42 protein-coding genes are annotated in these 43,593 nt (G+C 62.3%); 22 read left to right on the top strand and 20 right to left on the bottom strand.

Going from position 1 to position 43,593, the window contains the following annotated elements:
• From APH36_RS32190 to APH36_RS26140, 3 genes are all read left to right on the top strand, one after another.
• Positions 1-305, top strand: a 305-nt coding sequence (locus APH36_RS32190; protein WP_218187332.1) for a hypothetical protein, incomplete at its 5' end; no start/stop codon positions are given.
• 136 nt (positions 306-441) lie between these two features.
• A complete protein-coding gene (locus tag APH36_RS26135; RefSeq protein ID WP_025754068.1) occupies positions 442-690 on the top strand; it encodes a type II toxin-antitoxin system Phd/YefM family antitoxin in 249 nt (82 codons plus the stop codon).
• 10 nt (positions 691-700) lie between these two features.
• Positions 701-1,048: a type II toxin-antitoxin system RelE/ParE family toxin gene (locus APH36_RS26140; protein WP_060501213.1), complete on the top strand. Its 348-nt coding sequence runs from the start codon at positions 701-703 to the stop codon at positions 1,046-1,048.
• A 37-nt stretch (positions 1,049-1,085) separates the two neighbouring features.
• Here the strand turns inward: APH36_RS26140 and APH36_RS26145 are convergent, their stop codons facing one another.
• A complete protein-coding gene (locus APH36_RS26145) occupies positions 1,086-3,383 on the bottom strand; it encodes a TonB-dependent siderophore receptor (RefSeq protein WP_060501215.1) in 2,298 nt (765 codons plus the stop codon).
• A 140-nt stretch (positions 3,384-3,523) separates the two neighbouring features.
• Between APH36_RS26145 and APH36_RS26150 the strand changes: the two genes are divergently transcribed.
• From APH36_RS26150 to APH36_RS26160, 3 genes are all read left to right on the top strand, one after another.
• Positions 3,524-4,246, top strand: a complete 723-nt coding sequence (locus APH36_RS26150) for a response regulator (RefSeq protein ID WP_060501217.1) — start codon at positions 3,524-3,526, stop codon at positions 4,244-4,246.
• A 1-nt stretch (position 4,247) separates the two neighbouring features.
• Positions 4,248-5,615: an ATP-binding protein gene (locus tag APH36_RS26155; protein ID WP_060501219.1), complete on the top strand. Its 1,368-nt coding sequence runs from the start codon at positions 4,248-4,250 to the stop codon at positions 5,613-5,615.
• Between the two features lie 137 nt (positions 5,616-5,752).
• Complete coding sequence (locus APH36_RS26160) at positions 5,753-7,420, top strand: FMN-binding glutamate synthase family protein (protein WP_060501221.1); 1,668 nt, start codon at positions 5,753-5,755, stop codon at positions 7,418-7,420.
• A gap of 30 nt (positions 7,421-7,450) precedes the next feature.
• On the opposite strand, the gene APH36_RS26165 is transcribed toward APH36_RS26160, so the two are convergent.
• A complete protein-coding gene (locus APH36_RS26165; protein ID WP_060501223.1) occupies positions 7,451-8,770 on the bottom strand; it encodes an OprD family porin in 1,320 nt (439 codons plus the stop codon).
• Positions 8,771-9,245: 475 nt separating this feature from the next.
• Here APH36_RS26165 and APH36_RS26170 point away from each other — a divergent pair, with 475 nt between their 5' ends.
• The gene (locus APH36_RS26170; RefSeq protein WP_060501225.1) at positions 9,246-11,321 is read left to right on the top strand and encodes a TonB-dependent siderophore receptor; all 2,076 of its coding nucleotides are present in this window, start codon (positions 9,246-9,248) and stop codon (positions 11,319-11,321) included.
• Between the two features lie 71 nt (positions 11,322-11,392).
• On the opposite strand, the gene APH36_RS26175 is transcribed toward APH36_RS26170, so the two are convergent.
• Together APH36_RS26175 and aguA are read right to left on the bottom strand one after the other, a co-directional pair.
• A complete protein-coding gene (locus tag APH36_RS26175; RefSeq protein ID WP_060501227.1) occupies positions 11,393-11,590 on the bottom strand; it encodes a hypothetical protein in 198 nt (65 codons plus the stop codon).
• Positions 11,591-11,773: 183 nt separating this feature from the next.
• The gene (gene aguA / locus APH36_RS26180) at positions 11,774-12,880 is read right to left on the bottom strand and encodes an agmatine deiminase (protein ID WP_060501229.1); all 1,107 of its coding nucleotides are present in this window, start codon (positions 12,878-12,880) and stop codon (positions 11,774-11,776) included.
• Between the two features lie 278 nt (positions 12,881-13,158).
• Here aguA and rfbC point away from each other — a divergent pair, with 278 nt between their 5' ends.
• The 4 genes from rfbC to APH36_RS26200 are packed head-to-tail and all read left to right on the top strand — an operon-like array spanning position 13,159 to position 17,419.
• Complete coding sequence (gene rfbC, locus APH36_RS26185; RefSeq protein WP_060501231.1) at positions 13,159-13,704, top strand: dTDP-4-dehydrorhamnose 3,5-epimerase; 546 nt, start codon at positions 13,159-13,161, stop codon at positions 13,702-13,704.
• 42 nt (positions 13,705-13,746) lie between these two features.
• The gene (locus tag APH36_RS26190) at positions 13,747-15,561 is read left to right on the top strand and encodes an ATP-binding protein (RefSeq protein ID WP_060501232.1); all 1,815 of its coding nucleotides are present in this window, start codon (positions 13,747-13,749) and stop codon (positions 15,559-15,561) included.
• Complete coding sequence (locus APH36_RS26195; RefSeq protein ID WP_060501234.1) at positions 15,558-16,964, top strand: sigma-54 dependent transcriptional regulator; 1,407 nt, start codon at positions 15,558-15,560, stop codon at positions 16,962-16,964. The genes APH36_RS26190 and APH36_RS26195 overlap by 4 nt, the downstream gene beginning before the upstream one ends.
• Positions 16,964-17,419: a YiiD C-terminal domain-containing protein gene (locus APH36_RS26200; RefSeq protein ID WP_060501235.1), complete on the top strand. Its 456-nt coding sequence runs from the start codon at positions 16,964-16,966 to the stop codon at positions 17,417-17,419. The genes APH36_RS26195 and APH36_RS26200 overlap by 1 nt, the downstream gene beginning before the upstream one ends.
• Here the strand turns inward: APH36_RS26200 and cysQ are convergent.
• Positions 17,408-18,235, bottom strand: a complete 828-nt coding sequence (gene cysQ / locus APH36_RS26205) for a 3'(2'),5'-bisphosphate nucleotidase CysQ (protein ID WP_060501237.1) — start codon at positions 18,233-18,235, stop codon at positions 17,408-17,410. The genes APH36_RS26200 and cysQ overlap by 12 nt on opposite strands.
• A complete protein-coding gene (gene nudE, locus APH36_RS26210) occupies positions 18,232-18,798 on the bottom strand; it encodes an ADP compounds hydrolase NudE (protein ID WP_060501240.1) in 567 nt (188 codons plus the stop codon). Before nudE ends, cysQ begins: the two co-directional genes overlap by 4 nt.
• A gap of 64 nt (positions 18,799-18,862) precedes the next feature.
• On the opposite strand from nudE, the gene yrfG reads away from it, so the two are divergent.
• Positions 18,863-19,525, top strand: a complete 663-nt coding sequence (gene yrfG / locus APH36_RS26215) for a GMP/IMP nucleotidase (RefSeq protein ID WP_060501242.1) — start codon at positions 18,863-18,865, stop codon at positions 19,523-19,525.
• A 50-nt stretch (positions 19,526-19,575) separates the two neighbouring features.
• Here the strand turns inward: yrfG and lysM are convergent, their stop codons facing one another.
• Positions 19,576-20,016, bottom strand: coding sequence for a peptidoglycan-binding protein LysM (gene lysM / locus APH36_RS26220; RefSeq protein ID WP_060501244.1), 441 nt, complete (start codon positions 20,014-20,016; stop codon positions 19,576-19,578).
• A 177-nt stretch (positions 20,017-20,193) separates the two neighbouring features.
• Between lysM and fdhD the strand changes: the two genes are divergently transcribed.
• From fdhD to APH36_RS26235, 3 genes are all read left to right on the top strand, one after another.
• On the top strand, positions 20,194-21,024 hold the full coding sequence (gene fdhD, locus APH36_RS26225; protein ID WP_060501246.1) for a formate dehydrogenase accessory sulfurtransferase FdhD: 831 nt from the start codon (positions 20,194-20,196) through the stop codon (positions 21,022-21,024).
• Positions 21,025-21,029: 5 nt separating this feature from the next.
• On the top strand, positions 21,030-23,375 hold the full coding sequence (locus APH36_RS26230; RefSeq protein WP_060501248.1) for an FdhF/YdeP family oxidoreductase: 2,346 nt from the start codon (positions 21,030-21,032) through the stop codon (positions 23,373-23,375).
• 196 nt (positions 23,376-23,571) lie between these two features.
• Positions 23,572-24,051 (top strand): glycine zipper domain-containing protein, encoded by a 480-nt coding sequence (locus tag APH36_RS26235; RefSeq protein ID WP_060501250.1) that lies wholly within the window; start codon positions 23,572-23,574, stop codon positions 24,049-24,051.
• 55 nt (positions 24,052-24,106) lie between these two features.
• Here the strand turns inward: APH36_RS26235 and APH36_RS26240 are convergent, their stop codons facing one another.
• The 3 genes from APH36_RS26240 to hslO all read right to left on the bottom strand — a co-directional run bounded on the left by APH36_RS26240 (position 24,107) and on the right by hslO (position 27,400).
• The gene (locus tag APH36_RS26240) at positions 24,107-24,547 is read right to left on the bottom strand and encodes a thioesterase family protein (protein ID WP_060501251.1); all 441 of its coding nucleotides are present in this window, start codon (positions 24,545-24,547) and stop codon (positions 24,107-24,109) included.
• A gap of 232 nt (positions 24,548-24,779) precedes the next feature.
• Entirely contained in the window at positions 24,780-26,321 is a 1,542-nt protein-coding gene (locus tag APH36_RS26245) for a phosphoenolpyruvate carboxykinase (protein WP_060501253.1), read from the bottom strand.
• Positions 26,322-26,500: 179 nt separating this feature from the next.
• A complete protein-coding gene (gene hslO, locus APH36_RS26250) occupies positions 26,501-27,400 on the bottom strand; it encodes an Hsp33 family molecular chaperone HslO (RefSeq protein WP_060501256.1) in 900 nt (299 codons plus the stop codon).
• 120 nt (positions 27,401-27,520) lie between these two features.
• Between hslO and APH36_RS26255 the strand changes: the two genes are divergently transcribed.
• Positions 27,521-28,315, top strand: coding sequence for a phosphatase PAP2 family protein (locus APH36_RS26255; protein WP_019096895.1), 795 nt, complete (start codon positions 27,521-27,523; stop codon positions 28,313-28,315).
• Positions 28,316-28,342: 27 nt separating this feature from the next.
• Here APH36_RS26255 and APH36_RS26260 read toward each other — a convergent pair whose 3' ends face one another.
• Positions 28,343-28,744 carry an RNA-binding S4 domain-containing protein gene (locus APH36_RS26260; protein ID WP_060501258.1) on the bottom strand — a complete coding sequence of 134 codons (402 nt, stop codon included), beginning with the start codon at positions 28,742-28,744 and terminating at the stop codon, positions 28,343-28,345.
• Positions 28,745-28,918: 174 nt separating this feature from the next.
• On the opposite strand from APH36_RS26260, the gene APH36_RS26265 reads away from it, so the two are divergent.
• Positions 28,919-29,335 (top strand): ATP-dependent zinc protease, encoded by a 417-nt coding sequence (locus APH36_RS26265; protein WP_232905545.1) that lies wholly within the window; start codon positions 28,919-28,921, stop codon positions 29,333-29,335.
• Positions 29,332-30,237, top strand: a complete 906-nt coding sequence (gene rimK, locus APH36_RS26270; RefSeq protein ID WP_060501259.1) for a 30S ribosomal protein S6--L-glutamate ligase — start codon at positions 29,332-29,334, stop codon at positions 30,235-30,237. Before APH36_RS26265 ends, rimK begins: the two co-directional genes overlap by 4 nt.
• 30 nt (positions 30,238-30,267) lie before the next feature.
• On the opposite strand, the gene APH36_RS26275 is transcribed toward rimK, so the two are convergent.
• On the bottom strand, positions 30,268-31,581 hold the full coding sequence (locus APH36_RS26275) for an ATP-binding protein (RefSeq protein WP_060501261.1): 1,314 nt from the start codon (positions 31,579-31,581) through the stop codon (positions 30,268-30,270).
• A gap of 13 nt (positions 31,582-31,594) precedes the next feature.
• Positions 31,595-32,335: a two-component system response regulator OmpR gene (gene ompR / locus APH36_RS26280; RefSeq protein ID WP_016484407.1), complete on the bottom strand. Its 741-nt coding sequence runs from the start codon at positions 32,333-32,335 to the stop codon at positions 31,595-31,597.
• A 217-nt stretch (positions 32,336-32,552) separates the two neighbouring features.
• On the opposite strand from ompR, the gene APH36_RS26285 reads away from it, so the two are divergent.
• The 4 genes from APH36_RS26285 (at position 32,553) to APH36_RS26300 (ending at position 37,623) form a co-directional block, all read left to right on the top strand.
• Positions 32,553-34,877, top strand: a complete 2,325-nt coding sequence (locus APH36_RS26285) for a Tex family protein (protein WP_060501263.1) — start codon at positions 32,553-32,555, stop codon at positions 34,875-34,877.
• Positions 34,877-35,260, top strand: coding sequence for a PaaI family thioesterase (locus tag APH36_RS26290; RefSeq protein ID WP_060501265.1), 384 nt, complete (start codon positions 34,877-34,879; stop codon positions 35,258-35,260). The genes APH36_RS26285 and APH36_RS26290 overlap by 1 nt, the downstream gene beginning before the upstream one ends.
• A 153-nt stretch (positions 35,261-35,413) precedes the next feature.
• Positions 35,414-36,991: a glutamate--cysteine ligase gene (gene gshA / locus APH36_RS26295; protein ID WP_156867783.1), complete on the top strand. Its 1,578-nt coding sequence runs from the start codon at positions 35,414-35,416 to the stop codon at positions 36,989-36,991.
• Positions 36,991-37,623 (top strand): TetR/AcrR family transcriptional regulator, encoded by a 633-nt coding sequence (locus APH36_RS26300; RefSeq protein WP_060501269.1) that lies wholly within the window; start codon positions 36,991-36,993, stop codon positions 37,621-37,623. The genes gshA and APH36_RS26300 overlap by 1 nt, the downstream gene beginning before the upstream one ends.
• Before the next feature lie 43 nt (positions 37,624-37,666).
• On the opposite strand, the gene APH36_RS26305 is transcribed toward APH36_RS26300, so the two are convergent.
• The 7 genes from APH36_RS26305 to APH36_RS26335 form a co-directional block, all read right to left on the bottom strand.
• The gene (locus tag APH36_RS26305; RefSeq protein WP_008095172.1) at positions 37,667-37,882 is read right to left on the bottom strand and encodes a molybdopterin-binding protein; all 216 of its coding nucleotides are present in this window, start codon (positions 37,880-37,882) and stop codon (positions 37,667-37,669) included.
• A gap of 44 nt (positions 37,883-37,926) precedes the next feature.
• Positions 37,927-38,739 (bottom strand): aliphatic sulfonates ABC transporter ATP-binding protein, encoded by an 813-nt coding sequence (gene ssuB / locus APH36_RS26310; protein ID WP_019096900.1) that lies wholly within the window; start codon positions 38,737-38,739, stop codon positions 37,927-37,929.
• On the bottom strand, positions 38,736-39,533 hold the full coding sequence (gene ssuC, locus APH36_RS26315; protein ID WP_060501271.1) for an aliphatic sulfonate ABC transporter permease SsuC: 798 nt from the start codon (positions 39,531-39,533) through the stop codon (positions 38,736-38,738). The genes ssuB and ssuC overlap by 4 nt, the downstream gene beginning before the upstream one ends.
• A gap of 10 nt (positions 39,534-39,543) precedes the next feature.
• Complete coding sequence (gene ssuD, locus APH36_RS26320; protein ID WP_060501273.1) at positions 39,544-40,692, bottom strand: FMNH2-dependent alkanesulfonate monooxygenase; 1,149 nt, start codon at positions 40,690-40,692, stop codon at positions 39,544-39,546.
• A 60-nt stretch (positions 40,693-40,752) separates the two neighbouring features.
• Entirely contained in the window at positions 40,753-41,718 is a 966-nt protein-coding gene (locus tag APH36_RS26325; protein ID WP_060501275.1) for a sulfonate ABC transporter substrate-binding protein, read from the bottom strand.
• An 84-nt stretch (positions 41,719-41,802) separates the two neighbouring features.
• On the bottom strand, positions 41,803-42,396 hold the full coding sequence (gene ssuE / locus APH36_RS26330) for an NADPH-dependent FMN reductase (RefSeq protein WP_060501278.1): 594 nt from the start codon (positions 42,394-42,396) through the stop codon (positions 41,803-41,805).
• Between the two features lie 439 nt (positions 42,397-42,835).
• Positions 42,836-43,474, bottom strand: a complete 639-nt coding sequence (locus APH36_RS26335) for a peroxiredoxin (RefSeq protein ID WP_019096904.1) — start codon at positions 43,472-43,474, stop codon at positions 42,836-42,838.
• Positions 43,475-43,593 lie beyond the last annotated feature (119 nt).

The raw sequence follows: 43,593 nt of genomic DNA on the forward strand, positions 1-43,593 counted from the left end.
CACATTTTCTAGGCAACAACGCAGCTCAAAAAACAGACACGCCTTCGTCGCCAGGCAAATCGGGGCACATGCTATCTACCCTCAAGACCCCGATGAACCCCGCCGGAACCCTTGCGAATGCCTTATACATCACAGAAGCTCTCACACAACACACCCGCCATGCCTATGACTGCTCCGGCAGTTATGCACAAATTGAGCGGGTTTTTTATGCCTGGTCGCTTTGTGTGAGGCCATTCACCACGCCTGCAATCGGCATCTCTACGCAGCTTGCGCTGCCAAGCAACAAGGCAAAGGCGCAAACCTGACCACACATTCTGTGGAACTGGTCTGCGAAGGTTCGGACAGTCGCAAAGTGATGAAACTAACCACCACATGACAGACGGTCTTTTTATGGTCCATATTCGGTCTAAAATGGCTTCCACTGAACATGGAGCCAGTCCAATGCGAGTAGAAACGATCAGCTACCTGAAACGCCATGCTGCTGACCTGGACCTGGAAGAACCCATGGTCGTGACACAGAACGGTGTGCCTGCCTATGTGGTCGAGTCCTACGCGGATCGCAAGCAACGGGATGAAGCCATAGCCTTGGTGAAACTGCTCGCCATCGGTTCCCGTGAGTATGCTCAGGGCAAACACAGCTCGGCCGAAGACCTCAAGACTCGCCTTCTCAAGAAATTTTCTGAGGAGTAATGGGTAGCGCATGAGTAAGCCGACCATACGCTTCACCCATTCCGCCTCTCAGAGCATCGAAGATCAAGTCCACCATCTGGCCGTCTATCACGGTACCGCAGCGGCACTTGAGAAAATCACCACACTGGTCGACACCATTGAGCACCGGCTGGCTGCCGCGCCCGTGGGTTACCCGGTCAGCCCACAAGCGAGCGGGCTGGGTGTCATGCAGTATCGTGAGCTGAATGTCGACGGGTACAGGGTGTTCTACGAAGTGATCGAAACCGACAATGCCATTGCCGTGGGGTTGGTTCTCAGGCAAAAGCAGAGTGTTGAACAGGCATTGATTCGGTATTGCCTGATTTACCCATTACCTTGATGAATTGGGGCTGCAAGGCAGCCCCAGGCGGTGTTGATCAGAACGCCGTACTAACGGTCAGCGAAAGGTTACGCGGGTCACCATAAATCGCCCCCGCATAGAACCCGTACTGGGTGTAGTAGTGCTTGTCGAACAGGTTGTTGGCATTAACGCTGACACTGGTGTCGTCAGTCAGCTGGTACTTGGCCATGGCATTCCAGATGGCATAACCCGACCAGTTCACGTCGGCGGTACCGTTGCTCACGCCATTGGTGGGCTGCCCTGCCGGGCTGGAGATGGCGCGGATGTTGGTTTGCGCGGTCACACCGGCACCCAGGGTCAGGCGGTCGAGCGGGCCGCTGAGGCGGTAGGTGGTCGAGGCCTTGAACAGGTGCGACGGGTCGCTGCGGCCGTCACTGTCAACGCGGCGGAAGTGCAGGTAGGTGTAGCCGGCATACACGTTCCAGTTCGGAGTCAGGGCGCCCGCGACTTCCAGGTCGATACCGTCGGTTTCCTGGCCGGAGCCGGCCTTGTAGGCGTTGCCACCGGTCGGGGTGGTCAGGTCGCCGTCCAGCACCGCTTTGTTTTCCTGCTTGGTGCGGAAGTACGCCGCCGAGGCGTTCAGGCGGCCGTCGAACCACTCACCCTTGATACCGGTTTCGTAGCTTTGACCACGAATCGGCTCCACCTTACTGCCGCTGCTGGTTTCAGACGTCTGCGGCGTGAAGATGTCGGTGTAGCTGGCGTACAGCGAGTAGTTGTCGTTCAGGTCGTATACCGCCCCCAGGTAGGGGGTGACGATGCCGTTTTCTTCCTGGCTACTGCGTGCACCGGCCACGCTGCGGGTGACAGAGGAGTAGTTGCTGGTGCGCACGCCGACGATCACCGACAACGGGTCAGTGATGCTCAGGCGGGTGGCGGCGTACATGCCCTGCAAGCGGGTGGTGGTTTTGCTGTGGCGGCCGGTGCGTGAGGCGATGATGTCGTAGTCGTCGTCCACGCCGTTACGCCAGTCGGTCAGCGGGAAGCCGTTGTTGGCGCGGAACTGGCAACCCAATGCAGGCGCGCTGGCCATGCCGTCGCCAACCATGGTGCAGGTGTACTCCGGCGACCAGCCCACGGTGCGGCTGTCGTTGTAGCCGACCATCGCCTGGTGGGTGCGGCCGAACAGCTCGAACGGGCCGGACAGGTCGATCTGGGCCGACTGTTGGGTGGTGTCGCTGGAGCTGTGCAGGCCGTTGAGTACTGCGCCGCTGCCGTCCTGGTCCCAGTAGCCGCCATAGGTGCCGCGCCCGGCCGAGTTGACCTTGGCCAGGCCACGGTGGTTCAGGGCTTCGGTAGTGGCCTGGGCGGCTTTCAGGTCCAGCGTCCAGTCGTTGTCGAAGCGGTGTTCCAGCGAGCCGAACGCGGTGCGCGTGGTGTACTCGCCAAAGCTCCAGCTGGGTACCACGTTGGTGCTGCGTGGCAGGTCAGTCTTGCTGCCGTCGCGGTACCAGATCGGGATGTTCGCGCCCCAGCCGCCGCCCACCACCTTGTTGTACTCGTACTGGTAGCCGGCACCGAGGGTGGTGGCGTCGTCCAGGTCGAATTCGAAGTTGGCCAGCGCGGCGCGGGAACGCTCGGACTGGTTGTCGCGGAACGAATTGGCGTCCTGCTGGGTCATGACAAAGCGCGAACGCAGGCGGCCATCCTCGGACAGCGGCAGGTTCAGGTCGGCGCCCAGGCGGCGTTTGTCCCAACTGCCGTAGGTGGCGTAGGCGCTGCCGCCGAAAGTTTTGGTGGGGGCCTTGCGGATCAGGTTGACGGTGGCCGAAGGGTCGCCGGTGCCGCCCAGCAGGCCGTTGGCGCCGCGCACGATGTCGATGCGCTCGTACAGGTCCATGTTCAGCGCGTTGCCGCTGCCGCTGAAGTCGGAGCCGCCCTGGGTCTGCAGGCCATCCACCTTCCAGTTGCTGATCGAGTAACCACGGGCACGGTAGTCGGTACGCCCACCCACTTCGGACTTGTTGGCCGTTACACCCGGCGTGGTTTCCAGCGCTTGCTCGATGGTGTGGATGTCGCGGTCATCCATCTGCTGGCGGGTGATGGTGGTGACCGACTGCGGCGTCTGCCGTGGCGTCAGCGCCAGGCCGGTAGAGCTGCGGGTGCTTTCGACCGTGTAACCCAACTGGCCGGCATCGTCGGCGGGCAGCAGGGCGCTGTCTTCGATCTGCGTGGCGTCCAGTTCCAGGGGTTTACTGTCGGCCGCCATGGCACCACCGCTAATGGCGACGGCGACGAAGAAGGCCAGCGGCTTGATGCGGTTGCCGCTTCGGCTGATAGGGGTGAAGGATTGCGGGATGCTCATGGGATTCATTTGGGAAGGCTTCGTATTTGCAGATGATTTTTTGTTAGGATTCTAGGGATCGGCCCTCCGGGCTCCAGACCCGACATGTACGGGGATGTAATTGAACGTAACGAGCGCCACCGGCCCTCACCAAACAGGTGTTTTTCCGCATGAGCACGACCCTGCTGGTTGTCGACGATGACGACGAGATCCGCGAACTTCTTTGTGACTACCTGACAGATGCCGGCTACAACGTGCTGGCCGCTGCCGACGGCCAGCAAATGCGCGACCAGCTGGCCCGGCACAAGGTGGAGCTGGTGGTGCTAGACTTGATGCTGCCGGGCGAAGATGGCCTCAGCCTGTGCCGCCAACTGCAAGCGACGCCGGGGCTGGCAGTCATCATGCTGTCGGCCAAGGGCAGCACGCTGGACCGCATCATCGGCCTGGAAGTAGGCGCCGACGACTACCTGGCCAAGCCTTTCGAGCCCCGTGAGTTGATCGCCCGGATCAAGGCCGTGCTGCGGCGCCCGCAACGGCTGGAGCCCTCTGTCGAAGAGCCTGCCGTGGTGGATGCCCAAGTGTTCGCGGGCTTCCGCCTGGAACATGTGAAGCGCCTGCTCACCCGCCCCGATGGCGAAACCCTGACCCTGCCGCGCTCCGACTACCGCGTGCTGCGCGAACTGCTGGAAGCCAACAACCGGGTCGTTTCGCGCGATCAGCTGACCCGCAGTGCGTTCGGCCGCGACCACCTGCCCGATGACCGTTCGGTGGACATGTGCGTCAGCCGCCTGCGCCAGCACCTGCGCCGCGCGCCGGCAGGTGCCGCGCAAATACTCACCATCCGCAATGAAGGCTACCTGCTGAGCATCGCCAGTAACGTGGCGGATGCCTGAGATGCGCTGGCTTCGCCGCCTGTGGCCACGTACCTTGTTTGGCCAACTGCTGCTGATCATGGTCAGCGGTACGTTGGTGATCCAGTTGATGTCGAGCAGCATCTGGTTCGATGTGCGTTTCGCGCAGGTACTCGAAGCCCCCATTCGGCTGATCGCTGCACGCAGTGCACCGCTCATTGCCCAGGCCGACTGCCACGCTGGCACGTTGCAGGTACCCGCCCACTACCACCTGCGTTGCGCCGAAACCTCGCCCACACCAACGCATGACGAACGTCGAGGGCGCAGGCGTGTCGAGCTGTTGCTGCATCAGGCCCTCAAATACGAACTGGGGCATGCCCAGGACGTGCGCCTGATAAAGGTGCAGCTAACCGATGAGCTGGGCCAACCAATCGTCTGGCGCAGCCTGTTCGGTCTGCGCACGGCCCAGGCGCATATCCAGTTCGCGGTGCCGTTGGCCGATGGCCATTGGCTGACCATCGACGGCCAGGAACTGCAAGGCTGGAGCGGCGAGTCGGCCTGGGTGTTGATCAGCGATTACCTGTTGCGGGTGTATGCACTGCGCATCGTCGCGGTGCTGCTGGTGTGCCTGATAGCCGTACGCCTGTGCTTGCGCCCCTTGCGGCGCTTGGCCGATGCCGCACGTGGCCTGGGTAGCAACCTTGAGCAAGCGCCTTTGGCACTGGATGGCCCGGAGGAAGTGCGCCAGGCTGCCCAGGCCTTCAATGCCATGCAGCAACGCCTGATTGCCATGGTCAACGACAAGGCCTACTTCCTGGCCGCCGTGTCTCACGACCTGCGTACCCCGCTGACCCGCATGCGCCTGCGCCTGGAGCGCCTGCCTGACGATGAGCACCGACAGCGTCTGCGGCAGAACATTACGCAGATGGACGACATGATCGGCCAGGTGCTCGACTACCTGCGCGCAGGTGAGCAGTTGAACCTGCAGCAAGTGGACCTGGACCGGCTGGTGACACGCCAGTGCGCTGAACTGGCTACCCCTGAAGAACCGCTACCGGTGCATGGCCAAGCGGGTCATTCACAGCTCGATGCCCTGCTGCTGCAGCGCTGCCTGCAAAACCTGCTGGTGAATGCGTTGCGATACGCCAGGGACGTTTCGGTCACACTGGAACGGGCTACCACGGGGGTGTTCATCCATATCGATGACCGTGGGCCAGGGATAGCGCCAGCGCTGCTAGCGACCATCACCGACCCGTTCGTGCGCGGTGAAGGGTCGCGTAACCAGGCTTACGGTGGGTATGGGTTGGGGTTGAGCATCGCTCAACGGATTGCCAGCAGCCATGGGGGGGAGCTGATGCTGGCAAATCGTGAAGGCGGTGGGTTGCGGGTCAGCATACTGCTGCCCATCTGAAGGCAGACGCGGTCCTACAGGGGACCGCGAGCGCTCTGGAATACGCAATCAGGTAACAGTCTTTTACCGATTACCCAGGTTTTCCCCTGCCCGCCTTTGCCTATCCTATGCCCGGTCATCCTGCCTGCGATGGACCCATGAAACACTCTCTGCCCAGCCGCTACGCCTGCCTTGCCATCTGCCTGTTGTTCAGCTTCGCCAGCCTGCCACTGCTGTCCCAGCATGCCTGGCTCTGGCCACTAACGCTGATCACCGCCCTGCTCAGCCTGGTCGGGCTGAACGACCTGCGCCAAAGCCACCACGCCGTGCGCCGCAACTACCCGATTCTGGGCAACATCCGTTACCTGATCGAAACCATCCGCCCGGAAATCCGCCAGTACCTGATCGAGGGTGACGACGACAAGCTGCCGTTCTCCCGTTCGCAACGCTCGCTGGTGTACGCCCGCGCCAAGAACGAAAGCGCCGAGAAAGCCTTCGGCACGCTCAACGACGCCTACAAGCCCGGCTTCGAGTTCATCAGCCATTCCATGCTGCCAGTGGCTACGCCAGACCCGGCATCGTTCCGCATCGCCATTGGCGGGCCGCAATGCCGCCTGCCTTACTCGGCCTCGATCTTCAACATCTCGGCCATGAGCTTCGGCGCACTCAGCGCCAACGCCATCGCCGCCCTGAACCGGGGTGCGCGCATGGGCCGTTTTGCCCATGACACCGGCGAAGGCAGCATCAGCCCGTACCACCGCGAACATGGCGGTGACCTGATCTGGGAGGTCGGCAGCGGCTACTTCGGTTGCCGCACCGAGGACGGCCGCTTCGACCCTCGACGCTTCGCCGAGCAGGCCCGCTCGCCGCAGGTGAAGATGATCGAGATCAAGCTCAGCCAAGGTGCCAAACCGGGCCACGGCGGCATTTTGCCAGGGCACAAGGTCAGCCCCGAAATTGCCGAAACCCGTGGTGTGCGCGTAGGCGAGGACTGCATCTCGCCGGCAGCGCACAGCGCCTTCCGCACACCAGTGGAATTGCTGCAGTTCGTTGCCAGCCTGCGTGAGCTGTCGGGTGGCAAACCCGTTGGCTTCAAGTTTTGCCTGGGCCACCCGTGGGAATTCATGGGTATCGCCAAGGCCATGCTGGCCACCGGTATCACCCCGGACTTCATCGTCGTGGATGGCAAGGAAGGCGGTACCGGCGCGGCACCCCGCGAGTTCAGTGACAACATCGGCGTGCCCATGCGTGAAGGCCTGATGTTCGTGCACAACACCTTGGTCGGCCTGAACCTGCGCTCCAGCATTCGCATTGGTGCGGCGGGCAAGATCGTCAGTGCCTTCGATATCGCCAGCGTGCTAGCCATCGGCGCGGACTGGGTCAATTCGGCACGCGGCTTCATGTTCGCCATTGGTTGCATCCAGTCGCAGAGCTGCCACACCAACAAATGCCCGACCGGTGTAGCCACGCAAGACCCGCTGCGCCAGCGTGCCCTGGTGGTGCCAGACAAGGCCGAGCGGGTAGCCAGCTTCCACCGCAACACACTGCATGCACTGGCCGAAATGCTGGCAGCTGCAGGGCTGGAGCACCCTTCGGAGCTTAAGCCCAAGCACCTGGCCCGGCGCATCAGCCCTAGCGAAATAGGGCTGTTTTCGGACCTGCATACGTTCCTCAAGCCAGGCGAACTGCTCAGTGGTTCGATTGAAAGCGAGTTTTATGCGCGCATGTGGCGGATGGCGCGCAGCGACAGTTTTGCGCCGGAAGCAGGAGAACTGATGCCCGCTGGGGCAAAAGCCGCGCGCCGAAAAGAAACAGCCCCGGCATAAGCCAGGGCTGTTCGATACATCAGATCAGGATCAGAAGATGCTGATCGGGTACTCGACGAATACGCGGACTTCGTTGCCGTCGTCGTTGTAACCGTTCTGCTGCACGGCATTGTTGGTACGCAGGAACGAGCTACGCAGCTTGATGGACAGGTCTTTGGCCGGGCCGTCCTGCACCACGTAACGGATCTGGTTGAAGATCTCGCGCTCTTTACCTTCGCCGAAGCCCTGCGGGTTGGCGACGTTGCGGGTGTTGATGTTGTCACCCACCACGTAGGCCAGCTTGTAGGTCAGGCCCGGGATGCCGTAGGCACCGAAGTCCAGGCCGTAGCCCAGCTGCCAGGAGCGCTCGTCTTCGGCGTTGAAGTCGGACCAGTACGAGTTGGCCAGGTAGATGGTCGAACCACCGTCACCCACGCCACCAGCGTTCTGGTAGAAGCCGTAGTTGTAACCGGTGCTGCCGGTGCTGCGCTGGTGGGCGAGGGTGAACGAGTGCGCACCGTACGCGTAAGTCGCAGCCAGGCTCCAGATGGTGTTGGAGTCGCCGTTCAGGCCAGCAGCCTGGACGTATTGCTTGTCGATGTCCGACTTGTAGCCGTTGAAGTCCAGGGTCAGGGACTGGTCGCTGGCAATCGGGAAGACGTAGTTCAAGCCCAGGTAGTGCTTCTTCATCACGTCTTCGGTGTCGGCGGTGTACAGCGAAGCGGTGAAGTTGTCGGTGAACTTGTAGCTACCACCGAAGACGTTGATCGACTTCAGACCGCCACTATCGCGGCCCTCGGCACTTTTGCGCGCTTCCTGGGTGAAGCGACCGGCGTTCAGTTCCAGGCCCTGGATCTCTTTGGAAGTGATCAGGGTACCGGTGTAGCTTTCTGGCAGCAGACGCGCATCGTCGTATTGCAGCACTGGCAGTGCTGGCATCTGGTCACCGTACTTCAGCACGGTGTTGGAGATGCGGAACTTCACTGCTGCACCGGCGCGGGCCAGGTTGTGCGGCGAGCTGGCGTTGCCTTCGGCGTTGGTGGTTTCGTGCGGCTTGAAGAAGTCGACGCCGCCGCCACCGTTGTGGCCTTTGCCGCCATCAAGGCGAACAGCGTACAGGCCGAATGCATCGACGCCCACCCCAACGGTGCCTTGGGTGAAACCGGAGTTGAAGGTGCCGATGAACGCCTGGCCCCATTCGATCTGGTCGTCGGTGCCGTGCTTCTTGTCACGGTTGATGTAGGCGTTGCGCAGAAGGACGTTGGCGTGGCTGTCCTCGATGAAGCCCTTGCTGTCGGCCTGGTCATTGGCCTGTGCCTGGGTCGCGGCGATCATTGCCAGGGCGACCAGGCTGATCCTGGTTTTCAACATGTTGTTTTCCTTATTTCTTAATCAAAAACGCTCTGCACTATGACGCCAGGAACCAACGCCCCTTCGTAGGTTCGACGCTATGCGGATCCAGCCTGGTGGGCCTGCCGGTACGTACACGGCGGCCCTTGGCAGCAGCTTGGCCAAGATCATGGCCAGCAGGCGTTGGCCGAATCCTAGCCGTGTGCGATTACAAATGTCAAAAAGTCGTGAAATGCAGGTTGATATAACCAAAATGACCGGTAGGTCTGGTGCATTTTCACGCCTGCTTGCGCTATCAGTGGGCAATTTATCTTGTGCCGGAAATTGCCTTTTGATCGATCGGACAAATTCCCGCAAGCCGCAAATCGCATGGCGGCGAAGCCTGTTACAAACAGACACATATGTAAAGACAAGCCTTTACAAATACCCAAGCAAGAGCAAATAGCAAGCATTACCATTCGCACCTCTTTTTCACCTGCCCGGTCCGGATGTGCCCATGCTTGTACCCTGCCGCCTTTCCCCCCTCACGCTTGGCCTGTCGCTGCTGTTCAGCGCCAGCCTGGCAAGTGCCGCCACCACCACGCTGCCGGAGTCGTCGGTTACCGCCGACAGCGAGCGCGAGAAGGACAACCCGCGTGTCAAAGAGGTGAGCACCGCCACCCGCACCTCCACGCCCGTGCGTTACGTGCCTCAGGCGATCGACACGGTGAAAACCGCCAACGTGCTGGACTACGGCAGCAACACCCTGGGCAAGGCGCTGGAAGGCATCCCCAACGTCAGCAGTGGCGCCGACACCCGTTTCGACAGCGTGCGCATTCGTGGCTTCGAAGCCAGCAACGACTTCTACCTGGATGGCATTCGCGACGACAGCCAGTACATCCGCGACCTGCACAACATCGAGCGAGTCGAGGTTCTGAAAGGGCCAGCGGCAGTGCTATATGGCCGTGGCAGCCAAGGGGGCATCGTCAACCGGGTCAGCAAGGCACCGGAACCAGGCCGCCGCTCGACCATCGAGGCACAAGCTGGCAGCGAAGACCTGCGCAGCCTGTATGCCGACCTCAGCGCCGACCCCAGCGACACCGTCAGCCTGCGCCTGAACATGGGCAACCAGGACAACAACAGCTTCCGAGACGGGATCGACGGCAGCCGCCAGTTGTTCGCCCCGTCGATCAGCTGGCAGATCAACCCCGACCTGAACTGGCTGGTGCAGTATGAATACAGCCGCTACAACCGCACCCCGGACCGCGGGATCCCCGGGGTCAACGGTCGCCCGGCCGACGTCAGCCGTGGTACCACCTACGGCGACCAGCGCGACTACATCGATGACCGCGCCCAGTCCCTGCGCTCACGCCTGAACTACCAGCTGAACGAAACCTGGCAGCTGCGCCATACCTTGGGCCTGTTCAAGCTCGACAGTGAGTTCGACAACACCTATGTCACGGGCTACAACGCCGGCACCAATGTCCTGACCCGCCAGCGCTGGCAGCAGGACCTGAACACCCGCAACCTGTTCAACAATCTGGAGGCTGAGGGCGATTTCGATACGTTGGGCCTGGAGCACAAGCTGCTGCTGGGCCTGGAGATCGGTAACCAGAAGCGTGACCCGGTGCTGTATACCGCCGGCAGTCAGTCGCTTCCGGGTTTGGGCAAACCCAGCAGCAACCAGCAGCACAATGGCAAGCTGTTGCTGTCGAGTGACAACCACACTGTGGTCGACAGCCGCGGCCTTTACCTGCAAGACCAGATCCGCCTGAGCGATCAATGGCAAATCCTGGCTGGCGTGCGCTTCGACCAGTTCGACGTGAAAACCACCAACAAGGACGGCATAAGCGAACCGCAGGACAGCAACGGTACCAGCCCGCGCCTGGGCGTGGTCTACACGCCATGGCGTGACCATTCGTTCTACGCTTCGTGGAGCAAAACCTTCTCGCCAGTGGGCGGCGGCCTGATCGGCATCACCCCGGATGCGCCGGGCAACGGCAACGACGCCAAGCCGGAAGAGACTCGCCAGAAAGAAATCGGGGTGAAAAGCGACTGGCTCGACCAACGCCTGACCACCACCCTGGCCGTCTACGAACTGGAACTGTACAACCGCCGCACCCGTGATCCGGAAAACCCTAACAACATCCTGCTCAGCGGCTTGCAGCGTTCACGCGGCATCGAGCTGACTGCCACCGGCAACATCGTCGGCAACTGGTATGTACGCGGCGGCATCGGCCTGCAGGACGCCATCATTGTCAAGGACAACAACGGCCAGGAAGGCAACCGCATCAACGATGTGGCCAAGCGCAATGGCAGCCTGTTCATCACCTGGAAACCGGAGCTGGGCTGGTATGCCGAAACCGGCCTGACGCTGGTGGGCGAGCGTTACGCGGACAACCAGAACACCACGGTGTTGCCGGGGTATGGCCGCTGGGATGCACTGGCGGGGTACCGCACCCATGACTGGGATGTGCGGGCGGCGTTGAGCAACATTGCCGATAAGACTTACTACAGTTCGGCGACCAGTGCTGCGCAGATCATGGTGGGAGATCCTCGCAGCCTGGTGGTGACGGGTAGCTACAGCTTCTGATCTCTATTGCCTGTACCGGCCTCTTCGCGGGCATGCCCGCGAAGAGGCCGGTACAGGTAATATCGATTCGATCAGTGCCACACCCCCATCAACGCCTGCATCTCTGCATCGCTGATCAGCCCCTGGGGGTAGCGCCCTGCAAGCAGCCGCTGTGGGTCGGTCGTCCTGACCTTGTTGCTTCCATGGTGCTTCAACCACTTCGCAACCAGCTTGAGCGATTGGTGATTCACTGCCGATGGGCGCAATGCCGACTCACTTGCTGCGTTCATTTCTACACGTACTCCCTGGCCCGTGAGCGGCAAATTTACGTAGGTATTGTTACAGATCCGAGAGCGCGGCCTGGCCGAGCTATCTATCTGAAAAACAATACAAAACGTATGCCACCCAGGCCTCCGGCCATCGCCCGAAAAAAAAGGCCCGTCACATGACGGGCCTCTTCATTCACCACGCGCTCAGCGCTTGACCGGCGCCGGCTGCTGCTGGGTCAGGCAGTGAATGTTGCCACCGCCCAGCAACAGTTCACGGCCAGGGATCATCACCACCTCGTGGTCGGGGAAGATCTTCGCCAGGATCGCTCTGGCTTCGGCATCTGCCGGGTCATCGAAGCTTGGCGCAATGATGCCGCCGTTGACGATCAGGAAGTTCACGTACGAACCGGCCAGGCGCACCGACGGGTCACGCTCCTGGCTACCGGCCACATGATCGACACCGGCACACTCTTCAGCCGTGGCGAACAGCGGGCCCGGAATCGGCATTTTATGCACGATGAACTCACGGCCCTTGGCGTCGCGGGTGTTCTTCAACACCTCCATGGCAGCGTGGCAGCGCACATAATTGGGGTCGTTGGAATCATCGGTCCAGGCCAGTAACACTTCGCCTGGGCGCACGTAACAGCAGAAGTTGTCGACGTGGCCGTCGGTTTCGTCGTTGTAGAGGCCATCCGGCAGCCACACCACAGTGTCGACCGCCAGCTGGTCGCGCAACACCGCTTCGATCTGCTCGCGGTTCAGATGCGGGTTGCGGTTACGGTTGAGCAGGCATTCCTCGGTGGTGATCACGGTGCCTTCACCGTCCACGTGAATCGAGCCGCCCTCAAGCACGAAGCCTTCGGTGTGGTAGCGCTGGCAGCGCTCCATTTCCAGCACTTTGGCGGCCAGTTCCTCGTCGCGGTTCCAGGGTGCATACAGGCCGCCATCGAAGCCGCCCCAGGCATTGAAGCCCCAGTCCACACCACGCACTTCACCCTGGTCGTTGATGACGAAGGTCGGGCCGGTATCACGCACCCAGGCGTCATCGTTGCTGATTTCGACTACGCGAATGTTCGGCTGGTCGAGCTGGCGGCGGGCATTTTCGTACTGGCCGGCAGAGGCTGCGACGGTCACAGGCTCGAAGCGGGCAATGGCCTTGGCCAAGGTGACGTGGGCTGCCTGGGCAGGCTTACCCCCCAGGCGCCAGTTGTCGGGGCGCTCCGGCCAGACCATCCACACCTGGGTTTGCGGGGCCCACTCGGCGGGCATGTGGAAACCATCGGCACGGGGCGTGGTGTTGAGGGTTTTCATGGGTGACCTCTGTGATGGCCCTGAGCCGGACTGTGCTGGGGCGTTTGTGAATTTATAACCGATATATATCGACATTTAAAGCCCGTCAGTCGGGACTTTTCCGCTAAAACGACAAACTTGTACCGATAACAATCGAGCCTAATCTGCCCTTGTCTGGTGCCGATAACAGTCTGACGTCTACCATAGCCACACCTTATGCATCCTGTTACAGCTCCCAGCGGAAAATTCCAGCGGGGCCGACTAGGGTCAATACTTGGGCAACGGGCCAGCGAGCCACTATGAACATCATTCCTACTGCAATACCTGAAGTACTGATTATCGAGCCGAAGGTTTTCGGTGACAGCCGTGGTTTTTTCTTCGAAGCATTCAACGCGCGTGAGTTCGCACGGCAAACCGGCGTGAATGCCGAATTCGTCCAGGACAACCACTCACGCTCCATCAAGGGTGTACTGCGCGGGCTGCATTACCAGGTGAAAAACACCCAAGGCAAACTGGTGCGCGTGGTGCAGGGGGAAATCCGCGATATCGCCGTGGACGTACGCAAAAGCTCGCCAACGTTCGGCCAATGGGTCGCCGTGCATCTGTCGGCCGACAATCACCGTCAACTGTGGATTCCACCTGGCTTCGCCCATGGCTTTGCAGTCATGAGCGAGTCGGCCGAGTTTCTCTACAAGACCACCGACTACTACAACCCGGACGCCGACCGCTGCATCCGCTGGGACGACCCCCAACTGGCAATCAACTGGGGGCTGCAGCAACCCCCGGTGCTATCAGACAAGGACAAGCTAGGGCTGCCACTCTCAGAGTCGGAACTGCTGCCTTAACTAGCGCATAATTGCGCCAGACTTTTCTGGCGCATTTACGTGATGATTGCAAAACCCACGCCCCCACGCCGTCCCCGCTGGCGCAGCCTGGCCCTGTTGGCCCTTTGCCTGGCCCCGCTCCTGTGGCCTCTGCACCACCTGGCCGAGCGTTACTACCAGGATGAACTGGCCTCGCAGAACCGCCAGACCCTCGACCTGTACGTCGCCAACCTGCTCGGCACCCTGCACCGTTATGAAACCCTGCCACAAATCCTTGGCGACCTGCCGGCGCTGCGGGGTGTACTGGCCGACCCGTTCCGCCTGGAAGCAGTAACCAACGCCAACCGCCTGCTAAAAGACATCGTGCAGCAGACAGGCGCCGAGGTGATGTACCTGATGGACATCAGCGGCAACACCCTGGCCGCGTCCAACTGGGACAAGCACGACAGCTTCGTCGGCCGCAATTTCGCCTTCCGCCCCTACTTCAACGAAGCCATGGCCGGCCACCTGGGCCGCTTTTTCGGCCAGGGCACCACCTCGGCCAAGCGCGGCTACTTCTTTGCCGCCGCCGTGCGCGACCGTGAGCGTGTCGTTGGCGTGCTGGTGGTGAAGGTTGACCTCGACCACACCGAGACCCTCTGGGGCCGTACCCCCGAGCAGCTGTTGCTGACCGACCACAATGGCGTGGTCATCCTCACCTCGCGGCCTGACTGGCGCTTCCGCGCTACCCGTGTGCTGACCGAAGCCGAACGCCAGGCCATCATCGCCATCCAGCCCTACCCAACCCAGGCACCGCAACCCCTGATGCTCAACCCGGATGCCTGGATCACCCAGACCCGCGATATCAAGGAAACCGGTTGGCAAGTGAGCATTCTCGCCCCTCGCCTACTGGTCGACCGTTCGGTACAGACGGTAATGGCCATCGGCGCAGGCACCCTGCTGGTGGTGATGCTGTTGGCCGGGCTGGTGATGCAGCGGCGCCGCCACTACATCGACCGTATCGACTTCGAGGCCCGTGGCCGCCAGCAGCTGGAAAAGCGTGTGGCCGAACGTACGGCCGACCTCGAAGGCCTCAACTCCCGCCTCAAAAGCGCCGTGCTGGAGCGCGAGAACGCTCAGCAGGAAGCGGTGCGTGCCCAGGACGAACTGGTGCAGGCCGGCAAGCTGTCGGTTCTCGGCACCATGTCGGCCAGCATCAGCCATGAGCTGAACCAGCCACTGGCGGCCATCCGCAGTTACGCGGAAAACGCCGAGATCCTGCTCGACCACCAACGCACCGAAGACGCCCGCGGCAACCTCAAGCTGATTGGCGAACTGACCGGGCGTATGGCCTCGATCATTGCCCACCTGCGCGCCTTCGCCCGCCGCGACCGGCACGCCCCGGAGAGCGTAGCCCTGCAGCCTGCCCTGGACGATGCCCTGGCGCTGCTGGCCAAGCGCCGCCGGGCCATGGCCGTGGAGCTGATCCGCGACCTACCCGAGGCCACCTTGTGGGTACAAGCCGGCGAAACCCGCCTGCGCCAGGTATTGGGCAACCTGCTCGCCAACGCACTCGACGCCCTGACCGAAAAAGCCAACCCGCGCCGCTTGTGGCTAAGTGCCGAGCAACGTGATGACTGCGTCTACCTGTACATCCGCGACAACGGCCCCGGCTTCAGCCGCCAGGCCCTGGAGCACGCCAAGGAGCCATTCTTCACCACCAAGACCCGCACCCAGGGCCTGGGCCTGGGTCTGGCCATCTGCGAAAGCCTGATGCGTGCACTGGGCGGTGAACTGCTGCTGGCCAACCACCCGGAAGGGGGCGCGCTGCTGACCTTGCAGCTGCGCGTGGCCGCACCTGGCGCTACTTTGCCTAATTCGGAGGACCCCTCGGCATGACCACCGAGACACTGATCGACAGCCGAGCCCAGGTCATCCTGGTCGACGATGACCCGCACCTGCGCCAGGCACTGAGCCAGACCCTGGACCTGGCCGGCCTCAAGGTGGTCGCCCTGGCCGATGCCCAAGGCCTGGCCGACCGTATCGAGGCCGATTGGCCCGGCGTGGTGGTCAGCGACATTCGCATGCCCGGCATCGATGGCTTGCAACTGCTGGAGCAATTGCATGGCCGCGACAGTGAGCTACCGGTGCTGCTGATTACCGGCCACGGCGATGTGCCGCTGGCGGTGCAGGCAATGCGAGCCGGGGCTTATGACTTTCTGGAAAAACCCTTTGCCACAGATGCCCTGCTCGACAGCGTGCGCCGCGCCCTGGCCCTGCGCCGCCTGGTGCTGGACAACCGCAGCCTGCGCCTGGCGCTGAGCGACCGCCAGCAACTGGCCACCCGACTGGTAGGCCATTCACCGTCCATGCTGCGCCTGCGTGAACAGATCGGCGCCTTGGCCGGTACCCGCGCCGATGTGCTGATTCTGGGTGAAACCGGCGCCGGCAAGGAGGTAGTGGCCCGCGCCCTGCACGATCTGTCCAGCCGCCGCGAGGGGCCGTTCGTGGCAATCAATGCCGGCGCGCTGGCCGAGTCGGTGGTCGAGAGCGAACTGTTCGGCCATGAGCCCGGTGCGTTCACCGGCGCGCAGAAGCGCCGCATCGGCAAGTTCGAGTTTGCCAACGGCGGCACGCTGTTCCTCGACGAAATCGAGAGCATGAGCCTGGATGTGCAGGTAAAGCTGCTGCGCATGCTGCAAGAGCGGGTAGTCGAACGCCTGGGCGGCAACCAGTTGATCCCGCTGGACATCCGCATCATCGCCGCGACCAAGGAAGACCTGCGCCAGTCTGCCGACCAAGGCCGCTTCCGCGCTGACCTGTACTACCGCCTGAACGTGGCACCGCTGCGTATTCCACCGTTGCGCGAACGCGGCGACGACATTCTGGTGCTGTTCCAGCACTTCGCCGACGCTGCCAGCCAGCGTCATGGCCTGCCACCGCACACCCTGCAACCGGCCCAGCGCGCCGTGCTGCTGCGCCACGACTGGCCAGGCAATGTACGCGAGCTGCAGAACGCGGCCGAACGCTTCGCCCTTGGCCTGGAACTGGCCCTGGACGGTCAGGCGCCACCGGCAGCGGTACCTGCAGCGCCCGTGCTGATTGGCAACCTGAGCGAGCAGGTCGAGCAGTTCGAACGCTCGCTGATCGCTGCCGAACTGGCCCAGCCACACAGCTCCATGCGCAGCCTGGCCGAGGCGCTGGGCATCCCCCGCAAGACCCTGCACGACAAGCTGCGCAAGCACGGCTTGAGCTTTGACGGCGGCAGCGGCGGGCATGACGACCATGAGGACAACCGTTGATGAACACCGATAGCCAATACCTGCAATCCGTCCTGCACAGCGACATCCCCCTGACCCGCGAAATGGGGCTTGAAGTACTCGACTGGCAGCAGCACACCCTGCGCCTGCAATTGCCACTGGCGGCCAACGTCAACCACAAGAGCACCATGTTCGGCGGCAGTTTGTACTGCGCAGCAGTGCTGGTGGGTTGGGGCTGGCTGCACCTACGTCTGCGTGAGCTGGGGATCGATGACGGGCATATCGTCATCCAGGAGGGGCAGATCAGTTACCCGCTGCCGGTTACCGGTGCAGCGGTAGCGCGCTGCGCGGCGCCGGATGAGAAAACCTGGGAGCGGTTCGTGAATATGTACCAGCGTCGCGGGCGGGCGCGGTTGACGCTGGAGACCACGGTGAGCAATGTCGGGAGTGACGAGCCCGCAGTCAGGTTCAACGGGCAGTACGTGTTACATCGCTGAGGCAAGCTGAATCAGCGCCTGGCGCCAGCTGGCAGCGCCAGGCAAGGCCAGGAAGAAGGGGTTGAGCAGGGACTCACGCGCCGGGTAGCGAAACGGCTTACCGTCAAGGCCAATCACATCGCCCCCGGCCCCTTCCAGCACGCCTTGTGCCGCAGCAGTATCCCACTGCGAAGTCGGCGCCAGGCGTGGATAACAATCGGCACTACCCTCAGCCAACAGGCAAAACTTCAGCGAACTGCCAATATTGGTCAGCTCCAGCTCGCCCACCGCAGCCCCCAGCCCGGCCAACAGCGCCTCCTGCTCCGGGCTGGAGTGCCGACGGCTGGCAACCACGGTGAAACGCTCGCCCACAGCGGGTGCGTTACGCACCTGGATCGGCTGTGCTGCCTCACTGGCCTCCGCACGCCAAGCCCCAAACCCGCGCCCACCAAAGTAGCAGCGCCCATTGGTCGGCATCGACACCACGCCAAACACCACCTCGCCGTTTTCAACCAGGGCGATGTTGACCGTAAATTCCTCACTGCCCGCAATGAATTCCTTGGTGCCATCCAGCGGGTCGACCAGCCACCAGCGGCTCCAGCCCTGGCGCTCGGCCAGCGGAATATTGCAGTCTTCTTCGGACAACACCGGAATGTGCGGGGCCAGCGCCAACAGGCCATCGGCAATTACCCGGTGCGCTGCCAGATCGGCGGCGGTTACCGGCGAGTCATCAGCCTTGTTGGTAACCGCCACATCGGCACGCCAGAACGGCAGGATCGCCTCGCCCGCCGTCAGCGCCAGCTTGACCACTTCATGCATCAGTTGCAGGTCGTTCATAGCTCCAGCAGCCCCCGCTGGATCAGCAGGTCACGCGCCAGGTACAGCGCCGCCAAGGCGCGTCCTTCGGTGAACTGCGGGTGCATGGCCAATGCCGACAGCTCACGCAGGTTGACCTTGTCGACCCGCATCGGCTCCGGCTCGTCGCCTTCCAGGCGTTCTTCGTACAGGTCGCTGGCCAACACCACCTGGATCTTCTGGCTCATGTAGCCCGGCGACAGCGACAGCTCGGTCAGGTGCTCCAGCTGACGCGCGCCAAAACCGGCTTCTTCCTTGAGCTCCCGGTCGGCGGCCGCCAGCACGTCTTCGCCCGGTTCGATCAGGCCTTTGGGCAACGACAGCTCGTACTCATCGGTGCCACCGCAGTATTCCTCCACCAGCACAGCGTGCTCGGCGTCGAGCATGGCCACGATCATCACCGCACCATAGCCGTTACCCCGACCCACCAAACGCTCGTAGGTACGTTCGTTGCCATTGCTGAAGCGCAATTGCACGGCTTCGACGCGAAACAGGCGGCTGCTGGCGACGATTTCGCGGCTGAGGACGGTGGGTTTCTGGCGCATGGGGCGGCTCCTTGGCGTGAACGGGTTACTATACCGTGGCTTGCCGACTGAACGAGAGTTTCCCATGCCTGTTCTTCCCTGGTCTGCCATCGATACCGTCCTGCTGGACATGGACGGCACCCTGCTCGACCTGCACTACGACAACCGCTTCTGGCTGGAGCATCTGCCCCAACGCTATGCCGAGCTGCACGGGGTAAGCCGGACCATGGCGGAAATGGAGCTGCAGCCGCTGTTCGAACGCAATGCCGGCACGCTGAACTGGTATTGCCTGGACTTCTGGAGCCGCGAGTTGCGCCTGCCGATTCGCGAGCTGAAGCAGGAAATCGCCGACCTGATTGCCCTGCGGCCGGATGCCGATACTTTCCTGGCGGCGATTCGCCAAGCCGGCAAGCGGGTGGTGATGATTACCAATGCGCACCGCGACTCGCTGTCGCTGAAGCTGGAGCGGGTGGAGCTGGCGCCGTATTTCGAGCGGCTGATCAGCTCACACGATTATGGCTACCCCAAGGAAAGCCCGCAGTTCTGGGATGCCTTACAGGCGGATATCGGCTTTGAGCCGGGGCGCAGCCTGTTTATCGATGACACGTTGGCGATTTTGCGCAGTGCGCGGCGGTTTGGTGTGGGGCATTTGTTGGCGGTTCGCCAGCCGGACAGCAAGGCAGAGCCGCGGGATACCGAGGAGTTTGCCGCGGTCGAGGATTACCGGGAATTGTTGGTCGGCCTGTGAGGGCCTCTTCGCGGGCAAGCCCGCGAAGAGGCCCTCACAGGCTGTGAAGATCAGTCAGGAATACGCAGCACCTGCCCCGGATAGATCTTGTCCGGGTGCGACAGCATCGGCTTGTTGGCCTCGAAGATCTTGTTGTACTGGTTGGCATTACCGTACACCACCACAGAAATGGCCGACAGCGTGTCGCCCTTCTTCACCGTAACAAACCTGGCCGCCGCAACCACCGGCCCGGTCACGGTGATCTGGTCATCCACGCTGGCCACGCCATTGATGTTGCCGGCGGCGAGAATGATCTTCTCCTTCTCCTCCTGGCTGGCCACCTCACCCTTGAGGATAATCTTGTCACCCTCTACCGTGGCACTGATGTTCGGGTTACCCAGGCCGACACTTTCCACGTGTTTCTTCAACTGCTCTTCGGCATTGGCGTTACCGGGGGTCAGCAGGTCGATCAACTTCTCGCCGGCTTCCTTCACGAAACTGAACAGGCTCATTGCGTTCTCCTTGTTGACGAAACCTCGGACACACGAGTCTAGGCCAGCTTTTCCACTCCCGCCCCTGTGCGACCAATCGACGCGGTCTATCACGGCATAGACCCTAGCGATTAGACGCCGCCGGCCCGCAAGCCTAGGCTTGTGCTATCAGAAAGCCGCCGGTATTCAACGCCTCCGATGAACAGCAAACCTCCGGTCTGCACGGCCTCATCGCCCTTGTCCATGCCCGCCGCCAGCAACACCTATGATTACGTTCAGCTCAACGACGCTAAACGTGACAGCACGCCGCTGGCCGAAGAAGTAGCCCTGGCCATCGTCTACAACGGCCTCAACCAGGCAGTGATGCTGGTCAGCCCCACCGACCTGGAAGACTTCGCCGTAGGCTTCAGTTTAGGTAGCGGCATTGTCGAAGGCACGGCCGAAATCTACGACCTCAAGCTCTCCGGCAGCGGCTCGGCCATGTACGCCGACTTGGAAATATCCAGCCGCGCCTTCTGGAACCTGAAAAACCAGCGCCGCCAACTGGCCGGCACCAGTGGTTGTGGCCTCTGCGGGGTCGAAGCACTGGAGCAGGCCCTGCCGGACCTGGCCGTACTGCCCGGTGCACCCTTGCCCCCGGCCCAGTGGCTGGTCCGCCTGCGCGAGCGCATCGATGCCTTCCAGCCGCTGGGCCAGCATTGCGGCGCCGTACATGCTGCGCTGTTCATGGACCGTCATGGCGAATTGCTGCTCGGCCGCGAGGACATCGGCCGGCACAACGCCCTCGACAAGCTGATCGGCGCACTGCTGCGCCAAGGCATCGACAGCCAGGGCGGCCTGGCCATCGTCACCAGCCGCTGCAGCCTGGAGCTGATCCAGAAGGTGCTGCGTGCAGGCATCCAGACCCTGGTCAGCCTGTCGGCGCCCACCGGCCTTGCCCTGCAATGGGCGCGCAAGCACAACCTCAACCTCATCCATTTGCCCAAGCACAGCGCACCGCGGGTCTACAGCCCAGCGGCGGAGTCGTAACAGCCGTGACCTCGTACCAGCACCTTCCGGAAAACGCCCCAGCCTCCCCCCCTCGCTACAAGCCCTACCCCGGCCCCGCCGGTGGCTGGGGCGCATTGCGCAGCGTGGCCAAGGCCTGGGTCGGCAGCGACAACGCGCTGAAGAACATTCGCGCCCTGCTCAAGACCAACCAGAACGGCGGCTTCGACTGCCCGGGCTGCGCCTGGGGCGACTCGCCGGAAAGCGGCATGGTCAAGTTCTGCGAGAACGGCGCCAAGGCGGTGAACTGGGAGGCGACCAAGCGCCGCGTGGATGCCGCCTTCTTTGCCCGTTACAGCGTCACCTCGCTGCTGCAGCAGAGCGACTACTGGCTGGAGTACCAAGGCCGGTTGACCGAGCCAATGGTCTACGACGCCCCCAGCGATCGCTACCAACCCATCAGCTGGGATGCTGCCTTCGCCCTGATCGCCCGCGAGCTGAACAAACTGGCCAACCCTGACCAGGCCGAGTTCTATACCTCGGGGCGCGCCAGCAACGAAGCGGCCTACCTGTACCAGCTTTTCGTCCGTGCTTACGGCACCAACAACTTCCCCGACTGCTCGAACATGTGCCACGAAGCCAGTGGCGTTGCCCTGGGGCAGAGCATCGGGGTCGGCAAGGGCACCGTCACCTTTGACGACTTCGAGCATGCCGATGCGATTTTCGTCTGGGGCCAGAACCCGGGCACCAACCACCCACGCATGCTCGACCCGCTGCGCGATGCGGTGAAACGTGGCGCCCAGGTGGTGTGCATCAACCCGCTCAAGGAACGTGGCCTGGAGCGCTTCCAGCACCCGCAAAACCCGCTGGAGATGCTCACCAACAGCGACCGGCCGACCAACACCGCTTTCTTCCGCCCGGCGCTGGGCGGCGACATGGCGATGCTGCGTGGCATGGCCAAGTTCGTCCTGCAGTGGGAACGCGAGGCCCAGGCCAAAGGCGAGCCGGCCGTGTTCGACCATGCCTTTATCGCCGAACATGGCCACGGCGTCGACGAGTACCTGGCAGTGGTGGATGCCACACCCTGGGAACACATCCAGGCACAATCCGGCCTGACACTGGCGGATATCGAACTGGCCGCGCGCATGTACTGCCGTGGCAAACGGGTGATCATGTGCTGGGCGATGGGCATCACCCAGCACCGCCACTCGGTGCCGACCATCCAGGAAATCGTCAACCTGCAGATGCTGCGCGGCAACATTGGCGTACCAGGCGCAGGCTTGTGTCCAGTACGCGGGCACAGCAACGTGCAGGGTGACCGCACCATGGGCATCAACGAACGCCCACCGGTCGCGCTGCTGGATGCCATCGAAAAACGCTTCGGCTTCCCCGTACCGCGGCACAACGGCCACAACACCGTCGAAGCGATCCACGCCATGCTGGAGGGCCGATCCAAGGTCTTCATCGGCCTGGGCGGCAACTTCGCCCAGGCCACGCCGGATACCGAACGTACCGCCCAGGCGCTGCGCAACTGCGAACTGACCGTGCACATCAGCACCAAGCTCAACCGCAGCCACCTGGTGCATGGCAAGCAGGCGCTGATCCTGCCGTGCCTGGGTCGCACCGACATCGACCTGCAAGCCGACGGGCCGCAGGCGGTAACGGTGGAAGACTCGTTCAGCATGGTCCATGCCTCCAACGGCCAACTGAAACCCCTGTCGACGCACATGCGCTCGGAACCGGCAGTGGTAGCCGGCATTGCCGCCGCCACCCTGGGCAAGCAACCGGTGGACTGGCACTGGCTGGTGGCCGACTACGACCGTATTCGCGACCTGATCGGCGATACCATCGCGGGCTTCAGTCATTTCAACCAGCGCCTGCAACACCCCGGCGGCTTCTACCTGGGTAACAGCGCCGCCAGCCGCGAATGGAAGACCGGTACCGGCCGCGCCAACTTCAAGGCCAACCTGTTGCCAGATACGTTGCTCGACGAACGCGTGCGCGCCAGCGGCCAACTGCCAGATCTGTTCATGCAGTCGATGCGTTCGCACGATCAGTACAACACCACCATCTACGGCCTGGACGACCGCTATCGTGGTGTGCGCGGCCAGCGCGAGGTGCTGTTCGCCAACGAAGCCGACATCATCCGCCTGGGCTTCCAGCCGGGGCAGAAAGTGGACATCGTCTCGTTGTGGGGGGATGAGCATGTGCGCCGGGTGCAGGGCTTCACGCTGCTGGCCTTCGACATCCCGGCCGGGCAGGCGGCGGCGTACTACCCCGAGGTGAACCCGCTGGTGCCGCTGGAGAGCATTGGCGATGGCAGCCATACGCCAACCTCGAAGTTCATCGCCATCAAACTGGAGCGGGCGCAGGACGACAGGCGTATCCTGTAAAAACGAAAAAAGCCCTGTTCCGTAACGGTTCAGGGCTTTGTCATAAAGGTCTCAGACAGCCATAAATCGATAAAGTTTCACAGCAAATACAGTAACTTAGAGAATTGTGTACAACTCGTGTTACTCGTCGGATTTCGTTTGCCAGCCACGCCGCTTAGCCTCAAATTCGCCTCGTCATCCTTATGAGGCTCTCTTGATGAAGAAGTACTCCTCGATTCTGTTGTTGTCTTTTAGCTTGCTCAGCGGCGTGGCCATGGCAGGCGGCACCACCGAGGCCGGCATTGGCGGCGCATTGGGTGGGGTACTGGGCTCAGTGGTGGGCAACTCCATCGGTGGTAGCACCGGTGGCGCCATTGGTGCCGGTCTTGGCGGCGCAGCCGGCGGTGCCTTGGGCGCCGACAAGCGCCAGCGCGGTGAGGCCGCTATCGGCGGCGCACTGGGCGCCGCAGGCGGTAACGTGGTCGGTCGCTCGGTGGGCGGCACCACCGGTAGCTACATTGGCGCGGCAGCCGGCGGTGGTGCCGGTGGCGCACTGGGTAACTACATGGGCAACAAGGCCGACGAAGACGAGCGCCACGAGAACCGCCGCTACCGTCGCGACTATGACGACCGTCGTCACTACGACCGTGGCCACCACTACGGCCACCGCAAGCACAAGCGCCACTGGCGCGACTAATGCCTGAGGGCCTCGCCCCGGCAACAAAAGCCCCGTCCCTGCCAGCGGGGCTTTTTTATGCCTGTGGTTCCAGCACCAGGCCGGACAGGATCACCTGCAGCGCCTCTGGCAGCGTCACAGGCCGGCCACTGGCCCGTTCGATGAACACCTGCACCACCGTGCCTGCCGCGCACGCCTCTGGTTCGCCCGGGCGGAACAGCGCCAGACGGTACTCCACCGTACTGCCCGCCAGGCGCGTTACACCCAAGCCCACCTCCAGCACATCCGGGAAGCCCGGCAGCGCGTAGAAGTCCGCCGCCGAACTGACCACGAAGGCCGCCAGTTCACCGTCACGCAGGTCCAGCTCGGCCTGCTCTACAAGAAACGCTTGAATGGCCGTCTCGAAGAAACCGTGCACGGTGGCGCCAGCGATATGGCCGTTCAGGTCGTTGTCCTGAGGGCGGGTAAGGATGGGGTGGAAGTGAGAGAAGGCAGTGCGCTGAGGGGATTCGGTCATCTGTCTGGCTCTTGTCTTCGCAATGGATGCTGACAGTGAAACAGAATTTCCGCACTTTGGCTGCCTGTGCGGGCCTCTTCGCGGGTAAACCTGCTCCCACAGGATTACCACTGCATTCAAGATATGCGCTGTACCTGTGGGAGCGGGTTTACCCGCGAAGAGGCCCGCGCAGGCAGTAGAAAACAAAAAGGCCACCCCAAGGGGCGGCCTTCTTGTTGCGGCTGGTTTCAGCTTACAGCTGTGGACCAGCAGCCTTGATGGCGTCAGAAACTTCGAACTTCTTGAAGTTTTCGATGAACAGCTTGGCCAGGCCTTTGGCGGCCTCGTCGTAGGCCGCTTTGTCAGCCCAGTTGGTGCGCGGGTTGAGCAGCTCGGTTTCAACGCCCGGAACGGCCTTCGGCACGTCCAGGTTGATGATGTCCAGGTGCTCGGTTTCAGCACCGACCAGCGCGCCGCTCTGGATCGCAGCGATCACGGCACGGGTAGTCGGGATGCTGAAGCGCTTGCCAACGCCGTAGCCACCGCCGGTCCAGCCGGTGTTGACCAGGTAGACCTTGGAGTTGAAGCCGTTGATACGCTTGATCAGCAGCTCAGCATACTCGCCAGCCGGGCGCGGGAAGAACGGTGCGCCGAAGCAGGTGGAGAAGGTCGACTTGATGCCGCCGCCCGAGCCCATTTCGGTCGAACCGACCAGCGCGGTGTAGCCGGACAGGAAGTGGTAGGCCGCCTGCTCGTTGTTCAGGATCGAAACGGGTGGCAGAACACCGGTCAGGTCGCAGGTCAGGAAGATGACTGCGTTAGGCTCGCCGCCCAGGTTCGCTTCGGAACGCTTGGCAACGTGCTCCAGCGGGTAGGCCGCACGGCTGTTCTGGGTCAGGCTGACATCGGTGTAGTCGGCGTGCTTGTTGGCGTCGAGCACGACGTTTTCCAGCACCGCACCGTGCTTGATGGCTTTCCAGATGACCGGCTCGTTCTTCTCGGACAGGTCGATGCACTTGGCGTAGCAGCCGCCTTCCATGTTGAAGACAACGCCTTCGCCCCAGCCGTGCTCGTCGTCACCGATCAGGTAACGGCTTTCGTCGGCCGACAGGGTGGTCTTGCCGGTGCCGGACAGGCCGAAGAACAGGGTCACATCGCCTGCTTCGCCGATGTTGGCGGCGCAGTGCATTGGCAGTACGTCGGCAGCCGGCAGCAGGAAGTTCTGCACCGAGAACATGGCTTTTTTCATTTCGCCGGCGTAGCGCATGCCTGCGATCAGCACTTTCTTCTGGGCAAAGTTGATGATCACGCAACCATCGGAGTTGGTGCCGTCACGCTCAGGCTCGCACACGAAGTTGGCGACGTTGAGGACCTGCCACTCGCCACGGCCAGCCGGGTTGTACTGCTCCGGGTTGATGAACAGGCAACGACCGAACAGGTTCTGCCAGGCAGTCTGGGTGGTCATCTTCACCGGTAGGTAGTGCTCGGCGGCCGCCCCTACGTGAACGTAGGAAACGAAGTGATCCTGGGCGTTGTTGAACGCCTCGACGCGGTCCCACAGGGCATCGAACTTGTCGGCCGGGAACTTGCGGTTGATCGGGCCCCAGGAAATGGCGTCCTGGGTGGAAGGTTCTTCGACGATGAAACGGTCAGCCGGCGAACGGCCAGTACGGTGACCAGTCTCCACGACCAGTGCACCAGTATCGGCTAGTACGCCTTCACCGCGTTGCAGCGCTTCTTTTACCAGCTCATCGACGCTCAGGTCGGTGTACACGGTGTTGTTGGCTTGCGTCATGAGATACCCCATCCGGCCCGAGGCCGAGTGCTCCAAACGTTTTGTAGTTGTCTTGAAAAAACTACTACAGCGAAAAAAGTGGCCGGATTATGCCAGAAACGCCCAAAAAAAGTAGGCCCCTCCTGTCGTAACCGCGCTTTTGCGCAATTCGACAGGAGATTTCCCTGCAATTAAACGTTTCAGTGACGAGTTTCTGAGGCTACGTCCGTGCCGCCACCGGCAAACAGTTGCGCCACATCGCTGGCATCGAAGAAATAGCGCTCGTTGCAGAACTGGCAATCGATCTCCACCGTCCCGCCGCATTCTTCCACCAACGCCTTGGCGTCGTGCTCACCCAGACTGACCAGCGCATTACCGGAGCGCTCGCGCGAGCAGCTGCAATTGAACCGCAGTGGCTGGATATCGAACAGGCGCACGGCGTCTTCGTGGTACAGGCGGTGCAGCAGGGTTTCGTTGTCTTCAACCCACTCTTCAGGTTTGAGGGTCTTGGCCAGAGCCACCACGTGCTGCCAGCTTTCTTCACGCTCTTCGTCGTCCGGCTGACGATCACGCGGCAGTTGCTGCAGCAGCAGGCCACGAGCCTTGCCGGCTTCGGCATTGAGCCAGAAGCGGGTATTGAGCTGTTGCGACTGAACGAAGTAGTTGGTGAAGCACTCCGACAGGTTGGCACCATCGAGGTCCACGGTGCCCTGGTAGCGCTGACCCTTGACCGGATCGATGGTCAGGGTCAGGTGGCCGTCGGGCATCAACTGCGACAGGGTGGCGTCTGCCGGAATCTGGTCTGCCTCGTAACGGGCCATGCCGCGGATGTCGCGGTCACCGGAGCATTCCACCATCAGCAGCGGAATCGGCCCTGCGGAACGCGCCTGCAGAATCAGCAAGCCATCGAACTTCAATGCCCCCACCAGCAAGGCAGTGGCGGCCATCAGTTCGCCGAGCAGCGCCTTGACCGGTTGAGGGTACTCATGACGCGCCAGCACCGCAGCGTAGCTGTCGTCGAGAGACACCCACTCGCCGCGCACATCGCGCTCGTCGAAGATGAAACGTTGGGTGAAATCGGTATCAGGCAAATCGCTCATAGGTTTTGGCTATCTAAAAATGATGACAAAATGGTTACAAGGGTTATCGAAGAACCTGCGAGAACCCGTGACAGAGCGCTCAGAAGGCGCTCCGATTCCTGTTTGCAATAGAGGTATTTTATGGACAATCGACCACTGTTCCAAGCAAGGTGGTCCTTGGGGCCATTGGCAGCCTGCACGCTGCTACCCATCGCTCTACTGTGTTTCTGGTTATGGCCCATTGGCCAGATCTTGTGCCTGACTTTCGACGAGTGGCTGTTCCACAGCCTGAATGCGCCGCTGGCCGACAGCACCACCTGGCGCTACATCTGGACCGTCGGCAGCCTGCGCCCGTTCGACATCGTTGTCGGCCTGATCCTTCTGGCGGTGCTTATCCGGGGCGACTGGGTGTTCAAGGCCGCTCAAGTTCGTCAGGCCTTTTTCGGCTTTCTGGTCACGCTACTCCTCTTAGTGGTGATTCGCGCGCTGTTTTCCAAGTGGGTGGATGCAGCCGGGTGGCAACACAAGAGCCCGTCGATGATGTTTGACGACGTCGTCCACCTCAGTGACTACTACCCGAACCTGGAGGCGGCCTGGGAGCTGAAAGACCGCTCCAGCAAGAGTTTCCCGGGGGATCACGCCTCGGTGTTGCTGATCTGGGCGCTGTTCATGAGCGTGTTCAGCCGCCGGCTGGTGCAGTACCTGGTGATCTGGGGGCTGGCGGTGCTGTTCATGTTGCCGCGCCTGGTGGCCGGCGCTCACTGGGGGCAGGATGACTACATCGGCGGGTTGCTGATGGCGGTGCTGGCGCTGGGCTGGAGCTATTACACGCCGCTGGCGGCCAAGGGTAGCGCAGCGTTGATGCGCTGGACCGCGCCGTTGTTCAACATCGCGGCCAAGCTACCGTTGGTCAGGCGATTGGCGGTTATCCGCTAAATCGTTGGGGCCGCATAGCGGCCCCATTCAATCAAAGCTCCCATGCAGCTGGTGAATCTGCCGGCGCTGCTTCTTGGTCGGTCGGCCATCGGTGGTCACGCCCATGGCCCCCGCCTTGCGCAACTCGGCCGCCTGCTCGCGCCGGCGCACACTTTCTTCGGTTTCCTCGTATAACGTCTGCGCCTCCGGCGCCCCACGCCGCACCACCGACAACGCCTTCACCACCACGGTGCGCTCGTCAAACCCGGTGCGCAGCACAAATTCGTCCCCCACACGCGGCTCCTTGCCCGGCTTGCAACGCTCGCCCCGGCAATGCACCTTGCCACTCTCGATCGCCGCCTTGGCCAGCGCCCGCGTCTTGTAGAAACGCGCCGCCCACAGCCACTTGTCCAGGCGAACCTTGTCGTCGTCTTCGGCTTTTTGTGCCATCCCGTTACCTCGAACACTGTGTTTCATCGAACTGTACTACCGTAACCAGCGGATGCAAAAAATCCCCGCCATGCTTACAGTTCACACCTCATTCGCTGGGTGCGCTTCGTGAAGACATTTGACCATTTGACTGTGATCGGCCTGCGCGAGTGGGTCGCCCTGCCTGACCTCGGCGTGGCTGGGTTGCGCGCCAAGATCGACACCGGCGCCAGCACCTCCAGCCTGCACGCCACCGAGGTGGAGCCCTTCGAGCGCGACGGCAAGCCCTGGGTTCGCTTCACTGCGCACCTGGGCTCGGTGGTACAACTGCGCCACCGCCGTTGCGAAGCACCGCTGGTGACCATGAAAACCATCAAGAGCTCCAACGGCCAGGCCCAGACCCGTTATGTCATCCGCACGTCACTGGCCCTGGGCGATGGTGTCTGGGAAGTGGAGTTCACTCTGGCCTGCCGCAAGAGCATGCGCTACCGCCTGTTGCTGGGTTCCAAGGCCCTGATTCACGGCCAGTTGGTGGTCAACCCTGGCCTGAAATACGTACAAGACAAACCGGCCTTTCCGGCCACTCTTTCTCCTGCCACAGGTGCTGCATGAAGATCGCTGTGCTGTCGCGCAATCCGCGTCTGTATTCCACCCGCCGCCTGGTCGAAGCCGGTACCCAGCGCGGTCACGAAATGGTGGTGATCGATACCCTGCGGGCCTACATGAACATTGCCAGCCACAAGCCGCAGATCCACTACCGCGGCAAGCCGCTGGAAGGTTTCGACGCGGTCATCCCGCGTATCGGCGCCTCGGTCACCTTCTACGGCTGCGCAGTCCTGCGCCAGTTCGAGATGATGGGGGTGTATCCGCTCAACGAGTCGGTGGCCATTGCCCGCTCGCGCGACAAACTGCGCTCGTTGCAGCTGTTGTCACGACGCGGCATTGGCCTGCCGATCACCGGTTTCGCTCATTCGCCAGACGATATCCCCGACCTGATCCAGATGGTCAATGGTGCCCCGCTGGTAATCAAAGTGCTGGAGGGTACCCAAGGCATTGGTGTGGTGCTGTGTGAAACCACCCAGGCGGCCGAGTCGGTGATCGAGGCGTTCATGGGCCTAAAGCAGAACATCATGGTTCAGGAGTACATCAAGGAGGCCGGTGGCGCCGACATTCGCTGCTTCGTGGTGGGCGACAAAGTGATTGCCTCGATGAAGCGCCAGGCCAAGCCGGGTGAGTTCCGCTCCAACCTGCACCGGGGGGGCGTCGCCAGCCTGATCAAGATAACGCCTGAGGAGCGGATTACCGCGATTCGTGCAGCCAAGGTCATGGGGCTGAGCGTGGCGGGTGTGGATATCCTGCGTTCCAACCATGGGCCGCTGGTGATGGAGGTGAACTCGTCGCCGGGGCTGGAAGGGATTGAGGTGACCACCGGCAAGGACGTGGCCGGGATGATCATCGAGCATCTGGAGAAGAACGGCGGGCCTAATCAGACCCGGACCAAGGGTAAGGGCTGAGTTTGTGGGGCTGCGCTGCAGCCCCAGCAATTACACAGCATTGCGCGGTAACAACAACCCTAGCGGCAACCGCACCCGCGCTTCGATCCCACCACCGGACCGGTTGCGCAGCTCTACATTCCCGCCATGCTGCGCCGCGATCCTTTTGACGATCGCCAGCCCCAGCCCGGTGCCCTTGCCACCCCGCGCCCGGTCACCACGAATGAACGGGTTGAAGATGGTTTCCAGCTCCGATTCGTCGATCCCTGTACCACGGTCCAGCACGCTCAGCACCACATACGGCGCACTCTCGTCACCCGACACATAAGCCGCCACCTCGACCCCTTTGCCAGCGTGGTGCAGGGCGTTGCCGATCAGGTTGCCCAGCATGCGCTTGAGCGAAACCCGGCGCAGCGGAAATGGCGGAATAGGCTCCAGGCAAAGTCGCACACGTTCTTCCGGCTGGTTGTACGGCGCCACCACTTCGCGCACCAGGTCCGCCAGGTCGACCTCTTCTACCGGCTCGTCACGGCCATCGCGGATAAAGGCCAGGAACTGATCGAGGATCGCGTCCATGTCTTCGATATCGCGGACCATGTCGTCACTCAAATCGCTGTCGCTGTTCAGCAGTGACAGCGACAGGCGCAAACGGGTCAGCGGTGTGCGCAGGTCATGGGACACCCCGGCCAGCATCAGCTCACGCTCGCGCCCGGCCTGCTCGACGTCCTCGGCCATCTGGTTGAAGGCCTTGTACACCTCGGTCATTTCGCTGGGCGTGTCGCTGATCGGCAGGCGCACGCTGCGCCCCTGGCCCAGCTGACGAGCGGCGAACACCAGGCGCTTGAGCGGCTGGTTCAGCTGGCGAACGAAGATCCAGGCCGAGGCGGTGGACAAAAGGCCAATGGCCAGGAACCAGCCCAACACGTTCCAGATCTTCTGCCCGCGCAGCGGGTGTGGGTACAGCGGCACCTTCAGCCACCCGGGGCCCAGGCTGGGCGCATTGACCCACAACGCCGGTGGCGCATGAATGCGCAGCCGCACCTCGGTGTCCTCACCCAGTTCGGCCTGCATCTGCCGCTGGTAGATCTCGCTGTAGGGCCAGTGCTGTTCGCCCTCGGGCACACCCGAGCCGGTCACGCGGATAAGGCCAGCCGCCTCGGCAATCTTGTCGCGGTTTTCTTCATCGGCAGCCCAATAGGCACGCAAGGTCAGCGCCACACCGTGGCTGTACTGACGGTCGACCAGCACGTCCTCGTTCATCAGCAGGTAGACCAGGGTCAAGGCCTTGCTGAACAGGACCACGATCAACACCAGCCACAGGGTGCGGGCGAAGAAGCTTTGCGGAAACCAGAGCGGTGTTTTCATCGACGGCCAGGCATCATTTACCGGCGTTTCCGTCTGGCACGAACACGTAGCCCACGCCCCAGACGGTCTGGATGTAACGCGGCTTGGACGGGTCCGGCTCGATCATGCGGCGCAGACGCGAGATCTGCACGTCGATGGAGCGCTCCAGTGCATCCCACTCGCGGCCACGGGCCAGGTTCATCAGCTTGTCGCGGGTCAGCGGTTCGCGGGCGTGCATCACCAAGGCCTTGAGCACGGCGAACTCACCGGTGGTGAGCATGTGCACTTCATCGCCACGCTTGAGTTCGCGGGTAGCCAGCGACAGCTCGTAATCACCGAAAGTGACCGATTCGTCTTCGCTACCCGGTGCCCCCGGTACAGCGGGTGCCTGGCGGCGCAGCACGGCCTTGACGCGGGCCATCAGCTCGTCCGGGTTGAACGGCTTGCCCAGGTAGTCGTCGGCGCCCAGTTCCAGGCCTTTGATACGGCTCAACTCATCGCCTTTTGCGGTGAGCATGATGATCGGGATCTGGTTGTTCTGCTGGCGCAGGCGCTTGCACGCGGACAGGCCATCTTCGCCTGGCAGCATCAGGTCGAGCACCACCAGGTTGAACACCTCGCGTTGCAGCAGGCGGTCCATCTGTTCGGTGTTGGGCACCGCGCGGGCACGGTAGCCCTTGCTGGTGAAGAAACGTTCCAGCAGGCTGCTAAGCCCCGGGTCGTCGTCGACGATGAGAATCTTGTCACCTTCAGCGGTGTTTGCGGTGCCGGTCATGAATAACTCCTCTGATATCGCCGCGCATTATGGCGTAGCCATTGCTGCACGTTGCGTGAGCATTGTTAGCAGATTTTTCCCCGGGCGCCAGTTCCGGCTGGCCGGGCGCCATCACCGCAAGCCGTTTGCGATGGGTATAATGCGCGGCTTTCATCCAGCGCCACCGGGCGAAAAGCCCACAGGCGACCCCCGTATTCACAAATGTCAGGTGGTTTACATGGACAGCATCAACAGCCGTATCGCCGAGGAACTGGGCGTACGCCCCCAGCAGGTCGAGGCGGCCGTGGGCCTGTTGGACGAAGGCTCGACCGTGCCTTTCATCGCCCGTTATCGCAAGGAAGTGACCGGTAGCCTGGACGACACCCAACTGCGCCATCTGGAAGAGCGCCTGCGTTACCTGCGCGAACTCGACGAGCGCCGCGCCAGCATCCTGTCCAGCATCGAGGAACAAGGCAAGCTCACCCCGGAGCTGGCCCGCGAGATCAAGCTGGCCGACACCAAGACCCGCCTCGAAGACCTGTACCTGCCGTACAAGCAAAAACGCCGCACCAAGGGCCAGATCGCCCTGGAAGCCGGCCTGGGCGAGCTGGCCGACAGCCTGTTCAACGACCCGACCCTGGCACCGGAAAGCGAAGCCGCACGCTTCGTCAACGCCGAAAAAGGCGTGGCCGACGTCAAGGCTGCGCTGGAAGGCGCCAAGTACGTCCTCATGGAGCGTTTCGCCGAAGACGCCTCGCTGCTCGAAAAACTGCGCAACTTCCTCAAGCAGGAGTCGGTGCTCAGCGCTCGCGTGGTAGCGGGCAAGGAAGAAGAAGGCGCCAAGTTCCGCGACTACTTCGCCCACGACGAACTGCTGCGCACTGCCCCGTCGCACCGCGCCCTGGCGATCTTCCGCGGGAGAAACGAAGGCGTGCTGAGTGCCTCGCTGAAAGTCGGCGAAGAGCTGCCTGGCACCCTGCACCCGTGCGAAGTGATGATCGGCAACCACGTCGGCATCGAAAACCGCAGCCGCCCGGCCGACAAGTGGCTGGGTGAAGTGGTGCGCTGGACCTGGAAGGTCAAGCTGTACACCCACCTGGAAACCGACCTGTTCGGCGAGTTGCGCGACAACGCCGAAGGCGAGGCGATCAACGTGTTCGCCCACAACCTGCACGACCTGCTGTTGGCCGCCCCGGCCGGCCCGCGCGCCACCCTGGGCTTCGACCCGGGCCTGCGCACCGGCTGCAAGATCGCCGTGGTCGATGCCACCGGCAAGCTGCTGGACCACACCACGGTCTACCCGCACGCGCCGAAAAACGACTGGGACCGCACCCTTTCCATCATGGCCGCGCTGTGCGCCAAGCACTCGGTGGAGCTGGTCGCCATCGGCAACGGCACCGCCAGCCGCGAAAGCGACAAGCTGGTGGCCGAACTGGTCAAAAAATACCCAGCGCTGAAAATTACCAAAATCATGGTCTCCGAAGCCGGCGCTTCGGTGTACTCGGCATCGGAACTGGCCGCCCGCGAGTTCCCTGACCTGGATGTGTCGATCCGTGGCGCCGTGTCGATCGCCCGCCGCCTGCAGGACCCACTGGCAGAGCTGGTGAAGATCGACCCGAAATCCATCGGTGTCGGCCAGTACCAGCACGACGTGTCCCAGTTGAAACTGGCGCGTGGCCTGGATGCCGTGGTCGAGGACTGCGTGAACGCCGTGGGCGTGGACGTGAACACCGCTTCGGTGGCGCTGCTGACCCGTATCTCTGGCCTCAACGCCACGCTGGCACAGAACATCGTCGCCCATCGCGATGCCAACGGCCCGTTCGCCACGCGTGCAGCGCTGAAAAAGGTCAGCCGCCTCGGTGAGAAAACCTTCGAACAAGCCGCTGGCTTCCTGCGTGTGATGAACGGCGACAACCCGCTGGACGCCTCCGCAGTGCACCCCGAGGCCTACCCGCTGGTGCAACGCATTGCCGCCGACACCGACCGCGACATCCGTTCGCTGATCGGCGACAGCAGCTTCCTCAAGCGCCTGGACCCAAAAAAGTTCACCGACGAAACCTTCGGCCTGCCGACCGTCACCGACATCCTGCAGGAGCTGGACAAACCGGGCCGCGACCCACGCCCCGAGTTCAAGACCGCCACCTTCCAGGACGGCGTAGAAGACCTCAAGGACCTGGAGCCGGGCATGATCCTCGAAGGCGTGGTCACCAACGTCACCAACTTTGGCGCCTTCGTCGACATCGGCGTGCACCAGGACGGCCTGGTGCACATCTCGGCGCTGTCGGAAAAGTTCGTCAAGGACCCGCGTGAAGCGGTCAAGGCCGGCGACGTGGTCAAGGTCAAGGTCATGGAAGTGGACATCCCGCGTAAACGCGTCGGCCTGTCCATGCGCATGAGCGACACACCGGGCGAAAAGGTCGAAGGCAACCGCGGCGGCAACCGTGGCAATAGCGGCAACCGTCAGCAGCAGGCGCCGCGCCAGCGTGAGACCGCCACTGCCGCTCCGGCCAACAACGCCATGGCCGCCCTGTTCGCCAACGCCAAGCAGTTGAAGAAGAAGTGATGGACGTACCACGCGAATACGTCGAAAGCGCCTTCAGCCAACTGCTGGGCTGCCGCCTGCAACGTCTGGAAACAGGCGTTGCAGAGGTGGCCCTGGCGCTTGAGCCGCACTTGCGCAACCGTGGCCAGAAGCTCCACGGCGGGGCAATCTTCAGCCTGGTGGACATCGCGATGGGCCTGGCCTGCTCGGCCAGCCATGGCTTTGACCAGCAAAGCGTCACCATCGAGTGCAAGATCAACTACATGCGCGCCGTCAGTGATGGCGAAGTGCTGTGCACCGCCCATGTGCTGCACGCCGGGCGGCGTACCCTGGTGGTCGACGCCGACGTAGTCCAGGGCGACAAGCTGGTGGCAAAAGCGCAAGGAACCTTCGCGGTTCTCTAGCTCACCAAGCTGTATCTGCGGTATTTTCAGCAGTGCGCTGGCACTGCTGGAACCGCGTAAACCAGGCGACAACGCCAGTTCCTTTCTCCCTACCCTTGTAGACCGTTATCTCTACCCCCATATTGGGGCGACTGACGCGTGAAGGAATACATCTTGAGCGACCTCCTCAACCGCCGCCTGAGCCTGCTCGGCGCCAATCTCCCCCTGCTCAAGCAGTGCCTGCACGGTATTGAGCGCGAATGCCTGCGCGTGACCGACGAAGGTCGCCTGGCCCAGACCCCGCACCCGGAAGCTTTGGGGTCGGCGCTGACCAACGAGCAGATCACTACCGACTATTCCGAGTCGCTGCTGGAGTTCATCACGCCAGCCCTGCCCGACCCGGCCAAGGTACTCGAAAGCCTCGAGCAGACCCACCGCTTCGTCTACAGCAAGCTGGGCGACGAATACCTGTGGAGCCCGTCGATGCCGTGCACGCTGCCGGCCGAGGAGGACATCCCGATTGCCGAGTACGGCACCTCGAACATCGGCAAGCTCAAGCACGTCTACCGCAAGGGCCTGGCCCTGCGCTACGGCCGCACCATGCAGTGCATCGCCGGTATCCATTACAACTTCTCGCTGCCCGAGGCCCTGTGGCCGCTGCTGCGCGAAGCCGAAGGCAGCACTGAAGACAACCGCGACTACCAGTCGTCGGCCTATATCGCCCTGATCCGCAACTTCCGCCGCTACAGCTGGCTGCTGATGTACCTGTTCGGCGCTTCGCCGGCCCTGGACAAAGGCTTCCTGCGTGGCCGCCCGCACCAGCTCGAAGAGCTGGATGCCGAAACCCTGTTCCTGCCCTATGCCACCAGCCTGCGCATGAGCGACCTGGGCTACCAGAGCAACGCCCAGGCCGGCCTCACGCCGTGCTACAACAACCTGGCCAGCTACACCGATAGCCTGCGCAAGGCCGTGGGCACGCCCTACCCGCCGTACGTAGAAGTCGGTACCCACGTGGACGGCGAGTGGGTGCAGCTGAACACCAACATCCTGCAGATCGAGAACGAGTACTACTCGAACATCCGCCCCAAGCGGGTTACCTACACCGGCGAACGGCCGATCCAGGCCCTGACCTCGCGTGGCGTGCAGTACGTGGAAGTGCGTTGCCTGGACATCAACCCGTTCCTGCCCGTGGGCATCGACCTGACCGAGGCGCGCTTCCTTGATGCGTTCCTGCTGTTCTGCGCACTGGAAGACAGCCCGCAGCTGGACAACGGCGAATGCGGCCAGTGCACCAGCAACTTCCTGACCGTGGTCAAGGAAGGCCGTCGCCCGGGCCTGGCGCTGCATCGCGATGGCCAGCCAATCAGCTTGAAAGATTGGGCCAGCGAGCTTATCGGGCGTATCCGGCCACTGGCCGACCTGCTCGACCAGGCGCAAGGCGTTGACGAGCACGCCAAAGCCCTGGATGCCCAGCAAGCCAAGGTTGACGACGCTTCGCTGACACCGTCGGCCCAGGTGCTGGCACGCATGACCGAACACGACGAAACCTTCGTCCAGTTCTCCCTGCGCCAAAGCCGGATCCACGCCGAAACGTTCCGCGAACAGCCCCTGAACAACGAGCAGCAACAGGCGTTCGAAACACTGGCCCGTGAATCGCTCGCCAAGCAATCGGAGCTGGAACAGGAAGAAGTCGGTGACTTCGACCTGTTCGTCGGTGCCTACCAGGCCAGCATCCTGGCGATCAGCAACTGATGACCCGTACCGCCACCCCGCGCAAGCCGCGCGCCAGCAGCCAGGCCAGGATCGAAGCGATCCTGACGGCTGCACGCGAGTTGCTGGCAGAGCAAGGGGTGGCGGCACTGTCCATCTACAGCGTGGCCGAACGGGCACAGATTCCGCCGTCGTCGGTGTATCACTTCTTCGCCAGTGTGCCAGCGTTGCTGGAAGCACTGACTGCCGACGTACACCGGGCCTTTCGCGAAGCACTGAGTGCACCGATCGACAGCAGCGCGTTCAGCACTTGGCACGAACTCTCACGGCTCATCGAAGAACGCATGCTTTGTATCTATAACGAAGATGCGGCGGCGCGGCAGCTGATCCTGGCCCAGCATGGGCTGAGCGAAGTGGTGCAGGCCGATCGGCAGCACGACATGGAACTGGGCGACTTGATGCACAAGTTGTTCGACCAGCATTTTCACCTGCCGGTGATGCCACTAGATGTGGATGTGTTTGCGTTGGCCATGGAACTGAGCGACCGGGTGTATGCGCGATCGGTGCAGTTGCACGAAGCGATCACCCCGCGCATGGCCGAAGAAGGCAAGCGGGTGTTCGAGGCGTATCTGGGGTTGTACCTGCCGCCGTTTCTGGCCAAGCGTTCAGGCTGAAATTGTTAGGGCTGCGAAGCAGCCCCGATATCGAGCAGCAGCATCACAGCTTGGCGATAGACACTTCAGTCGACTTCACGAAGGCAATCACTTCGCTGCCAACCTGCAACTCCAGCTCCTTTACAGAACGGGTGGTGATGACCGAAGTCACGATACCCGAGGCGGTCTGTACGTCGATTTCCGACAGTACCGGGCCTTCGAGGATTTCTTTCACGGTGCCTTTGAACTGGTTGCGGACGTTGATGGCTTTGATAGTCATGATTTGATTCCTTCTGTATGGCTTCAGTCTGGTAAGTGAGTGAGTCAGTGCGCCCAACGCAACTGCGTGGGCAGAGGGGCTACAGGGTCCGGCTCGGGCGCAGTGCCCGGGGCCGACAGAACACGGTTGAGCACTTCGCTTTCCAGCGCGGCCAGGCGGTGCGAACCACGCGCCCGGGGCCGTGCCAGGTCGACAGTAAGGTCGAGCCCGACCTCGCCGTCCTCGATTAAAATCACCCGGTCAGCGACGGCAACGGCTTCGCTGACATCGTGGGTGACCAACAGCACGGTGAAGCCATGCTGACGCCACAGGCGCTCGATCAATTGCTGCATCTCGATACGGGTCAATGCATCCAGCGCACCCAGCGGCTCATCCAGCAGCAGCAGGCGTGGCTGGTGAATCAAGGCGCGGGCCAAGGCCACGCGCTGCTTCTGGCCACCCGAGAGGGCTGCCGGCCATTCATTGGCGCGATCAGCCAGGCCCACCGCCTCCAGCGCTTCCAGCGCACGTGGGCGCCAGTCACCAGACAGGCCCAGGCCAACGTTGTCGATCACCTTCTTCCAAGGCAGCAGGCGTGCGTCCTGGAACATCAGGCGGGTTTCCTCACGGGCCTCTTCCAGCGGCGCAGCACCGGCCAGCAGTTGGCCGGCGGTGGGTTGATCGAGCCCGGCCAGCAGGCGCAGCAAGGTGCTCTTGCCGCAGCCGCTGCGGCCAACGATGGCAACGAACTGGCCGGCCGGAATGTGCAGGTCGATACCTTTCAGCACTTCGCGCTGGCCAAAGGTCTTGCGCAGGCCATTGGAGGCCAGCGGGATGCCACGCAACAGGCGAGGTGGCTGTTCCTTGAGCACGGTCATGCACCCTCCTTCCTGGCTACTTGATAGGCCGGGTGCCAGCGCAGCCACACACGTTCCAGGCCGCGAGCGGCGAGGTCGGCGAGCTTGCCAAGCACGGCGTACAGGACGATGGCCAGTACCACCACGTCGGTCTGCAGGAACTCACGGGCATTCATTGCCAGGTAACCGATGCCGGCGTTGGCCGAGATGGTTTCCGCCACGATCAAGGTCAGCCACATGAAGCCCAGCGCAAAGCGCACACCCACCAGAATCGATGGCAGCGCCCCGGGCAGGATCACCTGGCGGAACAGGCTGAAGCCGGACAAGCCATAGCTGCGCGCCATTTCCACCAATGCCGGGTCGACATTACGAATGCCGTGGTAGGTGTTCAGGTAAATCGGGAACAACGTGCCCAACGCGACCAGGAAAATCTTTGCCGACTCGTCGATACCGAACCACAGGATCACCAGCGGGATCAGTGCCAGGTGCGGCACGTTGCGGATCATCTGCACCGAGCTGTCGAGCAGGCGTTCGCCCCAGTTCGACAAGCCGGTGATGAACCCCAGCACCAGGCCGATGCTGCCGCCGATGACGAAGCCCAGGCCGGCACGCCAACCGCTGATGGCCAGGTGGGTCCAGATTTCGCCGCTGCGCACCAGCTCGACACCCGCGCTGACCACAGCGCTGGGTGCCGGCAGAATGCGCGTCGACAGCCAGCCAGCGCTGACCGCTAACTGCCAAGCTGCCAACAGCAGCACCGGCAGCGCCCACGGCGCCAGGCGCTGGGCCAGGTTGGAGGAAGTTGCACGACTCATGGCCCGGCCCTCAGCTCTGCGACACGGACTTGGGCAGGATGTCGTTGGCTACCATCTCGCCGAACGGGCTTACGTAGCCGCCGGTTTTCGGTTGCTCCGGGCGTTGTACATCGAGGTGCGGGAACAGCAGCTCAGCAACCCGGTACGACTCTTCCAGGTGTGGGTAACCCGAGAAGATGAAGGTATCGATACCCAGATCGGCGTATTCCTTCACCCGTGCTGCCACAGTCGGGCCATCGCCCACCAGTGCGGTACCGGCGCCGCCACGCACCAGGCCAACACCCGCCCACAGGTTGGGGCTGACTTCCAGGTTGTCGCGGTTGCCGCCATGCAAGGCAGCCATGCGCTGCTGGCCCACCGAGTCAAAGCGCGCCAGCGAGGCCTGGGCACGGGCGATGGTGTCATCGTCCAGATGCGAAATCAGCTTGTCGGCAGCGGCCCAGGCCTCTTCGTTGGTTTCCCGCACGATCACATGCAGGCGGATACCGAAGCGTACTTCTCGGCCTTGAGCGGCCGCTTTTTCGCGCACCTGGGCAATTTTTTCGGCAACAGCTGCCGGTGGCTCACCCCAGGTCAGGTACAGCTCGACCTGCTCGGCGGCCAGGTCCTGTGCTGCCTCGGACGAGCCGCCGAAATACAGCGGAGGACGTGGTTGCTGAATCGGTGGGTAGAGCAGCTTGGCGCCCTTCACCTGAATGTGTTTGCCGTCGTAATCGACGTTTTCGCCTTCAAGCACCTTGCGCCAGATACGGGTGAATTCGACCGAGGCTTCGTAGCGCTCTTCATGGCTCAGGTGCAGGCCATCACCGGCCAGTTCGTCCGGGTCGCCACCGGTTACCAGGTTGAACAGGGCACGGCCATTGGACAGGCGATCCAGCGTTGCCGCCTGGCGTGCTGCCACGGTTGGCGAAATGATGCCTGGGCGCAGGGCCACCAGGAATTTCAGTCGCTGGGTCACAGGGATCAGCGACGCGGCCACCAGCCAGGAGTCCTCGCAGGAGCGCCCGGTGGGGATCAGCACCCCGCCAAAACCCAGACGGTCAGCGGCTTGGGCGATCTGCTGCAGGTAACCGTGGTCGACCGCACGGGCGCCGTCGGAAGTGCCCAGGTACTTGCCGTCACCGTGGGTTGGGAGGAACCAGAAAATGTTAAGGCTCATTGGAGTTGTCTCCTCAAGGGTGGCTCAAGCCAGGGCGACGCCCCGGCACAGGCGAATCAATCAAGGCGCGCTAGCGACCTTGGCCGGGGGTGTCCAGATCACGTCCTTGATGCTCAGTGGCTTGGGTATCAGCTTGAGCGCCTGGAAGGTGTCGGCGATTTTCTGTTGTGCGGCCACGACCTCGGGGGTGAGCGGCGCTGCACCGTAGCCTTGGCGTTTGACCGAGGTCAGGGTGATGTCGGCGGGCAGGCCGAGCAGCGGTGCGACCTGGTCGGTCACTTCTTGCGGGTTGGCCTGGGACCACTCGCCCACGGCGCGCACTTCCTCGATCACGGTGTTGATCACCGCCGGGTGCCGGGTGGCGTAGTTGCGGGTGGCCAGGTAGAACTGGTGGTTGTCGACCAGGCCCTTGCCATCACGCAGGGTGCGGGCCTGCAACTGTTGCTCGGCGGCGGCCTGGTACGGGTCCCAGATGACCCAGGCATCCACACTGCCCCGCTCGAAGGCGGCGCGGGCATCGGCGGGTGGCAGGTAGACGGGCTGGATGTCGCTGTACTTCAGGCCGGCATCTTCCAGCGCGCGCACCAACAGGTAGTGAACGTTCGAGCCTTTGTTGAGGACGACTTTCTTGCCCTTGAGGTCTTTCACCGACTGGATAGCTGAGCCTTTCGGCACCAGGATCGCCTCGCTGTGGGGTGCTGGCGGCTCGTAAGCCACATACAGCAGGTCGGCACCGGCAGCCTGGGCGAATACAGGCGGGGTCTCGCCGGTTACGCCAAAATCGATGGAGCCGACATTCAGCCCTTCAAGCAGCTGCGGTCCACCGGGGAACTCGGTCCACTGCACCTGCACGCCCTGCTCTGCCAGGCGCTTTTCCAGCGTGCCCTTGGCCTTGAGCAGCACCAGGGTGCCGTATTTCTGGTAACCGATACGCAGGCTTTCGGCCTGGGCTTGGGTAATGGCGCCGAAGGACACAGCCGCCGCAAACAGGGCGACCAGACCGCGACGCAAGAAGACTGTGCGCATGGCGCTCTCCTGTACGTTTGGGTTCGGGTTGCACCTGCTTGCCTCGTTGTCGGGCGAGTAAGGTGGTGAAGCGGGTTGGGCCGGTCAGATGCTCCAGCGAGCGCTGATCAGGCGTTCATTCAGTACGCCGGGGGCCACGGGGCGTGGCCGACGGGCCAGGGCAACGTGGAAGGTTTCCAGCGAGTCCAGCAGGCGTTCTTCCAGTGCCGGTACCAACTGCGCGGGCTTCGTGCCGTCTGCGTAAGACACCTGACTGTCGTCGGCGAAGATCCCTTGCAGGGTCTCTTGTGCCTTGAGTGCCGACAGCACGGGTTTCAATGCGTAATCCACCGCCAGCATGTGGGCGATGCTGCCACCGGTGGCGATTGGCAATACGATCTTGTGCGCCAGGGCGCGTTCGGGCAGCAGGTCGAGCAGTGTTTTCAGTGCACCGGCAAACGACGCCTTGTACACCGGAGTGGAAACGATCAGGCCATCGGCCTGGGCTACCAGCTGTTGGAAGTGCTGCACATGCGGGCTGTCGAAACGGGCATACAGCAGGTCTTCGGCGGGGAAGTCACGTACCTGGAACGTCACCACTTCAACGCCACGGCCCTGCAGCCACTGGCGCGAACGCTCAAGCAGCACGCCGGAGCGTGAACGAGGACTTGGGCTACCACCGATTGAGACGACCAGCATTGCAGCGCTTCCTTGTGTTCTGTTGAGGGAGACATTAACAGCTGCTACATATATCTAGAAATCATATTTTTTCATTTGTTTATTCTTTTTAGATACAAGACTTGACGGTTGTAGGAGGGCGTACATCGAGCGCCGCCCGCGCGGCGCATCGCGAGCTGCGCTCGCTCCTACGTTTGTTTCGGGCCAATTATTCCTGTGGAATTTGAGCGCGAACGCTTTGGTGTATGTCTCGATATCGCGTCGTATGAACTAGGCGGTCGCGCGCGCCTGTCACAGGCGTTACTGGCCCAAAACAAACGTAGGAGCGAGCACAGCTCGCAATGCGCCGCGCGGGCGGCGCTCGATCTCACAGGCACCAAAAATCTATAGGCATAAAAAAGGGCCGTCGAAACGGCCCGAAAATCCCTGCTTGGCTAAGAGCAATGCAACGAGGAATCCTTTAACGATTAGGCTGCGGGGTCAGACGCAGGTAGGGTTTGACCGCCCGGTATCCTTTCGGGAAGCGCTGCTTGATCTCTTCCTCGTCCTTGAGCGAAGGCACGATCACCACCTCGTCACCGTCCTGCCAGTTACCTGGTGTGGCGACCTTGTGGTTGTCGGTCAGTTGCAGCGAGTCGATCACCCGCAGAATTTCATTGAAATTGCGCCCGGTACTGGCCGGATAGGTAATGGTCAGGCGCACCTTCTTGTTCGGGTCGATCACGAACAGCGAACGCACGGTGAGGGTGTCACTGGCGTTCGGGTGGATCAGGTCGTACAGGTCGGACACCTTGCGGTCGGCGTCGGCGATGATCGGGAAATTGACCACGGTGTTCTGGGTTTCGTTGATGTCATCGATCCAGCGGTGGTGCGAGTCGACCGGGTCTACCGACAAGGCGATGGCCTTGACCCCACGCTTGGCGAAATCATCTTTCAGCTTGGCGGTCAGGCCCAGCTCGGTGGTGCACACCGGGGTGAAGTCGGCCGGGTGGGAGAACAATACCCCCCAGCTGTTGCCCAGCCACTCGTGGAAGCGGATTTTGCCTTCGCTGGAATCCTGTTCGAAATCGGGGGCGATATCGCCGAGTTTGAGGCTCATGGGCTGCGGCTCCTTGGCTGGGTTCTGTACCGTATGGGTTCAATGTGCCTGCATTCGGTTAAAAACAAAAAGAATAAATAACGATTTATTTATAACCATAATGCATACGAATTCGTAGG

Source organism: Pseudomonas sp. NBRC 111133, from assembly GCF_001320605.1.
GTDB lineage: Bacteria > Pseudomonadota > Gammaproteobacteria > Pseudomonadales > Pseudomonadaceae > Aquipseudomonas > Aquipseudomonas monteilii.

Excerpts from the sequence above, each read along its gene's own strand:
- APH36_RS26235 (WP_060501250.1), top strand. The coding sequence starts at position 23,572 with ATGAAGAAGTACTCCTCGATTCTGTTGTTGTCTTTTAGCTTGCTCAGC.
- APH36_RS26155 (WP_060501219.1), top strand. The coding sequence starts at position 4,248 with ATGCGCTGGCTTCGCCGCCTGTGGCCACGTACCTTGTTTGGCCAACTG.
- aguA (WP_060501229.1), bottom strand. The coding sequence starts at position 12,880 with ATGAAAACCCTCAACACCACGCCCCGTGCCGATGGTTTCCACATGCCC.
- cysQ (WP_060501237.1), bottom strand. The coding sequence starts at position 18,235 with ATGAACGACCTGCAACTGATGCATGAAGTGGTCAAGCTGGCGCTGACG.
- fdhD (WP_060501246.1), top strand. The coding sequence starts at position 20,194 with ATGAACAGCAAACCTCCGGTCTGCACGGCCTCATCGCCCTTGTCCATG.
- rfbC (WP_060501231.1), top strand. The coding sequence starts at position 13,159 with ATGAACATCATTCCTACTGCAATACCTGAAGTACTGATTATCGAGCCG.
- APH36_RS26335 (WP_019096904.1), bottom strand. The coding sequence starts at position 43,474 with ATGAGCCTCAAACTCGGCGATATCGCCCCCGATTTCGAACAGGATTCC.
- APH36_RS26275 (WP_060501261.1), bottom strand. The coding sequence starts at position 31,581 with ATGAAAACACCGCTCTGGTTTCCGCAAAGCTTCTTCGCCCGCACCCTG.
- APH36_RS26140 (WP_060501213.1), top strand. The coding sequence starts at position 701 with ATGAGTAAGCCGACCATACGCTTCACCCATTCCGCCTCTCAGAGCATC.
- ssuB (WP_019096900.1), bottom strand. The coding sequence starts at position 38,739 with ATGACCGTGCTCAAGGAACAGCCACCTCGCCTGTTGCGTGGCATCCCG.
- APH36_RS26145 (WP_060501215.1), bottom strand. The coding sequence starts at position 3,383 with ATGAATCCCATGAGCATCCCGCAATCCTTCACCCCTATCAGCCGAAGC.
- APH36_RS26290 (WP_060501265.1), top strand. The coding sequence starts at position 34,877 with ATGGACGTACCACGCGAATACGTCGAAAGCGCCTTCAGCCAACTGCTG.
- APH36_RS26165 (WP_060501223.1), bottom strand. The coding sequence starts at position 8,770 with ATGTTGAAAACCAGGATCAGCCTGGTCGCCCTGGCAATGATCGCCGCG.
- APH36_RS26170 (WP_060501225.1), top strand. The coding sequence starts at position 9,246 with ATGCTTGTACCCTGCCGCCTTTCCCCCCTCACGCTTGGCCTGTCGCTG.
- ssuE (WP_060501278.1), bottom strand. The coding sequence starts at position 42,396 with ATGCTGGTCGTCTCAATCGGTGGTAGCCCAAGTCCTCGTTCACGCTCC.
- APH36_RS26260 (WP_060501258.1), bottom strand. The coding sequence starts at position 28,744 with ATGGCACAAAAAGCCGAAGACGACGACAAGGTTCGCCTGGACAAGTGG.
- APH36_RS26300 (WP_060501269.1), top strand. The coding sequence starts at position 36,991 with ATGACCCGTACCGCCACCCCGCGCAAGCCGCGCGCCAGCAGCCAGGCC.
- ompR (WP_016484407.1), bottom strand. The coding sequence starts at position 32,335 with ATGACCGGCACCGCAAACACCGCTGAAGGTGACAAGATTCTCATCGTC.
- APH36_RS26245 (WP_060501253.1), bottom strand. The coding sequence starts at position 26,321 with ATGACGCAAGCCAACAACACCGTGTACACCGACCTGAGCGTCGATGAG.
- ssuC (WP_060501271.1), bottom strand. The coding sequence starts at position 39,533 with ATGAGTCGTGCAACTTCCTCCAACCTGGCCCAGCGCCTGGCGCCGTGG.
- nudE (WP_060501240.1), bottom strand. The coding sequence starts at position 18,798 with ATGCGCCAGAAACCCACCGTCCTCAGCCGCGAAATCGTCGCCAGCAGC.
- APH36_RS26305 (WP_008095172.1), bottom strand. The coding sequence starts at position 37,882 with ATGACTATCAAAGCCATCAACGTCCGCAACCAGTTCAAAGGCACCGTG.
- yrfG (WP_060501242.1), top strand. The coding sequence starts at position 18,863 with ATGCCTGTTCTTCCCTGGTCTGCCATCGATACCGTCCTGCTGGACATG.
- APH36_RS26240 (WP_060501251.1), bottom strand. The coding sequence starts at position 24,547 with ATGACCGAATCCCCTCAGCGCACTGCCTTCTCTCACTTCCACCCCATC.
- APH36_RS26255 (WP_019096895.1), top strand. The coding sequence starts at position 27,521 with ATGGACAATCGACCACTGTTCCAAGCAAGGTGGTCCTTGGGGCCATTG.
- ssuD (WP_060501273.1), bottom strand. The coding sequence starts at position 40,692 with ATGAGCCTTAACATTTTCTGGTTCCTCCCAACCCACGGTGACGGCAAG.
- lysM (WP_060501244.1), bottom strand. The coding sequence starts at position 20,016 with ATGAGCCTGTTCAGTTTCGTGAAGGAAGCCGGCGAGAAGTTGATCGAC.
- APH36_RS26160 (WP_060501221.1), top strand. The coding sequence starts at position 5,753 with ATGAAACACTCTCTGCCCAGCCGCTACGCCTGCCTTGCCATCTGCCTG.
- hslO (WP_060501256.1), bottom strand. The coding sequence starts at position 27,400 with ATGAGCGATTTGCCTGATACCGATTTCACCCAACGTTTCATCTTCGAC.
- APH36_RS26200 (WP_060501235.1), top strand. The coding sequence starts at position 16,964 with ATGAACACCGATAGCCAATACCTGCAATCCGTCCTGCACAGCGACATC.
- APH36_RS26175 (WP_060501227.1), bottom strand. The coding sequence starts at position 11,590 with ATGAACGCAGCAAGTGAGTCGGCATTGCGCCCATCGGCAGTGAATCAC.
- APH36_RS26135 (WP_025754068.1), top strand. The coding sequence starts at position 442 with ATGCGAGTAGAAACGATCAGCTACCTGAAACGCCATGCTGCTGACCTG.
- APH36_RS26285 (WP_060501263.1), top strand. The coding sequence starts at position 32,553 with ATGGACAGCATCAACAGCCGTATCGCCGAGGAACTGGGCGTACGCCCC.
- APH36_RS26150 (WP_060501217.1), top strand. The coding sequence starts at position 3,524 with ATGAGCACGACCCTGCTGGTTGTCGACGATGACGACGAGATCCGCGAA.
- APH36_RS26325 (WP_060501275.1), bottom strand. The coding sequence starts at position 41,718 with ATGCGCACAGTCTTCTTGCGTCGCGGTCTGGTCGCCCTGTTTGCGGCG.
- APH36_RS26190 (WP_060501232.1), top strand. The coding sequence starts at position 13,747 with ATGATTGCAAAACCCACGCCCCCACGCCGTCCCCGCTGGCGCAGCCTG.
- APH36_RS26195 (WP_060501234.1), top strand. The coding sequence starts at position 15,558 with ATGACCACCGAGACACTGATCGACAGCCGAGCCCAGGTCATCCTGGTC.
- rimK (WP_060501259.1), top strand. The coding sequence starts at position 29,332 with ATGAAGATCGCTGTGCTGTCGCGCAATCCGCGTCTGTATTCCACCCGC.